The sequence below is a fragment of the Streptomyces sp. NPDC005648 genome (genome assembly GCF_040605395.1).
Taxonomy (GTDB): domain Bacteria; phylum Actinomycetota; class Actinomycetes; order Streptomycetales; family Streptomycetaceae; genus Streptomyces.
Genome location: NZ_JBEXCS010000065.1, coordinates 1 through 55,613 on the forward strand (window position 1 = coordinate 1; position 55,613 = coordinate 55,613).

45 protein-coding genes and 3 pseudogenes are annotated in these 55,613 nt (G+C 68.8%); 27 read left to right on the top strand and 21 right to left on the bottom strand.

The genetic code is table 11. The features are described 5' to 3' along the window. Positions 1 to 51: 51 nt before the first annotated feature. From ABZT17_RS30605 to eccE, 3 genes are all read right to left on the bottom strand, one after another. Positions 52 to 3,288, bottom strand: a complete 3,237-nt coding sequence (locus ABZT17_RS30605) for an SCO5717 family growth-regulating ATPase (RefSeq protein WP_356353478.1) — start codon at positions 3,286 to 3,288, stop codon at positions 52 to 54. Positions 3,289 to 3,586: 298 nt separating this feature from the next. Next, on the bottom strand, positions 3,587 to 4,432 hold the full coding sequence (locus ABZT17_RS30610; protein WP_356353480.1) for a hypothetical protein: 846 nt from the start codon (positions 4,430 to 4,432) through the stop codon (positions 3,587 to 3,589). After that, entirely contained in the window at positions 4,432 to 5,766 is a 1,335-nt protein-coding gene (gene eccE, locus ABZT17_RS30615; RefSeq protein WP_356353481.1) for a type VII secretion protein EccE, read from the bottom strand. Before eccE ends, ABZT17_RS30610 begins: the two co-directional genes overlap by 1 nt. Positions 5,767 to 6,150: 384 nt before the next feature. Between eccE and eccB the strand changes: the two genes are divergently transcribed. From eccB to ABZT17_RS30665, 10 genes are all read left to right on the top strand, one after another. Further along, positions 6,151 to 7,761 (top strand): type VII secretion protein EccB, encoded by a 1,611-nt coding sequence (gene eccB, locus ABZT17_RS30620; protein ID WP_356353482.1) that lies wholly within the window; start codon positions 6,151 to 6,153, stop codon positions 7,759 to 7,761. Between the two features lie 246 nt (positions 7,762 to 8,007). After that, positions 8,008 to 8,319, top strand: coding sequence for a WXG100 family type VII secretion target (locus ABZT17_RS30625; protein WP_356353483.1), 312 nt, complete (start codon positions 8,008 to 8,010; stop codon positions 8,317 to 8,319). A 120-nt stretch (positions 8,320 to 8,439) separates the two neighbouring features. Further along, positions 8,440 to 8,724, top strand: coding sequence for a WXG100 family type VII secretion target (locus tag ABZT17_RS30630; RefSeq protein WP_356353484.1), 285 nt, complete (start codon positions 8,440 to 8,442; stop codon positions 8,722 to 8,724). Between the two features lie 494 nt (positions 8,725 to 9,218). Further along, a complete protein-coding gene (mycP, locus tag ABZT17_RS30635) occupies positions 9,219 to 10,376 on the top strand; it encodes a type VII secretion-associated serine protease mycosin (protein ID WP_356353485.1) in 1,158 nt (385 codons plus the stop codon). A gap of 103 nt (positions 10,377 to 10,479) precedes the next feature. Next, positions 10,480 to 10,818 (top strand): hypothetical protein, encoded by a 339-nt coding sequence (locus ABZT17_RS30640; protein WP_356353487.1) that lies wholly within the window; start codon positions 10,480 to 10,482, stop codon positions 10,816 to 10,818. A 41-nt stretch (positions 10,819 to 10,859) separates the two neighbouring features. Next, complete coding sequence (locus ABZT17_RS30645) at positions 10,860 to 12,392, top strand: hypothetical protein (RefSeq protein ID WP_356353489.1); 1,533 nt, start codon at positions 10,860 to 10,862, stop codon at positions 12,390 to 12,392. A gap of 208 nt (positions 12,393 to 12,600) precedes the next feature. Beyond that, positions 12,601 to 13,827 carry a S8 family serine peptidase gene (locus tag ABZT17_RS30650; protein ID WP_356353557.1) on the top strand — a complete coding sequence of 409 codons (1,227 nt, stop codon included), beginning with the start codon at positions 12,601 to 12,603 and terminating at the stop codon, positions 13,825 to 13,827. Between the two features lie 408 nt (positions 13,828 to 14,235). Then, positions 14,236 to 14,565: a hypothetical protein gene (locus ABZT17_RS30655; protein ID WP_356353491.1), complete on the top strand. Its 330-nt coding sequence runs from the start codon at positions 14,236 to 14,238 to the stop codon at positions 14,563 to 14,565. A gap of 88 nt (positions 14,566 to 14,653) precedes the next feature. Next, on the top strand, positions 14,654 to 16,888 hold the full coding sequence (locus tag ABZT17_RS30660) for a DUF6571 family protein (RefSeq protein ID WP_356353492.1): 2,235 nt from the start codon (positions 14,654 to 14,656) through the stop codon (positions 16,886 to 16,888). Continuing rightward, positions 16,881 to 17,453 (top strand): hypothetical protein, encoded by a 573-nt coding sequence (locus ABZT17_RS30665; RefSeq protein ID WP_356353494.1) that lies wholly within the window; start codon positions 16,881 to 16,883, stop codon positions 17,451 to 17,453. The genes ABZT17_RS30660 and ABZT17_RS30665 overlap by 8 nt, the downstream gene beginning before the upstream one ends. Positions 17,454 to 17,543: 90 nt before the next feature. On the opposite strand, the gene ABZT17_RS30670 is transcribed toward ABZT17_RS30665, so the two are convergent. From ABZT17_RS30670 to ABZT17_RS30680, 3 genes are read right to left on the bottom strand one after another with little or no spacing between them, the layout of a single operon-like run. Further along, the gene (locus ABZT17_RS30670; protein ID WP_356353496.1) at positions 17,544 to 18,245 is read right to left on the bottom strand and encodes a hypothetical protein; all 702 of its coding nucleotides are present in this window, start codon (positions 18,243 to 18,245) and stop codon (positions 17,544 to 17,546) included. Then, positions 18,242 to 19,525, bottom strand: coding sequence for a putative T7SS-secreted protein (locus ABZT17_RS30675; protein WP_356353498.1), 1,284 nt, complete (start codon positions 19,523 to 19,525; stop codon positions 18,242 to 18,244). Before ABZT17_RS30675 ends, ABZT17_RS30670 begins: the two co-directional genes overlap by 4 nt. Beyond that, a complete protein-coding gene (locus ABZT17_RS30680) occupies positions 19,522 to 19,848 on the bottom strand; it encodes a hypothetical protein (RefSeq protein ID WP_356353500.1) in 327 nt (108 codons plus the stop codon). Before ABZT17_RS30680 ends, ABZT17_RS30675 begins: the two co-directional genes overlap by 4 nt. Positions 19,849 to 20,047: 199 nt before the next feature. Between ABZT17_RS30680 and ABZT17_RS30685 the strand changes: the two genes are divergently transcribed. Further along, a complete protein-coding gene (locus ABZT17_RS30685; protein ID WP_356353501.1) occupies positions 20,048 to 20,683 on the top strand; it encodes a hypothetical protein in 636 nt (211 codons plus the stop codon). Positions 20,684 to 20,884: 201 nt separating this feature from the next. On the opposite strand, the gene ABZT17_RS30690 is transcribed toward ABZT17_RS30685, so the two are convergent. The 3 genes from ABZT17_RS30690 to ABZT17_RS30700 form a co-directional block, all read right to left on the bottom strand. Beyond that, positions 20,885 to 21,115 carry a hypothetical protein gene (locus ABZT17_RS30690; RefSeq protein ID WP_356353503.1) on the bottom strand — a complete coding sequence of 77 codons (231 nt, stop codon included), beginning with the start codon at positions 21,113 to 21,115 and terminating at the stop codon, positions 20,885 to 20,887. Between the two features lie 104 nt (positions 21,116 to 21,219). Then, positions 21,220 to 21,801: a hypothetical protein gene (locus ABZT17_RS30695; protein ID WP_356353505.1), complete on the bottom strand. Its 582-nt coding sequence runs from the start codon at positions 21,799 to 21,801 to the stop codon at positions 21,220 to 21,222. A gap of 77 nt (positions 21,802 to 21,878) precedes the next feature. Continuing rightward, positions 21,879 to 22,415, bottom strand: coding sequence for a hypothetical protein (locus tag ABZT17_RS30700; protein ID WP_356353506.1), 537 nt, complete (start codon positions 22,413 to 22,415; stop codon positions 21,879 to 21,881). A 170-nt stretch (positions 22,416 to 22,585) separates the two neighbouring features. Between ABZT17_RS30700 and ABZT17_RS30705 the strand changes: the two genes are divergently transcribed. From ABZT17_RS30705 to ABZT17_RS30720, 4 genes are all read left to right on the top strand, one after another. Then, the gene (locus ABZT17_RS30705) at positions 22,586 to 22,921 is read left to right on the top strand and encodes a hypothetical protein (protein WP_356353508.1); all 336 of its coding nucleotides are present in this window, start codon (positions 22,586 to 22,588) and stop codon (positions 22,919 to 22,921) included. Positions 22,922 to 23,075: 154 nt separating this feature from the next. Beyond that, a complete protein-coding gene (locus ABZT17_RS30710) occupies positions 23,076 to 24,194 on the top strand; it encodes a PE-PGRS family protein (protein ID WP_356353510.1) in 1,119 nt (372 codons plus the stop codon). 121 nt (positions 24,195 to 24,315) lie between these two features. Beyond that, a complete protein-coding gene (locus ABZT17_RS30715) occupies positions 24,316 to 24,708 on the top strand; it encodes a hypothetical protein (protein ID WP_356353512.1) in 393 nt (130 codons plus the stop codon). A 450-nt stretch (positions 24,709 to 25,158) separates the two neighbouring features. Beyond that, positions 25,159 to 25,482, top strand: a complete 324-nt coding sequence (locus tag ABZT17_RS30720) for an alpha/beta hydrolase (RefSeq protein WP_356353514.1) — start codon at positions 25,159 to 25,161, stop codon at positions 25,480 to 25,482. Between the two features lie 130 nt (positions 25,483 to 25,612). On the opposite strand, the gene ABZT17_RS30725 is transcribed toward ABZT17_RS30720, so the two are convergent. The 4 genes from ABZT17_RS30725 to ABZT17_RS30740 form a co-directional block, all read right to left on the bottom strand. After that, positions 25,613 to 26,080: a hypothetical protein gene (locus ABZT17_RS30725; protein ID WP_356353516.1), complete on the bottom strand. Its 468-nt coding sequence runs from the start codon at positions 26,078 to 26,080 to the stop codon at positions 25,613 to 25,615. Between the two features lie 387 nt (positions 26,081 to 26,467). Continuing rightward, positions 26,468 to 28,663, bottom strand: a complete 2,196-nt coding sequence (locus ABZT17_RS30730; RefSeq protein ID WP_356353518.1) for an SUKH-4 family immunity protein — start codon at positions 28,661 to 28,663, stop codon at positions 26,468 to 26,470. Between the two features lie 28 nt (positions 28,664 to 28,691). Further along, positions 28,692 to 33,281 carry a toxin glutamine deamidase domain-containing protein gene (locus tag ABZT17_RS30735; protein WP_356353520.1) on the bottom strand — a complete coding sequence of 1,530 codons (4,590 nt, stop codon included), beginning with the start codon at positions 33,279 to 33,281 and terminating at the stop codon, positions 28,692 to 28,694. Between the two features lie 198 nt (positions 33,282 to 33,479). Then, positions 33,480 to 34,118 (bottom strand): hypothetical protein, encoded by a 639-nt coding sequence (locus ABZT17_RS30740; RefSeq protein ID WP_356353522.1) that lies wholly within the window; start codon positions 34,116 to 34,118, stop codon positions 33,480 to 33,482. Between the two features lie 82 nt (positions 34,119 to 34,200). Here ABZT17_RS30740 and ABZT17_RS30745 point away from each other — a divergent pair, with 82 nt between their 5' ends. Next, positions 34,201 to 34,698, top strand: a complete 498-nt coding sequence (locus tag ABZT17_RS30745) for a hypothetical protein (RefSeq protein ID WP_356353524.1) — start codon at positions 34,201 to 34,203, stop codon at positions 34,696 to 34,698. A gap of 34 nt (positions 34,699 to 34,732) precedes the next feature. On the opposite strand, the gene ABZT17_RS30750 is transcribed toward ABZT17_RS30745, so the two are convergent. From ABZT17_RS30750 to eccCa, 6 genes are all read right to left on the bottom strand, one after another. Beyond that, entirely contained in the window at positions 34,733 to 35,035 is a 303-nt protein-coding gene (locus ABZT17_RS30750; RefSeq protein WP_356353526.1) for a hypothetical protein, read from the bottom strand. 99 nt (positions 35,036 to 35,134) lie between these two features. Further along, the gene (locus ABZT17_RS30755; RefSeq protein ID WP_356353528.1) at positions 35,135 to 36,199 is read right to left on the bottom strand and encodes an SUKH-4 family immunity protein; all 1,065 of its coding nucleotides are present in this window, start codon (positions 36,197 to 36,199) and stop codon (positions 35,135 to 35,137) included. Positions 36,200 to 36,260: 61 nt separating this feature from the next. After that, on the bottom strand, positions 36,261 to 38,282 hold the full coding sequence (locus ABZT17_RS30760) for an ATP-binding protein (protein ID WP_356353530.1): 2,022 nt from the start codon (positions 38,280 to 38,282) through the stop codon (positions 36,261 to 36,263). A 67-nt stretch (positions 38,283 to 38,349) separates the two neighbouring features. Beyond that, a complete protein-coding gene (locus ABZT17_RS30765) occupies positions 38,350 to 38,643 on the bottom strand; it encodes a DUF397 domain-containing protein (RefSeq protein ID WP_356353532.1) in 294 nt (97 codons plus the stop codon). Between the two features lie 78 nt (positions 38,644 to 38,721). Next, the gene (locus ABZT17_RS30770; protein ID WP_356353534.1) at positions 38,722 to 39,108 is read right to left on the bottom strand and encodes a hypothetical protein; all 387 of its coding nucleotides are present in this window, start codon (positions 39,106 to 39,108) and stop codon (positions 38,722 to 38,724) included. Between the two features lie 162 nt (positions 39,109 to 39,270). Next, positions 39,271 to 43,212, bottom strand: coding sequence for a type VII secretion protein EccCa (eccCa, locus tag ABZT17_RS30775; RefSeq protein ID WP_356353536.1), 3,942 nt, complete (start codon positions 43,210 to 43,212; stop codon positions 39,271 to 39,273). 279 nt (positions 43,213 to 43,491) lie between these two features. Between eccCa and eccD the strand changes: the two genes are divergently transcribed. From eccD to ABZT17_RS30805, 6 genes are all read left to right on the top strand, one after another. Further along, positions 43,492 to 44,949: a type VII secretion integral membrane protein EccD gene (gene eccD, locus ABZT17_RS30780; protein WP_356353538.1), complete on the top strand. Its 1,458-nt coding sequence runs from the start codon at positions 43,492 to 43,494 to the stop codon at positions 44,947 to 44,949. Positions 44,950 to 45,177: 228 nt separating this feature from the next. Next, the gene (gene rpsO, locus ABZT17_RS30785; protein WP_037741887.1) at positions 45,178 to 45,465 is read left to right on the top strand and encodes a 30S ribosomal protein S15; all 288 of its coding nucleotides are present in this window, start codon (positions 45,178 to 45,180) and stop codon (positions 45,463 to 45,465) included. Positions 45,466 to 45,766: 301 nt separating this feature from the next. Further along, entirely contained in the window at positions 45,767 to 47,992 is a 2,226-nt protein-coding gene (locus ABZT17_RS30790; protein WP_356353541.1) for a polyribonucleotide nucleotidyltransferase, read from the top strand. Then, positions 47,989 to 49,368: a pitrilysin family protein gene (locus tag ABZT17_RS30795; protein ID WP_356353543.1), complete on the top strand. Its 1,380-nt coding sequence runs from the start codon at positions 47,989 to 47,991 to the stop codon at positions 49,366 to 49,368. Before ABZT17_RS30790 ends, ABZT17_RS30795 begins: the two co-directional genes overlap by 4 nt. Positions 49,369 to 49,393: 25 nt before the next feature. Then, positions 49,394 to 50,146: a 4-hydroxy-tetrahydrodipicolinate reductase gene (dapB, locus tag ABZT17_RS30800; protein ID WP_356353545.1), complete on the top strand. Its 753-nt coding sequence runs from the start codon at positions 49,394 to 49,396 to the stop codon at positions 50,144 to 50,146. A 12-nt stretch (positions 50,147 to 50,158) separates the two neighbouring features. Continuing rightward, positions 50,159 to 50,611 (top strand): hypothetical protein, encoded by a 453-nt coding sequence (locus ABZT17_RS30805; RefSeq protein ID WP_356353547.1) that lies wholly within the window; start codon positions 50,159 to 50,161, stop codon positions 50,609 to 50,611. A gap of 128 nt (positions 50,612 to 50,739) precedes the next feature. Here the strand turns inward: ABZT17_RS30805 and ABZT17_RS30810 are convergent, their stop codons facing one another. Further along, positions 50,740 to 51,294 (bottom strand): PH domain-containing protein, encoded by a 555-nt coding sequence (locus tag ABZT17_RS30810; protein WP_356353549.1) that lies wholly within the window; start codon positions 51,292 to 51,294, stop codon positions 50,740 to 50,742. Positions 51,295 to 51,385: 91 nt separating this feature from the next. Beyond that, positions 51,386 to 51,622, bottom strand: coding sequence for a hypothetical protein (locus tag ABZT17_RS30815; protein WP_356353551.1), 237 nt, complete (start codon positions 51,620 to 51,622; stop codon positions 51,386 to 51,388). A gap of 200 nt (positions 51,623 to 51,822) precedes the next feature. Between ABZT17_RS30815 and ABZT17_RS30820 the strand changes: the two are divergent. The 5 genes and pseudogenes from ABZT17_RS30820 to ABZT17_RS30840 form a co-directional block, all read left to right on the top strand. Beyond that, positions 51,823 to 52,113: pseudogene (locus ABZT17_RS30820) on the top strand (FAD-dependent thymidylate synthase); the annotation flags it as partial. A 159-nt stretch (positions 52,114 to 52,272) separates the two neighbouring features. After that, positions 52,273 to 53,019 (top strand): annotated as a pseudogene (locus tag ABZT17_RS30825) (HNH endonuclease); the annotation flags it as partial. Positions 53,020 to 53,022: 3 nt separating this feature from the next. After that, positions 53,023 to 53,472 (top strand): annotated as a pseudogene (gene thyX / locus ABZT17_RS30830) (FAD-dependent thymidylate synthase); the annotation flags it as partial. Between the two features lie 211 nt (positions 53,473 to 53,683). After that, positions 53,684 to 54,583 carry a 4-hydroxy-tetrahydrodipicolinate synthase gene (gene dapA, locus ABZT17_RS30835; protein WP_356353553.1) on the top strand — a complete coding sequence of 300 codons (900 nt, stop codon included), beginning with the start codon at positions 53,684 to 53,686 and terminating at the stop codon, positions 54,581 to 54,583. A 144-nt stretch (positions 54,584 to 54,727) separates the two neighbouring features. Further along, a partial coding sequence (locus tag ABZT17_RS30840; RefSeq protein ID WP_356353555.1) for a ribonuclease J occupies positions 54,728 to 55,613 on the top strand: 886 nt, incomplete at its 3' end.

Consider the following 55,613-nt stretch of genomic DNA (forward strand, 5'->3'; position numbering starts at 1 on the left):
GCCGGTGCCGCGCGGCACCGGCCCCCTCGCCGTTCTCCGACTCCTGCCGGCCTACTGCTGCGTCCAGCCCGGCGGCACCGCGCCGGGCGGCGGCTGCTGCGGGTCCTGCGGGGGCGCCGGCGGCTGCTGCCAGCCCTGACCGGGCGCGGGCTGCTGACCCCAGCCCTGGCCCGGCTGCGGGGAACCGCCCTGCTGGGGGTAAGGCTGCTGCTGGGGCTGCTGCTGCGGATAGCCCTGCGGCTGCTGCTGGTACTGCATGTGCGGGTTGCCGAAGCCCTGCTGAGTGCGGGCGATGTCCTCGGCGATGATGGCCGCGAGGTCGAAGTAGGCGTCTCGGGTCTTGGGGCGCATCATGTCGAGATCCACCTCGGCGCCGGCCGCGAGGTGCTCGTCGAAGGGCACCACCACGACCGCGCGGCAGCGCGTCTCGAAGTGCGCGACGATATCCTCCACCTTGATCATCTTGCCGGTCTCGCGGACCCCCGAGATCACCGTGACCGAGCGCTGGACGAGGTCGGCGAAGCCGTTCGCCGACAGCCAGTCGAGCGTGGTCGAGGCGCTGCTCGCGCCGTCCACCGAGGGCGTGGAGATGATGATCAACTGGTCGGCGAGGTCGAGGACTCCGCGCATCGCGCTGTAGAGCAGACCGGTGCCCGAGTCGGTGAGGATGATCGGGTACTGCCGGCCGAGGACCTCGAGCGCGCTGCGGTAGTCCTGGTCGTTGAAGGTGGTGGAGACCGCCGGGTCCACGTCGTTGGCGATGATCTCGAGACCCGAGGGCGCCTGCGAGGTGAAGCGGCGGATGTCCATGTAGCTGTTCAGCCGCGGGATCTCCTGGACCAGGTCACGGATGGTCGCGCCCGTCTCGCGCCGCACCCGCCGGCCCAGCGTGCCGGCGTCCGGGTTGGCGTCGATCGCCAGGATCTTGTCCTGCCGCTCGGTGGCGAGGGTGGCGCCCAGCGACATGGTCGTCGTGGTCTTGCCGACACCGCCCTTGAGGCTGATCACCGCGATCCGGTAGCAGGACATCACCGGGGTACGGATCAGCCCCAACTTCCGCTGCCGCTCGGCCTCTTCCTTCTTCGCGCCTAGCTTGAACCGCGACGGGCCCTGGTTGTTCTTGCGGGCCTTCGGCTGGTTGCGCAGCAGACGGTCGGAGGACAGCTCCACGGCCGCGTTGTAGCCGAGCGGGGTGCCGGGCGCGGCCTGCTGCTGCGGCGGAGCACCGGGGCCGGCCTGGGGACCGGGCGGGGCGGTCCAGCCCTGGTTGCCCTGGACGGGCGGGTTGCCGTAGGGCGTGGGCGCCTGTGGGGCCTGCGGGGCCTGAGGTTGAGCCGGAGGCGGCGGCGCGGGTGGGCCGGGCTGCTGGACCTGGTCCGGCTGCGGGTAGCCGTAACCGGCGGGGGGTTGCGGCTGACCTGCCTGGGGCGGGTAGCCGTAGCCGGGCTGCGGTGGGGCCGGGGGCTGGGGGTAGCCGTATCCGGCGGGCGGCTGGGGCGGGCCTGGCTGCACCGGCGGCTGTCCCGGCTGCGGCTGGCCCGCCTGGGGGGCCTGTTGCGGGTAGCCGTAACCGCCCTGCTGCGGGTGCGGGGGCGGGGGCTGGGGGGCCGCCTGGCGGGGGTCGACCGGGGCGGTGGGCTGTGCGCTCTGCGCCGGCTGACCGGGCTGAACGGCCGCCGGGCCGAAACCGCCCTGTGCGGGGGGCTGTTGGCCGGGTTGACCGGGCGGGGCCGGGGGCTGGGGGTAGCCGTATCCGGCGGGCGGCTGGGGCGGGCCGGGCTGCACCGGCGGCTGTCCCGGCTGCGTCTGTGTTGCCTGCGGGGTCTGCGGGGTCTGCGGGTAGCCGTAGGCACCGGGGTGCGGGGCCGGCTGGCCGGGCGTCACCGGGGGTTGGCCCGGCTGGGGCTGGGCCGCTGAGGCGGGGGACTGAGGGTCGCCGTATCCGCCCTGCGGGGCCGGCTGGCCGGGGTACGGCGGCTGGGGCTGGTCCGGCTGGGGCCGGCCTGCCTGCGAGGCTTGCTGCGGGTAGCCGTAGGCGCCCGCCTGTGGGTCGGGTTGGCCCGGCTGCTGCGCGGGGTCCAGGGGGACGAAGCCCTGCGGCAGCGGGGGGAGTCCGGGGGCGGTCTGGGGCGGCACGGGAGGCTGCCCAGGCTGCGGGGAGGCCTGCGGATGCCGGCCTTGGTCCGAGCTCTGCGCGTCCGGGGTCTGAACGTCGGGGGCCTGAGCGCCAGGGGTCTGGCCCTGGTCCGGCGTCTGGCCGGGCACGGTCTGGCCCTGGGGTGCGGCCGGGTGCGCGGGGGCTTCCGGGGTCGGGGAGCCGGCCGACTCGGCAGCAGCGGCCGCTGCTCCCGCCGCCGGAGCCGCGGTCGCCGGACCGGACTCGGTGTCCGGCTGTGGGATGGACCCGGTGTCGGGGCCGGTGTGGATGGGCTCCTCGCCGTCGGTGGCCGCGATCGACACGGCCGTGCCGTCGGCGGACGTCTCCTCCGGCTCGTCGTCGTCCCCGCCGAAGAGGCGCGCGGCCTCGGCGTCGGCGGCCGCGTAGTCGAACTCCGGCTCCTCCGACGCCTCGGGAGCGGCTGCGGGGGTGCCGGCGGCCGGGGTGGCGGTCGCGGAGGGAACGCCGGCGGCCGGTGTCGTCGTAGCGGACGAGCCGCCGAGGGTGTCCTCGTCGACCGGGCGCAGTACGGGGAAGCCGGGCGCGGCGGAGGCCTGGGCGGGTGCCGGCTGCTGCGGGGCGGCGGGCGGCTGGGCAGGGACCTGCTGCGGGGCGACGGCGGGCGGCTGGGTGGGAGTGTGCTGCTGCTGCTGCTGCTGCGGTGGGGCGGGCGGGGCCGGGGGCTGCACCTGGGGGGCGAAGCCGCCGGAGGTGTCCTGGCCGGGGTGGGGCGTGCCGAAGCCGCCGGAGGTGTCCTGGCCCGGCTGCTGCGGGTAGCCGTACGCGCCGGGCGGCGCGGGGGGCGTGGCCGGGCCGGGCTGCTGGGCCTGCGGATATCCATAGCCACCCGGCGCACCCGGAGTCGCGCCCTGGGCCGGTGCGGGCGGCTGGGGCGCGGTCGGGGGCTGCGGTGCCGTGCCCGGTGGTCCTGTCGGCGAGCCGACGGGCGGGCCGGTCGGGGGTGGGGGCGAGGGGGTGTCCTGGGCCGCGCCCCCGGCGGCACCCGTGCTCTGTGCGTACCAGGCGGGAGGCGTGTAGACGATTTCGAACTCGCCGGTGAGATCCACCTCGTGATCGTCCCCGTCCGAGGAAGGGCTCCCGCCGTTGTACTCGGACCGATCCCTGTTCACTGCTTGCCTCCTGGTCAGCCACTGCTGCTGAGCTGGTCGTCGTCGCTGTCGGGCGGACCGAGTGGCGAGTCCCACGCGACTGCGACCGTCACCGCACCACCAGAAGCCTAATCACTCGCATGGCGGGACGGGAAAGCCCCCATGGCCGTGGGAACAAAGCCCTTCGGGGTCTTCGGGGTTCTTCGGGGACAAGGCTCCCAGGGTCCGGAGGACAAAGCTCCGTGCGCGGGGGCTGAACCTCCCACGGGCGGGCGGCACTTGACGTCCCGTCGCGATCCCGCCCGCGGCCGACGGCACCTCAGTCCATCCGGCGGGCCACACCGAGCAGCCCCGTCTCCGCGTCGGTGGGTTCGGTCATGACGAACTTCTGGTGCTTGCGGGTGCACCACATGGCGACGCCGTCGTGCAGCGTCGGCAGATGCTGGAGCTGCTCCTCCGGAATGCCCAGAACATCCCGTACGACCTCGGTCTCGAACGGCGAGATGCGCTGGATGCCGACCAGATGAGCCTGCGACAGCCAGCGCGGCGCGTGCTCGCTGACGAACGGCAGCACCGTCACCACCGCCTGCCACGGCACGGACGTCACACGCCCGCGCGGCGGACGGATACCGCAGTCCCGGATCAGCACGACCGGGCTCGACACCGACGGCCCCTGCGCGGGCACCCGGCCCACCGGATAGACGGTGACGCACTGCTGGCCGCCGCCCGCCGCCTGCGCCAACTGCTGCCAGGCCTGCGGCCGTCCGGTCTCCACGCCCACGCGCGCACCCGTCGCCGCGGCGCGCAGCGCGAGCACCTGGGCGAGCCAGAGACCGCCCACGAGCACGACGTCGAAGGAGGTCGGCCGGGACAGTCCGAGCACGGCCGGCTGTCCCTCCGCGTCGGCGCCGATGAGCACACCGTCGTCACCGATGGGCATGCTGATCGCCGCGAGTTCCTCGGCGGTGACGACATGACGGTTGCGGCGCGGGCCGCGCAGCCCGAACCCCGGGCTGAAGATGCGCCGTTGCTGCTGCGCCGGCTCCGGCCGGCCGATGATCGGGATCATGCCGGTGTCGGTCGGGGAGGCCACGTGCGCGGGCGTCGTACGGCCGGGGGTGCGGCCCTGCTGTCCCGGGGGCATGGTCTGTGCGGGGTGGGACATCAGTAGGTACCTCCGAGCGGCAGGGTGGCGAGGGCTCCGGGGACCTGCTCCCGGTCGAGCCGCACGAGACCGACCTTCGCGGCACTCGCGGTCCGCTCCAACTCCCGCCCCACCTGGCCGAGTTCGTCGTCGCCGCGGGCGGTCACACGGACATGCCCGGTGAGTGAGACACCCCGGTTGCCGGCCTTGCTCAGGGTCATGCTGAACGTCGTCGCCAGCACCGGCAGCGAGGTGAACCGCGTGACCAGCTCGGGCAGGGCGACCCCGCCGTGGCCCAACTGCGGCCAGCGGGACACCCAGTACGTCGTGTGGTACCGGTCGTCGACCCGCCAGCTCCTCACCGACTCGACCGTACGGCGCTGGGTCCGCCCGTCCTGCGCGGTGCGCTGCTGGTTGGCGCGCGGGTTGAGACAGCTGGAGGTGGCCAGCGCCTGAGTCAGCTCGGTCTCGTCCAGGATGGTCGCCTTGAACCCGGCGCCGGCGAGCCGGCTCGACAGCTGGTCGGCGACGCGCAGCAGCGCCTTCTGGGTACCGGCAACGCCGTCCCCGCGCGCCTTGACCGCCTCCGGGCACAGCTCCGGGTCGAGCTTGAGCGCGACCCAGGTGAGCCGCAGCGCGGGCGAACCGACCTGCGCCTGCAGGGGGCCGTAGGACCGCGCGGCCAGCGACTGCGCGGGCAGGTGGGGTGCGGGCGCCGGCTGGGTGTGCTGCACGACCTGCACCGAGGCGAGCCGGATGCCGTCGACCTCCAGGGCGTCCTGGATCAGCTTGAGGGGCAGCTGCCGATGGGCGGCCGCGGGGCGCAGCGGCTCGTCCGCCGGCTGCACGAAGAGCACGGCGGTGAGGAAGGTCCCGTCGCCGATCATCCCGATCTGGCGGTTGTCACGGGAGACGAAGGCGTACGTCCGCAGGGCCGGGTCGCACTCCACGACCGGGGCCAGCATCGGCTCCGTCCCGGGCGGCACGGGCAGTTTGGCGTCACGCCGTCGCCGGCGCAGGGCACGGGTGGTCTCCCACCACTCCGGCAACGGCCGCCGACCGCGCCGCAGTACGGCCAGGAGCAGCAGCAACACCGCCACCGCACCGGCCGGAACGAGCAGCCAGGACACATCGGCGGCCCAGGCGGCCACCATGACCGCCGCGGCCATCTCGACCAGGATGAGCTGCTGCAGCCGTACCGGACCCAGACCGCCGGGCCTGGGCAGGGTGCGCGGAGAGGCGGCCACGGGAGCGGTCGACGCGGGCGGCGACGCCGTACCTCCGCCGCTGCCGTTCGGACCTCCCTGTTGCTGCGGTGCGCGGCGTCCGCGCCGAGTACTCGTAGCGCTGCTCATCCCCCGGGACATCCCTTTCGCGAATTCAGGCCCACGACATCGCTGTGGGCGGCTCACGGTACCCGTTGCGGAACGTCACGCGACACACGGGACACCGAAACCCCAGGTGACCACCCTGTCACGGACCGGCCCCGCGTGGTGGAGCGCTGCGGTGAAGCTCTGTGAAGATGCGGGGTCGGCCGCCGACCTGCGTCCCGGGGCCCCCGGGACGCAGGGCATAGTAGGGGCCTGCGTGGCCGAGGAAGCCGAAACGAAGCGGCCGAAGAAGCCGACGTAAGGCCGAAGAAGCCGACGTAAGGCCGAAGAAGCCGACGTAAGGCCGAAGAAGCCGACGTAAGGCCGAAGAGGCAGACATAAGACGGAGAAACGGGGATCACGGGGATCATGGCAAAGCGTCAGGACGAGCTCGCCGCCTACAACTTCGCTCGCAAGCGCACCGTCGCCGCCTTCCTGGCGCCGTCGCCCGGCGGTTCGGAGGAGGGCGCACCGCGCCCGATCAAGACGGTGACACCCAGCCTGGCGCTGGGCGTCGTTCTGGTGGTGGGCTTCATCGCGTGGGGCGTGATCAAGCCCTCGGCCCCGCAGGGCTGGGACACCCCGGGCGAATACATCATCGTCGACAGCGACTCCACGACGCGCTACGTCGTCCTCAACGACACGACGTCGAGCGGCAAGAAGGTCCCGACGCTGCACCCCGTCCTCAACTACGCCTCCGCCAAACTGCTGTTGGACAAGGGCAAGGGCAGCGTCCTGGAGGTCTCCGGCAAGGAGATCGACAAGAGCGGCATCGCCCACGGCGCGACCCTCGGCATCCCCTACGCCCCCGACCGGCTGCCCTCCGCGGGCGACGCGGAGAAGACGAAGACCTGGGCGGTGTGCGAGCGTCCGGCGCCGGGCTCGGGCAACAACCCGGACGGCAACATCGACCGCGCGGTGTTCGTCATGGACGCCACGGACGCGAAGTCGCTGAACGGCGCCGGTGCCGTCGACCCCCGCGAGGCGCTCTATGTCAAGGACACCAAGACGGGCGCGGAGTACCTGGTCGACGGCCAGGGGACCCGCTTCCCGCTGGGCGCGCCCGGGCTCGGCAACACGACCATGACACAGCTGCGTTCGGCGGTCATCGGCCAGCAGGCCGAGGCGCAGCCGGTGAGCCAGGAGTGGCTCGCCACCCTCAACCCCGGCCAGGCCATCACCTTCCCTGACGTCACCGGCGCGGGCTCCCCGACCTCGGTCAAGGGCCTGCCCGCGGAGGCGGGCACGGTGGGCCAGGTGCTGGAGTCGTCGGACGCGCAGGGCCGCCAGTTCTACGTCGTCCTCCAGGACAAGGTCGCCTCGATCTCACCCTTCGTGGCCGCCCTCCTGGAGCAGTCGCCCGACGCGCGGGGAAGCGGCGCCGTCAAGGTCGCCCCGAACGTCATCATCCAGGCCAACGGCGGTACGGCGGACAAGTTCTACGGCGACAAGGGCTGGCCGGAGGTCGTCCCCAAGCAGGCGAACCCGCCGGCGTCGGGGGTGGAAGCGGCCCGCACCACGTCCTGCAGCGTCTACAAGGGCACGATCGGCGCGGACAAGAAGCCGCAGCTGGCGACATGGGCGGGAACGGCGTACCCGAAGAAGGTCATCGCTGACTCGTTGAGCGCGTATGTGTCGTCCGGTTCCGGGCTGTTGTTCCAGGAGGTCACGGGTTCGGCGAGCGGCGGCGGAGCGTGGTACCTGCTGACGGACACGGGGTTGCGCTATTCCCTCCCGTCGAACAACGACAGTACGGCGAAGGGTAGTTCGGAGTCTTCGTCCTCTTCATCCTCTTCGTCGGGTTCGTCGGGGTCGTCGGACCCGTCCGGTTCGTCGGCGTCGGAGACGGACAAGGCGCGTACGCGACTGGGATACGAGGACGTGTCGACACCGGCGATCGTGCCGCAGACATGGGCGACATTCATCCCGAAGGGCCCCACTCTGGACACGCGCAGCGCCAGCCAGGAACAGAGTCAGTGACGTTCCGGGTGCGGAGTCGGTGACGTTCAACGGGCTTGTGGGTAAGGACACTTGAGGTGTACCGCGCTGCACGGGTCACAGTGGGACAGCTCAAGTGTGTGAGCCGTGTAACTGATTGGTCCTGTCTGTGGATGAGTGACAGGCTGACGATAGAGTGTTTGCAGCGCTCAACGGTGCGAAGCTTCTCCGGGCACCAGGCAAGGTTTCCCGGGATGTGATTCAACGACGACATGGGGGAAGGTCAACATGGCCGGCCAGTTCCGGGTAACCGAGGACGAACTCACCAAGCTCTCCGGCGACATCAACACCGCCAACGGCCAGCTCCAGAGCGAGATCCGCCGTCTGAACGGCGTCATCGAGCAGATCGCCGGCGGCTGGAAGGGCCAGGCGGCCACGTCGTACCACCAGCTGCAGGAGCGGTGGAACGCGGACGCGAAGAAGATGAGCGACATCCTCAACGACATCAAGGAAGCCGTGGACTCCACGCGGAGCAACTACACCGCGTCGGAAGAGGAGCAGAACTCCCAGATCAGCAAGATCATGTCGGACTTCGGCTGAGCCTCCGCGCTCCGCGAGCACGTCGTCAACTTGCCGACTTGCCGACTTGCCGACTTGCTGTCTCCCTGACCTCCCACGGTCTTTCCTGAATCTCCCCGAACTTCCTGAAAGGGAACGACGATGTCGATCCTCGTCAATTACGCAACCATCACCAACGCGTCCACGGACGTGAAGTCCACGGCCGGCCGCATCAAGCAGCAGCTCGACGACCTCGAGGCCGCGGTCAAGCGCGTCGCCGCCACCTGGGAAGGCGAGGCGCAGGAGGGTTACCAGCGCAAGCAGCGCGAGTGGGACCAGACCGCGCAGGACCTGCACAACACCCTGCTGAAGATCTCGACGGCGCTGCAGAGCGCGGCCGAGAGCTACCAGGCCACGGAGAAGAGCAACGCCGCGACCTGGGGCTGAGCCCGTCGGCGGGCCGAAGGACCTGAGGGACCCGAGGAACCTGAGGGACCTGAGATGAAGAGAATCGGCCCAGCCGACGCCACGGTGTCGGCTGGGCCGAGCTCTGCTTCGGGGTCGTACACAGCAAATTCGGCAAATCTTCACGTTCGCGGACTCGTCGCTGGTCGCCAGTCGCTGGTTGTCCGTTCGCTCGTCGTCCGTTCGCTGTCGTCTCGTCGGCAGAGGCATGTCTTCGTCATCAACTTCAAGGAAGCCCGGGGGGCCTGAACATGAGGGGCCTGGACGTGAAGGGCGCAGAAGCCCGTTCGCGTAGCCGCAAGAGCCGTGGAAGCGGTGAGACACGTACCGGTGGGACCCGCGCACTGCAGCGGGTTGTCGGCGTGCTCGCGGTAACCGGGTTGTGCGTGGTGTCGGCGCCGGTGGCGGTGGCAGTGCCGGATTCGGGTGCGGGCTCGGGTGCGGGCACGGGAACACACTCGGGAGACCGTCCCCCCGTGGACTTCGGCCTGGCGGACAGCTCGGAATGCGTCTTCGGCGGGAACGTCATCAAGTCGACGCCGTGGTCGCTGCAGCGCGTGCTCCTGGACCAGTTGTGGGCCCAGGCGACGGGGAAGGGCGTCACGGTCGCGGTCATCGACACGGGCGTGGACAGCTCCAACCCGCAGCTGAGCGGGGCGATGGCGGGGAGCGGCAAGTCATATGTCGACGGTGCCGCGAACAAGGACGTCGAGGGGCACGGCACCCGGGTGGCGGGCATCATCGCGGCGCGCCCCCTGACGGGCACGGGCTTCGAGGGCATCGCTCCGGACGCCAAGATCCTCTCTCTCCGCTACACGGGCGGGGAGAACAAGCAGGGCAACTCGAAGACGATGTCCGAGGCCATCTCGTACGCGGTGGCCCAGGGCGCGAAGATCATCAACATCTCGTCGGACACGTCGGACAAGGAAGACAACGACACGCTCCGCAACGCCGTTGCCGCGGCGGTGAACTCGGGCGCGCTGATCATCGCGGCCGCCGGCAACGACGGAGCGGACGGCAACACCGACAAGACGTACCCCGCCTCCTACCCGGGCGTCCTGGCGGTGGCCGCCTCCGACCGCAACGACGAACGCGCCTACTTCTCCCAGTCCGGCGACTTCGTGGACGTGGCGGCTCCGGGCGTCGACATGGTCTCGACGGTCCCGAAGAAGGGCCAGTGCACGGCGGACGGAACGAGCTTCGCGGCGCCGTACGTGGCGGGGGTGGCCGCCCTGCTGAAGGAGAAGCACCCCACGTGGAAGGCGGCCCAGATCGCCACCCGCATCGAGGAAACGGCCCAGCGCCCGAGCCGCGGCCCCAACCCGTTCATCGGCTGGGGAGTCATCGACCCGGTAGCCGCCCTGACGGATGACTCGACACCGGCCTCGACCCCGTCACCCGATCCGGTGACGAAGACGGGGTCTGGCAATGTCGTGCCCATGGCGGTGACTATGGGGGAGACGGAGGCGGAGAAGGACCGCCGGGTCGCCATCTATGTCCTGGGCACGGCGTTGGCGCTGGTCCTCGTGATCGCGGGGAGCGGGGTGGCCGTACGGGATTGGCGAAGCCGCCGGGTCGCCCTTGCTGCTGGGCGAACCGCGCAGTCCGGCCGGACGGGGCGGGCAGAGCGATGACGATGCCGAAACCGGTGCCGATGACGATGACGATGCCGATGGCTGCGGCGGTGGCGGCTGACAGCGCAGAAAAGTTTTGGAACAGGGGAGAGGACAACGGGGTATGAGCAACGGGATGCGGGTTGATCTGAGCGCGCTGGATGAGGTCATCCGGAAGCTCAATGGGCTTCTCTCGGACATGGATACGGCCAATACGAAGGCCAAGTACGAGACGGATATTCCGAGCAAGGCCTTCGGCAGCGCGGAGTTCCTGGAGTCCAACACGCTTCACGAGGCCCACCAGAAGCAGAAGGCCAGGATCGAGAAAATGATCACTGACCTGCACAAGCTGATCGATGACTTCGGTACGAGCACCTCGAAGGTCAGGGACAAGTACAGCAACCAGGAGCACGCGAACGCCCAGGGAGTGAGCGCGACTCCAAAGGGCGCGTCGGCCTACTGAGCGGTTCAGCGACCGGTTACTGACGGAGGGGATGTTCGAAGATGTATGGCGAGTACTACAGCCCTGAGCAGATCAAGGCTATGCAGGAAGCAGAGAAGGAGCGGATCAAGGACAAGCACGACCAGAAGCTTGAGTCACTCCCCGATGGCGGTATGGGAGGGCCTGACCGCTCCCAGATCGACACGCACTTCATGCAGATGGGTATTCCCAAGCTGCACTCCATGATCCTGGACGCGGACCCCAACCGCATCTACGAAGTCAGCCAGCACTGGAAGTCCGTACACAACATCTTGTCCGGCGGCGATGGCGACGGCAAGACGGGCGGTGTGGACACGGTTTCGTCGAAGGACAGCGTCGCGGGGATGATGCAGAGCGCCGTCGAGAATGTCCTTGAGCACTGGGAGGGCGACGCGGCGGAGGCCTTTCGTAAGAAGGCCAACGAGATCATTGGGAACATCCAGGTCGGAGCCGCATACGCCAATCAGTATGCGGAAACCATGCACGCCGTGCAGAACGACCTGCGGAACTCCATCACCAAAATGCGAGACGTCAAGGAGCCTTCCGGCTGGGATAGGGCCTGGGACAAGCTGACGGACGACAACCGCAGCGATGCGCAATTGTTGGCAGACATTAACAAGGGCGTGAGTACCGATGCCGCCCGCCAGGCGAACGCCGACTCCTTGTCAAAGGGAAAGGAAGAGCAGCTGAAGGGGGTGGCGATCATGGAGCAGTTGGCGGTGAACTACAAGGCTTACGCGAAGAATACGTATCTTGAAGAGAAACCGAAGGATCCCTTCTCGCCACCGAATCCCCAGACGCCCATGCCCACTCCGATCCCTGTGCCCTCTGCTGGCACCTCCCGCCCAAGCAGCGTAAACGGCACGGCCAAGCCGTGGAGCGCTGGGGCGACTGCAAGCATCAAGCCGACGCCGACCACGCCCACGACACCTTCTATGCCGCGTGAACCTGGCATCACAGGGGGCACACAGCTACCTACGGCCAGGACGAATGTGGACAGTATTGCTCCGGGCTTGAACGGAACTGGCCCCAGTACAGGAGTTGGCGGATCCAGCGTCGGCGGTGGCAGCTTCGGCACTGGTGGGGCGGCGAGTCCGAGTATCGGATCTCCTGGCGGAGCAGCTGGTCTCGCGGCTGGTTCTGCCGGAGGAATCGGAGCCGTGGGCGGTCGAGGCGGCCTTGCCGGCGGTGGAGCAGCGGCTGCTCGGGGCGCTGCAGGCCGAGCCGGTACGGGTGGCATGGGCGGACTCGGCGCAGCTGGCCGTGGCGGTGCCGGCGCTGGCGGTCGTGGAGCTCTCGCGAGGGCCCGCGGCGGCGTCGTAGGCGCCGCCAAGGGTGTCGGTGGCAAGGGTGCCGGTGGTGGTGCAGGCTTGCACGGCAGCCGGGGCGGATCGCAGCGCGGTGGTATGGCTGGTGCAGCTGGCGCGACTGGCAAGGGAAAGCGGTCTGGAGACGAGAACAACCGGGGCGACCGTCCCGACTACTTGGTCGAGGACGAAGAGACGTGGATTTCGGAAGAGGACCGTAACCGCAACGTACCGCGGACTATCGAGTAAGCAGACGAGCTGGACAGACGGAACGTATTCGTCTGTCTATGTCATAAGAGCTGGCGTAGCCAGTCGCAGCTGAGTGAGGAGCAGGGAGTTGGGTTTCAAGCGAGTCTGGCCCACGACAGGCGTCGTGGCATTGACGGGGGCCTTGCTCCTCACATCAGCACCTATCGCGTCGGCTGACCAAGTTCGTGACGCTCAGTGGCCGCTGACTGTGTACGGTGCAGGGAAGGTCTGGAATACCTCCCAAGGTGCTGGTGTCACGGTTGCTGTCGTTGACTCAGGCGTCGATGCCAACCACCCGGATCTCACGGGACAGGTTCTTGAAGGCAAGGACTTCAGCGGTGGTGGTGATCCTCATAAAGACACCGAAGGACATGGCACCGCCATGGCCAGCCTCATCGCTGCCCATGGACATGGGGTAAATGCTTCTTCAGGAGTGATGGGCCTCGCGCCGAAGGCCAAGATCCTTCCGGTCCGGGTGGAGTTGGGGGGAAACAAGCCCGTTACTGCAGAGGTAGCCTCTGGAATTCGCTATGCCGTCGATCAGGGTGCTTCTGTAATCAACCTCTCGCTTGGTGATGAAAATTCATATCCTGGTTCGAGAGTGGCCAAGGCAATTGAGTATGCCCAAGAACACGATGCCGTGGTGGTCGCGGCTACGGGCAATGATTCAGGCACCGTATCGTATCCAGCTGCCCTTCCAGGTGTAGTCGCTGTCTCTGGCGTCGATCAAAGTCTGAAATTCTGGTCTGACTCAAACACTGGCGATGTAACCGTCGCAGCGCCTGGAGTGGATCTCGCCCAGGCGGACCCGACTACAAAAAGCGGTTACTCGGTGGCAAGCGGAACCTCCGGCTCCGCCGCCTACGTCTCAGCCATCGTCGCCCTACTCCGCTCCAAGTACCCCGACCTAACCGCAGGCCAAATCATCAACCGCCTGATCAAGTCGGCCTCCTTCCTGAACAACACAGGCAAGACCGCCCCGGACAAGGAACTCGGCTACGGCATCGCCCGCCCGGGCTCGGCGTTGACGATGGACATCCCCAAGGGCCCCAAGGAGGGCCCCCTCGCCCAGGCGTCACCGTCCACCTCCGCCCAGTCCGGCTCGGCCTCCGGCAACGAGAGCTCAAGCCAGGCGGCGAAGAAGAAGAGCAAGTCGTCCTCCAGCGGCCTCCTGATCGCCGGCGTCGCAGGCGCAGTAATCATCATCGCCATCCTCTTCGCCGTGATCCGCAGCCGCCGAAACCGAGGCAACGGCGGCAACGGCCCCGGCGGCGGTACGCCCCCGCACGGCACGGGCTACCCGCCCCAGCCCCCGATGGGCTACCAGCAGCCGTACCCCAACACCCCTCCCAACCAGGGCTATCCCACCCCACCGGGCCAGGCTCCGCAGCAGCCCAACCCCTACGCGCAGCAGCCCCCTTATCAGGGACAGTAGAACCTGCGGCCAAGACGGCCCCGTCAGCATTGGCGGGGCCGTCTTGCTGCTCTCTGAAGAGACCTTTGCCAGCCTGACGCCGTAAGCCTGCCGACATCCCCTCCAGCAAACGTCAACCGACGGCCGTGACGCCAAGCACCCGTACGAGGCATTTGTGAACGGTGTGCCCAACAGCGGGCCTTGCCACCAACGCCCTCCGAGGCCCAACCCCCGCACCCCACCTCGGCCCTCAATCCGCCGTACGGACAGTGAAGCCAAGAGGTTGCCCCCAACGGCAGCCATATACCGGGTAGTTGGCGACTTTTCGATCTGCAAAGCCGCGCTATACTTTCCCTTTATCGACGTGCTCACATCAAGAGCGAGCACCTTCCGCTCCATGCGGAACGTGAACGACATGGGGGACACAGCGTGTCAGTCGGGACGGGGATCGAGGATCCGGGAGCACTGAATCGTGCGGGCTCCGGCGCGCGCGAGATCGCGGGGCAGACGCGAACCGCCGGTGCCCACCCCACGGACGAAACACGTACGGCATCCCGGGACTTCGGCGCAGGAAACTGGGACGGCGGGCTGGACACGGCACTTTCCAGTGTGGCGGAAACCTGGTCGTCCCAGGTCTCCGCTCTCGCGGCAAGGTGCGAAAGCCTCGCCACCCAGTGCGGCAACACAGGACTGCTGTACCAGCGTACCGAGGCCGTGAACACCCAGACCATGAACTCTCTGGCAAGCGACTTCGGCTGAACAAGGCTCACCGCCACCACCACTGCCGTAATCCACCCGCAGCCCCAGCCTGCGAAGACACCCGACTCCACGGAGACGCGCCGAGCTCATGCCGACGTACGAGCAGCTGTACCACCTCAATCTCAGCAACCTCAAAGCGGCCGCTGAGCGTTGGGAGGAGACCGCCACCAAGTTCAAGGGCCTGCACACCGCGTACGGCGATCAGGTGGTCCGGCCCTTCCGGCAGGCCGGCTGGACCCAGCCGGTGTTGACGGCGGCCAAAGCCGACAGCGATGTGCGTGCCGCAGAGCAGGAGTTCGCGGACGCCCCCAGGGAGGCGCAGGGCATCGCCGGCGTCCTCACGACACTGCACACCGAACTGAAGAAGGCGAAGGACGACCTCCATCACCTCGCCGACGTCGAGGCCAAGAAACAGGACCTCCAGGTCAGCCCCACCGGCGTCGTCACTCCGGTAAATGACCTCTCCCAGGACCCCTCGCGTCACCACGACCCCGACGCTCAGGACACCATCCGCCAGCAGCACGCAGCCTGCGACGCCTTCGCCCGCCGTATCGAAGGCGTCCTCCAGCGCGCAGCCGACGCGGACGACACCGCCTGCTGGGCCCTGCGTCGCGACCTCGGTGGGAACAAGACCGACTTCAACTCCAAGGTCGTCACATCCCTCGACGAGGCCGACGCCACCCACGCGGCCGAGCTGATGAGGAAGGGCGACAAGCTCACGGACGCCGAGCTCAAGGAGCTCAACCACTTGATGAGGACCAACCAGAACGACCCGGTCTTCGCCACCGACTTCTACCAGCAGCTCGGCCAGGAGGGCAGCCTCAAGCTCTACGGCCAGCTCGCCCTGCAGACCAGCGACGCCGAGGACGAACGAAAATCCCTGCTCCAGCAGATGCAACGCACCATGGGCAACACCCTCGCCACCGCCACCGACCCGGACAACAGACCTCACCTGTCCGAACAGTGGACCGCGGACCTACGCAAACTCGGCACCCAGCACATCCAGCTGTACGACGACAGCACGAACGAGGGCCCGTACGGCTACCAACTCCTCGGCGGCATCCTCCGCTACGGCAACTACGACTCCACCTTCCTCACCCCTATCGCGGAGCACGTCACCCAACTCCACGACAAGGACCCGTACTTCTTCGCGGGCACCAAGGGCGACTTCGGCGACCCCAACTACGGCTTCAACCCCTCAGGCAAGAACGGCGCCGGCTACGACCCCATGAACAGCGTCCTGGAAGCCCTGGGACACAGCCCACAGGCCGCCATCGACTACTTCACACCACCGATGGAGGCCTACGCCGAGGACGGCACCCACAAGGGCGAAATCCCCGAAATCGGCGGAACCACCAACTACCTGGACTACCTGACAGACAAGAACTACGCCAGCTTCCCGGACATCACCGGTCACGACGCAGATGCCGTGGAGAAGTCGGTGAGCTACTTGCCCGACTCGCTTGGCCATGCTCTTGAAGCAGCAACAACCGGCCGCCCAGCCGGCACCGACCCTTCTGCGGGCCCACTTGCCCACACGCAGGACCAGGCTGATCTGGCCGCCCAGGTGATCAACAAATTCAGCGGTCCAGATGCTGGAGAGCTCCTCGACGGCAAAGAGGGGACGTATCGAGCTGCGAGTGACAGCCTCGGCAATATCGGCGCTGACTACATGGGCGACATTCAGCGCTCGATCAGCGGCCAGGACAGCCTTCCTGTGCAAGGCGCGAGCGCGGGTTTGGACGCGGAGGCATCCAAGGAGTTCCTCTATCAGGTCAGCCAGGACCCCGATGCCTACGCCGCACTCACCGGCTCTCAGCAGGCTTATACATCTGCCCTCATCGACGCACAGATCAATGGCCCGGGAGACCGTGAAGTGTCCGTAGCCCAGCGTGTTTCTTCGGCCGCTCACCCCGGAGCCGAAGTAGCGGGCATCATGAGCGCGGCCCGTGCTCACGCCGTTCATGACACCCATGCGCACGACGACGCCGATTACAACGAAGGCGTCGACACCGCGAACAAATGGGTTGGTCGCGGACTTGGGCTTGCGACTGGGAAAATTCCGGTGGCCGGTGAGGCTGTCGGCTGGGCAATCGAAGATGTGCAGGAAAGCGTGGCGAACAGCCTGTATCGGGACACCACCAACGAGGCCCAAAGCGAGGCGGGGCGCGACTACACCAATGGCGAGTCGGCCTTGCGCGAGTCCGTACGCGCAGACATCGCCCGTTCTGGAGGGAGTGAGGCCTTGCAGGACGCCGTAAGCCGAGAGGTAGACCAGAGCCACACCACTGGTGCCGAGTGGGGAGACCAATACCATGGCTGACCACCGTCCCGGCCGACACATAAGCTGTGCGGCGCTCTCTCTCGCCGTGCTCCTGCTCACGGCCTGCTCTGGCGAGAAGAAACCCGAAGTGGCGTACACGTTGCCTGAGATCCTGTGCGGAGCACACGTCAAGAAGAGAGCTGTGGAGCCTTTCTTCCCGCCCGGTAAGAGGCTGTCGAAAACTGGTGAATCCCTAACCAACGGCAAATATGCATCCGGATGCGACTACGCAGTCGACAACGCCAAGACGCTGCTCGTAAGCAACTTCTTCCACGAGGACGCGGCAACTGCCCGCCAGATCGCGGAGAAGCGGGCCGTCCAATACGGTAACGGGGACAAGATGGTCACCGTCGATGCCTCCGGTGATGCTGCCGTGTACTCCCGTGGTGCTGTGGCAGTGGCACCGTGCCCTGGCTACGCCTCCGACACAGGTGGGCTACCCCGCACCAGCTTTTCCGTTGAGGTGCTGGTCTTTTACCCCAAGGACCTGTCCAAGGAACGAAACGCCCTCACGGAGCTGGTGAAGGAAATCGTCCCAACAGTGGCGAGGGCCAACGGCTGCTGAATCTTGCTGAAGCAGCGTTCGGCTACTTGGTTTCGACAATGAAAGTCCGGCGTCGCGTTTGCGGGTGGTGCTCATGAGGCGGTCCTGTCTCTAGCCGAAGTCGTTGCGCATCGCCAGCTCGGCCGAGCCGGCTCGCGACCGGCCCGAAGTCGGCATCAGGTCCGCCGGGGCGGTGAACGTCAGGGTACGTGCCATGCCGAGGAGTACCCCTCGGTAGTCGTTTGCAAGGTCGACCGCCGCCGTCACCAACTGGACGGTGATGATCGACGAAGTGCGAGGGTCCGGTACTGCCACAGTCCCCTGCCAGACAGTACCGAGCAACGGTTCTTCCGCTCCCTCGGGAGGAGACCCTGGCGCCACAGTCTTGCGCACCCGCTCGAACAAGAAACCGGTACCTACAGGGAGTTCGACGGGTCGAATACCTGGGTCTGTACCTACGGCGCCTCCGGCGGTCAGCATTTCGGCCAGTACGAGTTTGGGGCTTGCTCCCGCAGACGGAACGGCTGAGATGGTCACAACCGACAATGAAGGGTTTCCATGCTCGTCAGGGTGCATGCCGAGCGCGCACGTCGCCACGGGCTGACTCTGCAACATGAGCACGACTGAGGCGTAGAGTCGGAACACCTGGTCGGCCCGGCCTCGGATCTCCTCGGGCAGGGATCTGATCTGCAGCGCCAGGTCTTCCAGTCCTGCCGGCGAGGGATTGAGATCCAGTTCCAGATACCCATGGGGGAGTCCGTACCAGAACACAGGGTGCAACTCGGCACTGACGACTGCGGAATTGATGCTCACAGTCGGATCCCCCTCGCGAGTTCAGCGATGTCAGAGCCGAATACACTGAGTGTGTCCTTCGCGCCGGAAAGTGCCACGCCTGCCTTGGTGGCCTCGGTGGAGTCGTGTCCGACGCCGTCCTCAGGGAGGAGTCCAAGGGTTTCCGCCGAAGAGACGGTGTTGGCGGTCGCATTGACGCCATTGAGAGCCCAGTCGCGCATTTTGGTGGGGCTGGTGGCGAGGTCAACCGCTCTGTCCCAGTTGACGGCCTTCACTTCGCCGCCGAAAGAGCTGGCTTTGGCGCCCAGCGACATCGCCTCGCCGCTCTCCCTGGCAACGCCGGCCGCCAAGCCCACTTCACTTCCCGCCCTGGCCAGTATGCCGACGCCGGGCACCATTCCTAGTGTGTCACCGACAGCGGAGCCCCAGGCGGTGAGGCCTTCCCTCCACCCGTACTTGCCCATCAGGGAATCCCTGAAGTCCTCGCTCGACAGGTTCTTGCCCATCGACGCGGCACTGGCAACGATTGCGACAGCGGCAAAGGCAGGGGCCAGCGGGGTGGGAAAGAGAGCCAGAAGGCCGGCGATGGCCCCGATGGTCCCCGCATGGTCCAGCAGGAACTCACCGACGTTCTTGAGCGCGTCCCCAATGCCGTCGAGGGTCTTGCTGAACCATCCCGGTTCCTTGGGGGCGAGTTTGTCATCGGCCTCGTCGAGCTTGCCGGCGATGGTACGGGCACGGTCCGTGTGCTCGGTCTCCAGCGCCTGGGCCTTGGTGATGACGTCTGCGTACGCCTCGTTGGCCTTGTTCAGATGGGTGGAGGCTTCGTTCAAGGAGTGTTCGGCAGCGCGCAGGCGTGCCGTGGCCGCATCGGCTTCGTCCTGGCTGGCGAATTCCTTGCCCGCCAGTTGAAGATCGGGGTGCTGGGCGGCGTCGTCGTACCGCAACTTCGCCTTCTCCGCATCGGCCTTCTTCTCCCCGGCGTCCTCGTCGTATTTCTTCGCCAGGTCGCGGTGGGAAGAGAGGTCGCCGTTCCAGACTTCGAGCCATGCCGCGGCCTTGTCCATCGAATGGGCCGCATTCTTCATGTACTTCGGCAGCTCACCGTCCAGTGCGTCCCGGAAGGCATCCGCCGCGTCTCCCTCCCAGTGGGAGCTTTCGCCGAGCAACTTGTCGATCTGGCGGTACGAGCTGTTCAGCGCCGTGGCCGCAGCCTTCACCTTCCGCTGCAACTCGGCAACTTCCCCGGGCACGCCTGGCACTGGGTTCCAACCGAGGTTCGGATAGGGGTTCGCACTCATCGAACCTTCCCACCGCCTGAAGTGGATGATTCCGCCATCTGCTCCAAGGCCTTGTCGAGGTTGTCCTCGAATTCCTGGTAGCTCAGTTTGTTGGATTTCACGCCTTCGGAGATTTCACCGATCATTTCACTCAGCTGGTCGGAGCCGTATTTCCACTTGGCCTGAAAGGTGTCACACGCTTCATCCAGGCGAGGTGTCCCGATCTCGGCAGCACGGATATGTGAGAGTGCCGTGCGTGCTTCGTCCAGGTCTTTCACCGCCTGCTCCAGCGTCTTGACAAACCTATCCAGTTGGTCCAGGTCGACCTTGAAATGATCGCCCACAAACACCCCCATAGCCGTGAAACAAGGTAAAATCGGAGCAAAGTGGGCACGCATGAGTTGCCCAGTGCCACCTGGCGAGGCGGCAGTTTATATGCGAGTAGAGTCGTGTGTCGATTGCGCTCTGGTGCCGAGCTCTCGCAAGCCTGCGGGGCGGGGGTCAGGGCTGGAGAGTTTCCGGATCCGCATGTGGGGAGAATTTGTGAACGAGGGTAGCGCGAGTGTTCCCCCCGAAGTGCGGGGTGCGCAGCTCGGTCAGGCGCATGAAAAACTCACTGTCCCTTTTTCTAAATGTGCCTTCGATCACATTGAAACGCGGGCTGTGTGGGAGAAAGCGTGGCGCAAGGCGAAGCGGCGTATCAGGATCTGGCATTCCTTGTATGTCCTCTCCTGGGTGGCATACGTGGTGTACTTCCCCAACGCTGCGAGTAAAGTCGAGGAGCAGAGGGCTGCCGGGCTGATTGTCGTGGCGTCGTTCATCTATCTGGCAATTTTCTACCTGCATCGCGACAGGAAGGCGTGCCTGAAGCGCATCCGGCGTGTGCTTGAGGAATATCCGTGGCAGTTCGTGCCTGAGGCGCACCGGCTTCTGGGAGTCAGGGACGGGGTTGGGGTTCCCGTCCAGGTGCGGTATCGCGAAGGCGAAGAGCAGAGCGGTGTCATGTCCGCGCGTGATCCGCTGCGGCGATACCGATGGCCCGAAGGGCTGGAGCACGGCGCCTGGTATGCCGGTGAGCAGTGGCAGCCGGGGGGCATCGGCGCGCGGGGATTTGCGGTCTTGACCGTCCCGGGCGGCGGCGAACTGATGGAATTGTCGCGGAGGGCGGGAGCGAGGTAGGGGCTGTCCGACGCGACGTTGGGCCGGAGACGGTCCGTCAACGTGACGCAACCCTGAACTCTCCGTCAGGACAAGGGGCGAAGGCATCGAGAGACGGTTATCAGAGGATGAGGTCACCTTGCGCATGCTGCAGCCGAGGCGGACACCCTTTCCGGTGAACGCGGTGAGGTGCCCGAGTTGACCGTTCCCCTTGGCGGTAGGTCAGATGGGCGTTCTGCTTCCGACATCCAGCAGGCGGAAGGACAGCACCGCGCGGGTGATCCGGACGGCTTGCCTTCCGCTCCACGGGAAAATGCCGGTGGCGGCGAAGGCCCTGCCGAAGGCCAGTACGAGCAGGCCGAAGAAGAACAGCGCGAGCAACCGGACGACCTCGCCGAATCCGACCCGCACGTACGAGTAACCGGCCTCGGAGACCTTGCTGCCCGGCTTCACTCTTACCCAGGCGCTCGCCCGGTCGTCGACATCCTTGCCGAGAGCACGGCCGAGGGTGCTGGGGCGTGGGTGTCACCCGGCAAGCAGAGATGACAGCACCCGCCTCACGCGAAGAACGCCACCAGCAAGCTCACCACCAGCCCGATCGCCCCCAACCCCGCCGCCGCCAAGCACCCCTTGAACAACCCCCGGCTCTCCGACCGTCCGTACGGGAAGCCTGTCACCGCTGTGAAGATGCCCGCGGAGAGGGCGATCAGTGCGCCGAAGGTCCAGGCGGAGCCGACTGCGATGGCGTAGAGCCAGCCCTTGTCCAGTTGGTAGTCGGTGTCGCCGGACTTGCGGGCGTTGATGACGTGGCCCCTCTGGTAGAGGGCGTCGCTCTTGAGCTCCGCGTTGAGGTCCTTGGCCGAGCCGTTGTCGGCCGTGAAGGTGCCGTAGCACCACCGCGTCTTGGTCTTCTTCCGTGAACTGCTCGACGAGCTGCGGTACTTGTACTCGACGGTGCAGTTGTCGACCGTCAACTTGCCCGGTGTCGACGCCGCGTAGCGGACCGGGCCGAGCCAGGCGCCCAGGGCGAGCAGGACCACGCCCACGAGGATCAGGCCCGCGCCGATGAGGCGGCCGAGGCCGGTTCGGTCGCCCTGGGCGGCGGCGCTCGGCGTGGCGTTCCCGTGTACTTGGGTCATGGAGGGTTCCTCGGGAATGAGAGATCGGGGGACGGTGGGAGGCGGCGGAATATGGGAGGGGAGGAGCAGAGAGGGCTTTATGCCAGCAGTGCGCATACCAGTGCTGTCAGCGCGCCGATCGCGAATGCGCCGGCCAGCGTCGGGCCCAGTACCTTCTGTGCGGGCAGGCCTTGCCAGGAGGGCGCCAGGCCGGGGCCGTTGCGGGTGCCGAAGCCCGTCAGGAGGCAGAAGACGCCGAAAGCGACGAGGGAGAGGCAGAAGGCCAGGATCGCGATGTCTTTTTCGGGGGCCCGGTCCTCGGGGAGTTCAAAAGTGCCGTCTGCCTGTACGACACCGATTTTCGCCCCGTTTTCGAGACGCGACGACGTCTCCACCGTCACGTCTTGGTAGGTGGCCCCGCCCTGTTGTGCCGTCCAGGTTCCCGAACAGCCGAACTTGAGTTCCGTCGTTCGCCTGTGCGTGCCGTAGTGAGTTTTGGTGTGCGCTTCGCATGAAGAAACGGTGAGGGTTCCGTCCGTGCCGTCGCCGGCCAGTTCGCCGCGGAGCTCCGGAACGGTCACCGCGGCGACGACGGCAGCCAGAACGATCAGTCCCAGGCCGAGCAGCCTCCCCATCCACAAGGTCCCTGTGCTGCCGTAACTCGACCGTGTGGTAACCATGTTGACGTCCCCCCGGGAAACTTGACGATCTCTTGACTGTCGGGCTGGCTGAGCCGTGCGCGAGGAGTCTAAGGTATCGGCCTGTCGTCCAATATGAACTGCAGCAAACGGAGTCCGGGGGAGCAGTGGAGTTCGGCACCTTTGACGTCGACACGTCGGTACTGAAGAAACAGGGACAGAACTTCGCCGAGTTGGGAAGTGATTTCACCAAAGCCTCCAAGAAGCTTCAGGATGATCTGGACGGGCTGGGTGAACCCTGGTCCGAAGCGGATTTCGGCGAGGTCTTCGGGCAGGTCTACACGCCGATTCGCGACGGGATCTTCACCTCGATGGACAGTCTCGCGAAGCGACTCTCCCAGATCGGTCACAACCTGGAAGACATGGCCCGTGACTACGACGACTCGGACGCGTCGAACAGTGGCCTGCTGAACGGAATCATCAGCGAGGTCGGAAAAGTCTGAGACCGTCAAAGTCTAGTGACTCCACTGACTCCACTGACCCCAGTGACGCCAGTGATTTCAGTGGCCCAGTAACTTCCCGGGGTCAATATTTCCGAGTCAGTAACCTCCGGCAGTAACTTCCAGAGAACTCCACGCACGTAACGGGGCTATTCGCATGGCGCTCACACTGCCCGACGAACTCGTCTGGGTGCTCGACCTTCTCGGCTACTCCTGGCCCGAGGCCGACGAGGACGCGCTGCACCAGGTCGCCGAGACCTGGCGGACGTTCGGCAATCAGCTCGAGCAGATCGAGACGACCGGTGAGGGGTACGCCCGTACCGTCGTCGCGAGCAATGTCGGCACGGCCGTCGACGGCTTCAGCAAGGCCTGGGGCGCCTACACCGGCTCGAACGGCGAGGACAGATACCTCCCCGACGCCAGGACCGCCTGCGAGGTGATCGCCCTCGCCTTCGACGCCGCGGCGATCGCGGTCCTCATGGCGAAGCTGGCCGTGATCGCCCAACTCATCGCCCTGGCAGTGGAGATCATCGCGGCTCAGGCCTCCGCCCCCTTCACCTTCGGACTCTCCGAGGTCGGCGCGCTCGGCGCGACCCAGGCCACGCGGGTGATCGTCCGCGAGATCCTGAACAAGCTGAAGCAGGAGGTCATGCAGGCGGTCACCAAGGCCATGGAGCACGCCACCATGGACGCCCTGAAGAAGATCGCCAAGGAGCAGCTGGAGAAGGTCACCAAGGAGAAGGTCAAGCAGTTCGCCAAGGACAAGATCAAGGAAGAGGCCAAGCAGTTCGTCCAGGAGAAGGTCGTCGACGCGGCCAAGGACAAGGCCAAGGACGCCGCGATCGGCATGGCCCAGAACATCGGCCAGCAGGGCATCGAGACCTACTTCGACGAGCGTTCAGGCATCGACCTCGGTGAGACTGCGGGCGTCGCCAAGGGGGCGGCCGGCGAGTACGTCGACGACCTCAAGAACGAGGTCAAGGGCGGTGAGGGCTCGACCCTCGCCGGCTACGCCGACGTACAGGGGCATGTCGACGGAGCCGTCGACGCCGCGACCGAGAAGGTCACCGGGGCGGCGGGTGATCGCGTACAGCAGGGTGTGGACGCGGTGTCCGGGCACAGCGGTCGGAGCCAGGGCGAGGAGTCCGCCGACGGTACGACCACACAGGCGCCCCACGCCAACAGGCCCACCCCCGCCGCCACTTCCGGCTCGCGCTCCGGTTCCTCGCACAGCGGCGGGGGCGCACAGGACTGGGCCCGCAGTGAGTTCGGGTGACAGCCGTAGCCACTGACGCCCACCCCCGACACCGGTAGCCACTGGCACCCGCGCCCCCGACCTCCGCAACCACTGGCGCCCACACCCCCAACCCCCTTGTCCAGAAAGGACGTACACACCCATGACCGCCGACCGGGAGATCCAGGACGAGGAACTCATGGGGGTCGCCCAGGACCCCGAACAGGCGCTCCGGCTGCGCCGCTCCCTGCGTACCATCGCCGGCGCGACCTCGCTCGATCCGGCCCTGCGCGACATGGCGCGTTCGGTGCTGAGCGGGGACGTCGACGTCAAGGACGCCTTCCGGGACCCGCGTTACACCGAGGCCGTCTACCAGCGGCTCCATGAGATGCGCCGGGCGGCCGACGACCAGTCCTACGCCGAACGGCAGCAGTCCGGGGCGAGGTTCGGGGAGTGGGAGGCACGGCAGCAGGCCGACCTGGACCGCGAGCGCGCGGAGCGGGACGCGCCGGTGTACGGGGTGAACGAGCGGGACGGCCGGGCGGCACGTCGCTGACCCCGCCCCGCCCCGCCCCGCCCCGCCCCGTCCGACCCCGCAGATCCCCGAGGAACCGAAGGACGCCGCCGAGTGGTGGAAGGCGTTGAGCCCCGAGGAGCGGCAGACCTACACCACGCTGTACCCGAAGGAGATCGGCGCGACCGACGGCCTGCCGACGGAGGCACGCGACGACGCCAACCGCACCGCGCTCGGCCAGGAACTCAACCTGATCCAGGAGGGCAGCTGGGACCAGGGCTTCCGGGACGACAGCGACGACGACGTCAACAAGCGCCTGAACAACCTGCTGGTGCTCAACGAGCAGTTGGAGAAGGCGGACGGCGCGCCCAAGGGCAAGGAGCTGTGCCTCCTCGGCTACGACTCCAAGGGTGACGGACGGGCCATCGTCGCCATGGGCAACCCGGACACCGCCGACAACGTCGGCGTCCAGGTCCCGGCACCGCCACCACCATGGAGTCGACAGGCGGCCAACTCGGGCGTCTCAGCAGGCTGCAGGAGTCGGCGCAGGACGCCGATCCGACATCGAGCACCGCCATGGTCTACTGGCTCGGCTACGACGCCCCCGAAGTCCCCGTCACCGAGGCCGGCAACCTCTCCGTCGCCGGCACCGGCCGGGCGGAGGACGGCGCTCAGACGGTCTGCACGCCCGTATCCAGGCCGGCGGCGACAACCTCAGGTCCTCGGCCGACGGCCACGAGTGGAACGACCAGCGAGTCTCCCAGGACTTCGAGAAGACAGGCGTCGGTACGACCACACAGGCCACGCCGGGTGTGATGCCCGCGGCGCTGCGCCCGGGCACGGGCGTGGGCACCAACATGCCGACGTACGAGGAGACGGTCAGCACCCGCCCCACACCCGGCGCGAACGACTTCGGCTGACGAGCCGCCCCGGGCCCGGCCCGCTCTCAAAGTTGCGGACCGGTGTGTGCCTGCCCGCGCTTGGTGCCGACGAGGTGGGCGATCCCCCAGGCGGCGGCGACGGCGACCAGGAGACCGAGGAGGTTCGGCCAGGCGACTCCGCCGTCCGCTCCGTTCTGCCACCAGGCCTTCGCCGGGTAGAAGGGGTGGGATTCCAGCATGTCCCGGAGGACGAACTCCGACTGCTCCTTCAGGATGACGAACGGGACGGCGTTGGCGTAGCCGAAGAAGGTGCCGAGCGTTGCGATGACGGCTCCGCCGATCCGGGCACCGCCGCTCGTGGGAGCCATCTTGCCGACCAGGGCGCCGACCAGGGCTCCGTTGAGCAGCGCGTGCGCGAAGTAGAGGACATGGGCGGTGGTGTTCGACTGGTCCTTGTAAGTGGCCAGGACGACACCGGTGTAGAGCGACGAGACGACGAAGGAAACGACGAACCCGAGGAAGACCGCACCCACGGGATTCCCACTCGTCACCGGCCGCTGCCCGTACGGCGGCCCTGGCTGCGCCGGGTACGGCGCCTGCCCCGGGAAGGGCATCGGCCCGCCGTACACCGGAGGTTGACCGGGAACGGGCGCGGGGCCGCCGTACAACGGAGGCTGCTGAGGAACCGGCGCGGGGCCGCCGTACAACGGAGGCTGCTGAGGAACGGGCGGTGGCCCGAACCCCGGCACGGGCTGCGGCGGGCCGGGGGGCGGCGGTGGCTGGAAGGGTGGCTGGCTCATGATTCCCCGTGGATTCAATGGATTTGCGTGGCAGGAGCAGCAAATTATCAGGGAGATCAGGAGGGTGCCGGTGGAGCTGGAGCGGGCGGAGTGAAGGATGCGCCTGCGAGAGAAGCATCCCTATAGGTAAGGGAAGTTGTCGGAGTCGGTGACGTGTCCCCAGTTCCTCGTGGCCGCTGCCGCCGGGTCCAACCCGGAGAGCCAGACGGTCAGTTCGGCCAGTAGATCCTCGCCGTCGAGACCGCCGGAGGTCGTGTAGGCGAGCATGTACTCCCGCTGCAGACAGACCATGGCGACGAACGAGCTGAGGGAGGAGCCGGCGAGCGGATCGCCGGGCTGGCGGTCGTCGACCGCGCCGGGCCTGGACTGACGCAGAACGCGGCCGGTGGGGCCGTCGAGGAGGAGGACGCCGCCGATCCAGGTGCCGAGTCCGTAGAACGGGCCGTCTCCCACCGGCGTTTCGAATTCCCTGCTGCCTTCCCAGGTGTGCTCCACGAGCCCGGCGTCGAGGAGTTGGTGGGTGTCGAGGCCGTAGAAGTCCGATACGGCGGGGAAGCCGACCTCGGTGAGGAAGCGTCGGGTCGGTGCATGGGTGAGGCCCGCCGGCAGCTGGTCCTCGGTGAGGGTCGGGGCCGTGCGTTCATCGAAGATGCCGAGCACGCGGGCGCGGGTCGGACGGCAGGACGCTTCGTCGTAGGGGCGCGGTGTGATCTTTCCACGGGGGCCGATCGCGGGCATGGGACGTGCGGAATCGCCGTCGCCGTCGCTGTGGCTGTGGCTGTGGCTGTGGCTGTGGCTGTGGTCGGGGTCGGGCTCGATGGCGTAGAGACCGCGGTCTCCGGCCATCACCACCAGGGGGCCGATGCAGGCCGCGTCCCAGAGGCTGGGTGCCTGCACCGGGCGGAGCACCTGGGGAGCGTTGGCGGGGTGGAGCCTGAGGAGGTTCCACGAGGGTTCGTCGGCCAGCCAGACGGGCTCGGGTGCCGCCCCGGCCGGCTCCTCCGGCTCCTCAGGGGGGAGGGGGCGCCCGGTGGCCGCGTCCCAGACCAGGCTGTCGCCCCCCGCGAAGGCGCTGGTGACGGTGAAGGCGGAGGCACTGGTCTCCAGGCGCTTCACGGCGGGAATGCGGGGACCGGCACGGTCGAGGCGGCCCGGCGCGCGCCAGTTCGTCCAGACGGTCCGCCAGGGCAGTGGGCCGGCGGACTCCACCAACGCATCCGCCCGTGCCGTGTCGCCTTGGCTGAGGGCCAGGAGATGCAGGATCGACAGCCACTCGGCGTGCGAGGAGGGCGCGAGGCCGAGGGCGTCAAGGTAGTGCAGGTCCGCCGCGTACGTCCCCGCCGGGACACCGTCGGGGAAAGCGACGGGCAAGGCCTCCAGCAGAGCGCCCTGGCGGCACTTCGCGAGCCTGCCGGGCGCGGAGAGAAGCTCTTCGAAGCGGCCCGCGGTGGCCGCGTGAGCGGGCAGGGCCCGGCCTACGTAGTCGGTGAGACGACCGCTGTCCGCGCAGGCGAACAGCATGTCCACCAGGGCGTCCCGGAAAGCCGCGAGTTCCTCCGCGGAGCAACTGCCGCGCAGCCGGGGGGCGTCGGCTTCGTACGTCAGGTGCACGGGCAGCGGGTCTGCCTCCGTGACCGACACCAACGGCGACTCGTCGGCGATCGTGCGCAGTTCGGCTTCGTCGAACTCGGTGCCGAGCACGGAGCACAGCGCCTGCCACTCCTCGAATCGCACTCGGCGCGGCTCGGCCAGGGCGAGGGCGAGCACCGCGGTACGGGACCGCGGCGGTGACGAATCGGGTTCCGGCCGGACGAAGTCCTCCCGGGGAGCGAGCACAAGAGGATCCCGGTTGCTCGGGCCCAGGTCCTCGACGGCGCTGTCGATCTCGACGACGAACCTGACACCGGTGTCCTTGAAGCCGAGAGCGAGGTTGCCGGCCAGTTGCTCCGCGGTGTGGCGTGGCTCGGTGGTCGAACGGGTCCGACCGGCCCACTGGGTGTTGGTCACGACCACCACCGAATGGCTCGGGGCCTGTTCCTCCAGCTCGTCCACGAGGAACTGGGCACCTCGGTAATCACCGTAGGAGACGCCGAGGGACCGCATCACACCGTCCAGTACGGCCTCGGTGGAGCATCCCGCCGCATCGACCAGTACGGCCTCGGGTGTGGCGTCGGCGAAATCCCGCAGAAGCGTGGTCTTCCCGGAGCCGGCGGGACCGTCCACGAAGAGGAAGCCGTACTTGGGCGAGGGATCCTTCAACCACTCGTGCAGTCGGGCCCTGGCCTCCTGCGGGCTGTCGTGAGGTGTCTGTGCCATGGGAAAGAGCGCCTCTTCCTTGCCGGTGTCACTCCGGTCCATTGTCCCGCAGGCCGCCTTCCGCCATCGCGCGGACCCAGACCCTGCCGAGCGCGACGATATTCTTGGCGAAATCCTTGTCGAAGCGTTTCTTGTAACCGCCCGCCGGGCTCTCCGCGGGGTCGGCTATTTCGGCGTTCTTGCGGTATCCCGTGCCGTAGTGGATATCGACGCCGGGGACTTCCTCGGACAGGAGTCTCGCACAGTTCGCATACCCCTGGCCGTGGCCGCACGGCTCACGGTCCGAGTACATGCTCAGGGGTTCGTACTTGTTGCCGTCCGGGCGGTTGTCGTTCAGCTGTCTCAGATAGTCGAGGATGTTCTTTTCCGAATGCTTTCCCGACTCTCCGCCGCCGGGATTCGGGTAGGAGCTGTCGACCACATAACTGATCTGCCTGCTGTGCGGATCGTATACTTCGACCGTGGCGTAATTGCGTCCGGTGAAGTCGGGATGGTGTTCCCCGGCGTCTCGCAGCGCTCCGCTGAAGCCCGCCCTGCCGAAGGCGTCTCGAATGGCCTTTTCCAGGGCGTCATGGTCCGGCGACTCCTTGGGATCGGTTCGCCGGTGCGCGCTGTTCCAGCCCGCGCTCTCGTGGGCTTTCCTGCCGTGGTCGGGATAACCCGGTGTGGGTTCGGGACTCGCGCCCACTCCGTGCGAGGCGTGGAAGTTGAGGCTCAGTCGGGCGAGGGACGCGACCACCGCGCCGCGTTCCCCCGGGTGCATGTCGGCGAAGCCCGGAAGGACCCGGGCGAGGTCGTCGTGCCGCAGAACGGTCGGCGTGTGGTCGGGATCGTCGGGGCGCGGGGGGCTGCACTGGCGCAGGGCGTCGACGAGGGGCACCCGGGTGCCGTTGCCGTCCTCGTTCGGGATGGGATCCAGCCAGTTGTTGAGATGCTGGTGAACCGGGTCCAGGTCCAGTTGCCGGACGTCGTTCGTCTGCCGCAGGTTCTGCTGGTCCGGCATGGGGCTCATGCCGTAGTGCGTCGAGTGAATCGTCTCGGGCTCGGTGAGCCGCGGGTGGTCCACGCGAGCCGGGTCGTTCTTGGGATGAGGGTCTTCACCCTGCGCGGCGTCGTGCGCGTGGTGCGGTGTGCCCGCCGGTTCCGCGGGAGCGGACTCCGAGTGCTGGTCCGGTGGGGACGTCTGGCGCGACGCGGTCGCATCGTCGGGGGACCCGGGGGGAGTCGAGGGGGTGGCGTCGGGGCCGGTGGCTGAGGGGGGCGTGGTGTCGGTGTTCGGAGCTGTGTCCGTGTTCGGCGGCGCCGTGTCCGTGTTCGGACCTGTGTTCGTCCCCTGTGCCGAGGCTGCCGAGCCTTGGGCGGGCGGCTGGCTGGTGTCGATCGGATTGCGGTCGGCGTCCAGCGGTATGTGCCATACGTGCGCCGCCTGGTCGATGTGCAGCGGCTGACTGCTGACCTGGCCGCTCTGGGTGTCGACCCAGACGATGTTGCCGTTGTGGTTGACGACGTTGAAGGCGTGCCCGCCTCCGCCCGGCCAGTCGACCTGGACGATCGCCGCCGAGCCGGGACCGGCCTGCTGGAGCGTGTTCGCGATGTTGGCGGCGGTGTTGGGGTCGCCGCCGGGGCCCGCATAGGTGTGGGCGGCACCGGTCCAGCGGATCTGGTTGTCGTTGGCGTTGTCCTCGGGTGACCAGAGGTCGGGTTTGCCGTTCGCGTCCGTGTCGAGGGTGCGTGGCGCCGACACCTGCGGGTTGCCGTACCAGGTCTCCAGGAACGAGCGCGAGCAGTCAGCGCAGTTGTTGCTGCGCCCCGGGACGTTGACGCCGCCGTCGTTCTGGAGTTGCGACCAGTTCCCCTCGAACGGGTCGGGGTGACGCTGCGGAGTGCCGTCCTCGTTGCGCGGGACGGCGTTGTCCAACGCCTGCTGATCGGTGGGGTCGGGGTCGGTCAGCCCGCCGGGGTAGTGGTCCAGATCGGAACGGATGTCCTCCAGGCTGTCCTGCTGCGGATGGTGCGGCTGGCCCGAACTACCGGGCATGGCCTGCGGCGAACCCGGGGCGTGCGGGGAGGCCGAGCCGGCCGCGTGCGACGGCGTCGCGGACGAGGCCGGCGTCCGGATGACGGTGTGGACCGGGACCGGCGTCACGTGCTGCTGCTGGTGCTGTTGCTGCTGCGGATTGTTGGACGACGGTGTGCCCTGCGGCGCGTTGGCCGTGCCCCCGGCCGGCTGCTGCGGGGTGTTCGGGGCGGCCGGTGAACTCCCCGCGGGCTGCTGGGGGGACCTGGCGGGGGGAGTCGTTCCGGCGCCGGGGGTGTTCTGGGGAGAGGGGCCGGGCTGGTTGGCGGTCGAGGAGTTGGGCGTCGAGGAGGTAGGGGTCGAGGAGGTAGGGGTCGAGGCGTTAGGGGTCGAGGTGTTGGGCGTCGAGGAGTTGGGGGTACGACCGCTCGACCCCGAGGAGTTCGAGGTGCCGTTGCTCGCCGCGGAGGTGCGGTCGGTGCCGGAGCTGGCGGCGGTGCCGGAGTTCGTGCCAGTCGAGGTGGAGGGCGTTGTCGTGGAGGAGGTGCTCGTGCCTGCCCTTGTCCCCGTGCCCGTGCCCGTGCCCGTGCTCGTGTTCTGGCCTGGAGTCCGGGTACGAGTGCTGCCGGTCGGGTCGGTGGTGCTGCGGGGCGGGGTGCCGTCGCCTGGCCTGGTGCCCGGGGTCTCACGGGGCCTCGTCCCGTCACCCGGCGTCGCGCTTCCGGGCGTCCGCTGACCAGGAATTCGCCCGTCCGGTGTGCCCGGAGTACGGCCGTCGGCGGTCCCGGACACCCGCCCGTCCCCGGCGCTCGCCGTACCGGACACACGAGCCGAAGCCGAGGTTGACGCAGTCGGTGTAGATGTCGGTGTCGACGCCGGAGTGCTCCGAGGCGCCGTCGACGGCGTAGGACTCGGTGTGGACGCCGGGCGCGACTCCGAAGGTGTGGCCGTGCCCGTGGTGGCGGTCGAAGTCGCCCTTGCCGTGCCGGAGTTGGCCGTAGGGCTGCTCGGGCTCGTGGCGGACGAGCCGCCGCTCCCGGACGACGTACCGACGCCCAGATGCGAACCGCCCGCCCCGCCACCCACAGCGGACGCCACGGGTGCCGTGGGCATGGCTCCCGATCCGCCGTCCGGTCGGCCGCCGCCCCCGCCCCCCGACGACGGATCGCTCGCCGAAGCCGTGGGTGTGTGCGTGGGCGCCGCGTTGGTGTGCGTGGGCGCGCTCGCCGCCAGGCTGTCGATCGACGTACCGATCGACCCGTGGCCGCCCGTCGAGGAGGACGAAGTACCCCCGGACGACACGGGCGTTGACACGGTGTGCACCGTCGGCGACGACAGACCGGACACCGAGGAGCCGCCTCCGGAGTGGGAGGGGCCGGTGGAACTCGGGCCGTCGGACGAACCCGCGGAGCCCGAGTCGTCGGCGGACGCCCCACTCGGCGAGGGGTCGTCGAAGTCGGACAGGGTCGGGCCCGAGTGGGAGAGGGTCGGCCCCACGGCTGCCGAGTCGGCCACCGAGTGGGATCCGGCCCCGGAGTCCGATCCCGAGCCCGGACCGTCCCCGACATCCGGGCCGCCGATGTTGTTGCCGCCGGTGTCGGCGGAGATCCCGCCGCCTATGTTCGAGCCCACGTCGTTGCTCGAATGCGTCGACGTGGAGGAGCCGGAGCCGTCGGAGTCGGACCTTGTCCCCGAGTCGGAGCCGGAGTCGGAGCCGGAGCCGGACGTGGAGGAGTCCGAGTTCCCGTCGCCGCCGCCCGAGCTCTCCGAACTACCCGATCCGTCCGCGGAGTTGGAGCCTCCGTCCCCGTCGCCCCCGGCGTCCCCATCGCCCCCTTCGCTCCCCGACGACCCGTGCCCGTCGATCCGGCTGTCGATCGCGTGGTGGGCCTTGTGCCCCGCCTTCTCGCCCAGACTGTCCCGCACGCCCTCGGCGAGCGTCTGCGGGGTCTGCTTGATGGCGTCCCAGCCGGCGTTGGCGCCCTGCTTGGCCGTCGTGGCGAGGTCGTAGCCCTCCTGGGCGCCGAAGCCGACGTTCACCGTCTGACGGATCAGGTCGGTGATGATCGCCTCGATCATCGATATCGCGGGTTCCTTCATCGCCTCGACGATCGCTTCGAGCAGCGCGTCCTTGAGCTCTTTGAGGAGCCGGCGCACGATCAGCCGGGCGGCCTGCGTGGCGCCGAGCGCGCCGACCTCGGAGAGGCCGAAGGTGAACGGCGCGGCCGCCTGGGCCGCAGCGATCTCGATGGCCAGGGCGATGAGCTGGGCGATGACCGCCCACTTCGCGAACTCGACGAGATAGGCGCACGCCTCCAGCACGGTCGCGATGATGTACGCGGCCTGGGCCGCGTTGGCGAGGTAACCGTCACCGCCGCTGTCGAACTTCGCGTACGTCTTCGTGAACGCGTCGATGGAGTCACCGGCGTTGTGGGCCACCACCTGACGGGCGCTGGTGTTCGCCTTGGTGTGCAGTTCGGTGACGTCGTCGCCGAACTTCCGCCACAGCTTGGCGCAGTCCTTGAGCTTGTCCTCGTCTGCCGTCGGCCAGTTGTAGCCGAGCATCTCGAGAACCCATTCGAGCTCGTTCGGCAGCATCATGGACACAGCAGAAAGCACCCCCGTCGGACGACACGGCCGTACAACTCCCTCATCGGTCAAGGGAAATCACACAGGAGTACAGCCGTTCGCAAAGCTTACGGAACCACCCGTGGGCAACTTCAGAGGGTTGCTGTCACAAATCCGTTGCAGGTCCTGTGTGGATACGGTGCAGGACCTGACGGTCGGGTCTTCGCCGCCTCAGACGAAGTAGCTGATCAGGAAGGTCACCACCGCGCCCGCGAGACCCACCCCGATCATCCCGCTGACCGTCGCCCGGGTGACGCCCCGCCCCGCCGCCTCCCAGGCCTCGTCGTACGGCACCCGGCTCTGTCCGAACGGCGCGTACCCGGTGGCGAGGCAGAAGAGCCCGAGCCCCGTCAGCACCCATCCCCCGAAGAACGCGGCGAAGTACCGCCAGGCTCGGTCGAGCCCCGCCTGGATGTACGCGCCGTCGGCGGAGGAGGCCGACGTGGGCGCGTCCGTCTGCTGGACCGCCAACTCGGCCCCGGCGTCGTACCGATGCCTGACCCGTACGGCGGCGCCCGGGTCCCTGTTCCTGCCGTCGTCGGACACGAACGCGCCCTCGCAGCGCACCGGGCGGCGGTTCTTACGGCTGCTGCGGGCCGCGTTGTTCGGGTGGCCCACCTCGCACTGCCGCACGGTCAGCGTGCCGTGGGCGCCGGCCCAACCCGCCAGATACGTCCCCTCGTACGCGCCCCAGCCGCTCAGCGCGAGCCCCGCGAGGAGGAAGAGCACTCCGCCCCAGCGCCCGAGGCGGCCGAGGGCCTTGTCGAGGGAACTCGCGGCGGAGCGGTCGCCGCCTTCGCCCTTTCCCATGGGGCCAGCATGACATCGGTGCGTGACGGGAGATACTTCAGGTGTCCGAGAGACGACACCCGGCCATGAGGAGCGGAGCGACATGACCAGGCGACCCGAGAACTCGCCGAACCCGTACGGTACTTCGCCGAACGCATCTGGTACTTCGCCGACTCCGTCCGGTACTTCGCCGAATCCGTCCGGTGCCGCGTCGGAGCGCGGTGTGCTGGACGAGGCCCTCGAACCGGAGCAGATACGTTCGCTGAACTCCGCCCTGCGCGGTCTCTCCCACAACGACCGGGTCGGCACGGGCCTCCAGGACGCGGCGAAGAAGTTGCTCTCCGGCCGTCTTCCGCTGCGCGACGCGCTGAACGACCCCGCGGTCGCCCGTGCTCTCGGCGGCGGTATGGCGTCCCTGCGCGGCCAGTGGGAGTCCCTCTCCGAGGAGGAACGCGACCAGGTCAGGCACGGCGAGCCACTCACGGACGAGAGCCGGCCCGCCGACCCGTCCGAGCCCAGGCGGGCCGCCCCGGACGAACAACCCTCCCGGTTCGGCAAGAAGAACCCGGGCCGCCACAGCGGCGGTTTCTCGCTGTACTGATCGGCGCCTTGGACAGGTCCGCGACCTGTACCGATCAGCCTCGCTGCCGGCGGTACAGCGCGATGGCCGCCTCGGTCGGATAGTTCGGCACGGTCGACGTCTCGCCCGTCTCCTTGGAGACCACGATCTTGCTGCCGCCGGGCGGAGCGGGCTGGGGACGTCCTGCGGCGTCCGTGACCGGCGGGAAGACCGCGTACACCAGGTATCCGATGTCGAACTCCTCGACGCGGAGCTCGGCGGGCGAGCCGTCCGCCAGCTTCGGCTCGGCGTAGCGGTCGCGGACGATGGCGAGGGCCTGCTCGGGCGTGGTCGGCGGACCGGGGTGGGCCGAAGTCACGGGGTCCTCTCCTCGTTTCTGTCGGTTGTTTCCAGGAGTTTCTGGGCGTTTCCGGGGGTTCCGTCAGTCCTGTTCGGTGCGGTGTGTGCCGAGCCGCGCTCAGAACAGGCCGTGCCACATCTGCTCGACGATCAGCGCCCACCAGGTCTCGGCGTCGGCCAGCGCGGACGCGTCGATCGCCACCAACTCCTCCTGGAGGGCCGCCACTTCGGCGCCCGCGGCCACCGGGTCCAGCCCCCGCATCCGCTGCCGTACCGTCGCGAGCAGCGCCAGCGAACGGGCGAAGGCGGCGGCCGAGACACTGACGTACCGGCACTGTGCCGTCACCGGGTCCACGGCCCAGAGCGCGCCGAGGCCGTCCGGCTGTGTGGTGCCGGGCAGGCACTGGACCGCGATGACCGCGAACCCGTCGTAGCCGATCCGGGCCAGGTGCGCGAGGGCGCCGATCCTCTCCTCGCCGGCCGGACTCCGCCGCTCACGCAGGTTCGTGGCGGCGTCGGTGAACAGGCCGCCGCGCGGAGGGGCGTCGGGACGGTCCGCGGTGAAGAAGAGGGGGAGGTCGGCGGGCAGCCCCGCCCAGGTCAGCGTGGCCTTGGTGGTCTCGGGCAGCGGACTGCCCGCGATGTCGTCGGCGTCGTAGCGCTGGACCCCGTCCTCGCCGAAGACCTCGACGACGTGCCGGCCCAGGACCACGTCCCGCAGCGGCTCGGCGGGTGTCACCTGGGAGGGGACCGGAACGCGGTGCGGGCGGGGCGGCGGCTGCCGGCCGGCCACCTGGTGCAGCATCTCCACCTGCCGTACCAGCGCCGCGACGCCCTCCGCGCGCTCCTCGGGGCGCGGGCCGTAGCTCTGCGAGCAGGTGAGCTGGGCGTTCGGGAAGGAGTTGAGGACCTCGGAGGTGTAACCACCGGGGAGCAGGCTCGGGCGCAGATCGGTGTGGACGGCGAGGACAGCGTCCATGGGCACGTTCAGCCGCCGCAGCTCGGCCCACCCCTGGTACTCGGCCGGAGGCAGGCCCGGGCCGGAGGTGCGGAAGAGCGTGGTCTCCTGGCCGTTCGCCGGGTCGACGTAGGTGAAGACGGCGGTGTTGCCGGGGCCGGTGACCGGACGGGCACCTTCGGGCGCGGCCGTGCCCCGTGCCGCCGCCTGCTCCTGGCTGCTCAAGAGGGGCTCCTTCGGGATGGCGAGATCACTGCTCTGGGAGAACGGGTGGGGACGGTGTTCGCTACGAGGCTATCGCCGCGCCGGCCGGCCGGATGAGGAGGGCCTTCGCCCCGCGCTCGGTCGCGACGACCAGGATCCCGTCGGGGGACAGGTCGGCGGCGGTGAAGGGGACGTCCGAGATCAGCGCCGCCACGACTTCCCCGCTCGCCCGGTCCCAGATCCGCAGGTAGTCGGCGCCCCGGCTCAGACCCAGCGGGGCGCGGTCCCGCTCGTCCTCGGACGGCTGCAGGATCTGCCTCGGGTCTACGCCACCGAGCCCGTCGTCCGCCTGTACGAGCCCATGGACGAGCATCGCGGCACCGCCCGCACCTCCGGCACCGTCCACACCCGCACTCTCGGCACCGCCGGCACCCTCCGCACCGGCCCCGTCCTCCGCCTCGTCGACCGGCCGGGCGCCCGGCGTCCCCGCGGGGACCACGAGAACGGCGACCGGTATCGCCGGCTCCGCGCCCCGGGACACACTGCCCACGGTCACGGCGCGCACCCCCGGCACCGGCAGACTCCACAGGGTCCGCCACGGCAGGTCGAGGCCGAGCCGTCCATGGATGGCCTCGGCGTACTCGGGCAGCCCGTCCTCCATGAACGCCGACTCCAGCAGCGCGGCCCGCAGTACCGGGGGCACCTGGGCCCGGGTCAGCAGGGGCGCCGTGCGCAGATACGTACGGGCCGGCGCACCGAGCTCCCCGGCCGGGACCGCCTCGACGGCGGTACGCAGCGACACCGGGTCAGCGTGCACGAACAGCCCCGGATCCGTGAGGAGTTGGGGCAGCAGGCCCGCCTCCAGGGTGTGGCCCGCGATACGGTCGCGCACATACGGGTCGGCCTTGCTCCAGTCCTGCTCCGGCACGGCCTCCAGCAGCGCCATCGCGATCCGGGTCTGGGCCGCGCGGACGTCCGGCAGCCCGGCGCGGATCTCGTCACCGAGGGCCGGATGGAAGAGCCGCACCAGCGTGCGACCACCGTCCCCCTCCTCGGCCTCCTCGGCCCCCGTCGGTCCTTCCTGCTCCTCCGGCTGTACGAAGGGCCCGACGAGCGGCATCCCTTCCGCGAAGGCCCGGCTCAGATCCTGTCCGGCGACGGCGCTCGCGAGCCGCGGCCACAGCTGGACGGGTATGCCCTCGGCCTCGGCCAGGGCGAGGGGCGCCAGCAGCAGCCGTAGCGTCCGCGGGTCGGCACCGAGCCGCCGGGCATGCAGATCGAGCGCCTCGCCGAGGGAGGTGGGCAAGACGCTCTCGTCCGCCGGGTCGAAGCCCTCGGGGGCCATCAGGAGGCAGTTCACGGCGAGTTGGACGACCAGCGCACTGGTCCCGGCCCGCCGTCCGACGGCCGCGCCCAGGGCGACGCGGGCCGCGGGATCGACGGTGAACGGCAGTTCGGGCGCCCCGAACTCCGGGTCCAGCGCCGCCTGTGCCTGCCGTACCAGCCCCTCGGGATCGGCCCACTCCGGCGCGTCGAGATCGATCACCCGCACAGTGCCGGCCGGCAGGGCCCCGGCGAGCTCGGCAGCGAGCGCGCGAGGCAGTTCGGCGAGCAGCCGCACGGTCTCGATGCCGGCCAGCGGTGTGAGCACCTCCCGCACCAGCCGGGCGGGTTCCTCAGCCGCCCGCACCGGCCCGGCCCGATCCACGTCGGGCACGACCACGGTCACCGGTTCGTCGAGCGCGGCCAGCTCGGCGAACACGCCCTCCACGCCGGTGGCGCCCGACCCGTAGTGGTCGGCGAGCAGCCAGAGCGTCTGCGCCGCGGTCAGCCCGGCGGGCGACGGCACCGCGGGCGCGGCCATCTCCGGCGGCACCGTCGAAGGATCCATCTCCTCCAACGGCAGCCGCTTGCGGAAGTCCGGCTCGCACAACATCAGGAAACCGGTCACCAACCGCGACCGCCCACTGCCGGAATCCCCGGTGACCACGAGGACACGAGGTGCCTCGGGCCCACCCGCACGCCAGCCGGCGAGCGCCCGCAGAGCGGCGCTCCGTCCGCCGATATGTGGATGCGGCGCGTACTCCTCGCCCGAGCCGGTCATGGGGTCCCCGTCCTCCGCCGAAGCGGACGCCTTCCTGACATGCCGATGATCTTAGGTTCCGACCGTGTCAGTCGGCCGAGACTCCCTCGTCCTGAGGTGTGGGCTCCAGATCGAACTCCCCGTCCCGCGCCCCCAGTACGAAGGCCCGCCACTCCGCCTCGGTGTACCGCAGCACCGTGTCGTGATCGAGTGACGATCGCATCGCCACCGCGCCGTCGGGGAGATACGCGATCTCCACCCGCTCCTCGTGCTCCTCGGTCCCGGGCGCGCTCTGCCACTCCACGCCGGAGATGTCGAGCGCGTACAGCTCGTCCCGCTCCCGCTCCTTGCGCGCCTTGATCTGCTCTTCCGTCTCCGCCATGCTGCGGGGCCTCTTCCTTACATGTGAACGAAGTACGCGCCTCACCCTACTGGCGGGCACCGAGCGTCCGCCCGCGGATCAGGTGTTCTGGCTCTTGGCGACCATGGTCTGCGAGACACCGGGCGGGAGCTTCACCTGGCCGTCGAACTCGGCTGTCGTCTTCTGCCAGACGTCGAGCTGCTCGGCCTCGTTCTGCTCATGGGCCACACCCATCTTGGTGAAGGCGACGCCCATGCCCGCCAGCCGCTCCGCGAGGCTGCCCATCGACTGGTACATGCCGTCGCGCAGACCCTCGTAGGCGACGCCGAACTTCTCGCCGATGTCGTCGTCGCCCCACGGCGGGGTGTCGCCCTGTTCGAGTGCGGTCAGGCCGTTCTGCAGCGCGGTCACGGCCTTCGAGAAGTCCTGGCCGACCGTGAACATGTTGAAGCCCTCGGTCTTGAGGACCTTCGGATCGGAGTCCATGTAGTCGGACGACACAACTGCCCCCGTGGCTCGTCGTTTCCCTGGTGCGCTCTGGCGGTCTCTGGTTCTCTCCTGCAACGCCACCATAGCGGCCCCCACTGACAACGCAGGAGGGGACGGCGCCCTCCCGGGCACCGTCCCCTCAGCATCCCCACCGGACGCTCAGAACCGCGCCGGCAGCCACCCCGTCTGGATGAGCTGCCCGCCCCGGCGCCGCGTGTGGAAGTACCCGCGGCCCGGCGGCAGTTGCGACGGCGTGATGCTGCCGAGCAGCTGGCCCTCCGACCGGTCGCCGGAGAGCACGATGCCCTGCGCGCCGAGCTCCCGCATGCGCTGCATGACCGGCTCGTACAGCGAACGGCTCGCTCCGCCCGAAGAGCGGGCGATGATGATCCGCAGGCCGATGTCACGGGCGAACGGCAGATACTCCAGGAGCGGGGAGAGCGGGTTCATGCCGGTCGCCACCAGGTCGTAGTCGTCGATGATGACGAACGCGTCCGGGCTGCTGTACCAGCTGCGGTTGCGCAGCTGCTCGGGTGTGACGTCGGGGCCTGGCATACGGCGGTGCATGGACCCCGCCAGGCCCTCCAGCGTTTCGGTCAGCGCGGGCGCCGAGGCGCAGTACCGCGACAGGTGCGTGTCGGGCACGCCCTCCAGGTGGGCGCGCCGGTAGTCACCCATGACGATCTTCGCCCGGTCCGGCGTGTACCGCTCCGTGATCTGCTTGACGAGCATCCGCAGGATCGCCGACTTACCGGACTCGCTCTCACCGAACACGATGAACAGCGGGTCGGTCTCGAAGTCGACGAAGACCGGCGAGAGCGAGGACTCGTCGATACCGATGGCGACACCGCGGTCCGGGTGCTCGAAGCCCTTGGGCAGCCGGTCGGCCGCCAGCATGGTCGGCAGCAGCCGTACCGCAGGGGCGTGCTGGCCCTGCCAGTTGTCGTTGACGCCGCGGAGGAGGATCTGCGTCGCCTCGGACAGGTCCTCGGTCGACGAGGAGCCGTCGACCCGGGGCAGCGCGGTCATGAAGTGCAGCTTCTCCTGGGTCAGACCGCGGCCGGGAATGCCCGCCGGCACGTTCTGCGCCACCTTGCGGTCGATCTCCGACTCGGTCGGGTCGCCGAGGCGCAGCTCGATGCGGTTCTGCAGCATGTCCTTGAGCGCGGGCCGCACCTCGGTGTAGCGGGCGGCGGTGAGGACGACGTGCACACCGAAGCCGAGACCGCGCGTCGCGATCTCCGTGACGGTGGACTCCAGCAGCTCGTAGTCCGTCTTGAAGGTCGCCCAGCCGTCGATGACCAGGAAGACGTCGCCCCAGGGCTGGTCGGGCAGCAGTCCCTGGGCCCGGCGCTGACGGTAGGTCTGGATCGAGTCGACGTTGTGGGCGCGGAAGTACTCCTCGCGCGCGTTGAGGATGCCCTCGACCTCGCTGACCGTACGGCGCACCTTCTCGGCGTCGAGACGGTTGGCGACCCCGCCGACATGCGCCAGCTCCTCCATCGCGATCAGGCTGCCGCCACCGAAGTCCAGGCAGTAGAACTGCACTTCGGACGGGGTGTGGGTGAGCGCGAACGACGAGATCAGCGAACGCAGCAGGGTCGACTTGCCGGACTGCGGACCACCGACGAACAGACCGTGACCGGCGCCGCCGGAGAAGTCCCGGTACAGCACGTCACGCCGCTGCTCGAACGGCTTGTCGACCAGGCCGACCGGCACGTTGAGCCGGCCGAGGGCCGTGTAGTCGGGCGCGGTCAGGCCGCGGTCCTGGGTGACGGCGAGCTGGGGCAGCAGCTGCTCCAGCGAGGGCGCCTCGTCGAGCGGCGGCAGCCACACCTGGTGGGCGGGCGGCCCCTGGTTGACCATCCTGGCGACCAGGACGTCCAGCACGGTGTCCGCGAGCGCGTCGTCGACCCGGTTGTCGGGCTCCGGCTCCTCGACCACCGGCTGCGGGGGCAGCGCCACCCGCTCCGCGGTGAACAGCGCGGGCCGCAGCTGCGTCGAACGGTGCACCCGGGAGGGGCCCTCGCCGTGGTACGGGCCCGACACATAGGCCGCCTTGAAGCGGACCATGGTGTCGGTGTCGTAGCGGAGGTACCCGGAACCGGGGATCGACGGCAGGTGGTAGGCGTCCGGGACACCGATCGCCGTACGGGACTCGGCGGCGGAGAAGGTCCGCAGACCGATCCGGTACGACAGATAGGTGTCCAGGCCGCGCAGCTTGCCCTCTTCGAGGCGCTGCGAGGCCAGCAGCAGATGGATGCCCAGCGATCGGCCGATCCGGCCGATCTGGATGAACATGTCGATGAAGTCGGGCTTGGCGGTGAGGAGTTCGGAGAACTCGTCGAGCACGATCACCAGCGACGCCATCGGTTCGAGGGCGGCGCCCGCGGCCCGGGCCTTCTCGTAGTCGTGCAGGTTGGCGTAGTTGCCCGCCGAGCGCAGCAGCTCCTGGCGGCGCTGCGTCTCACCCATGATCGAGTCGCGCATACGGTCGACGAGGGTGAGGTCGTCGGCCAGGTTGGTGATGACCGCCGCGGTGTGCGGCATGTCCGCCATACCGGCGAAGGTCGCGCCGCCCTTGAAGTCCGCGAGGATGAAGTTCAGCGTCTCCGAGGAGTGCGTCACCGCCAGGCCCAGCACCAGGGTGCGCAGCACCTCGGACTTGCCGGAGCCGGTCGCGCCGACGCACAGGCCGTGCGGGCCCATGCCCTCCTGGGAGGCCTCCTTGAGGTCGAGCATGACCGGCTCGCCGTTCTCGCCGACACCGATCGGAACCCGGAGGCGCTCGTGCAGGGTGCGCGGCCGCCAGGTGCGGGAGACGTCGACGGTGCCCGCGTCACCGATGCCCATGAGGTCGGTGAAGTCCAGGTTGGACAGAAGGGGTTCGCCCTCCTCCGCGGTGCCGACCCGGAACGGCGCCAGCTGGCGGGCCAGGGACTCGGCCTGTTCCGGGTTGAGCAGATCGGGCTTGCCGCTGTACGCCGACTCGTGGCCGACGAACAGCCGCATCCGCTCCGGCTTCACATAGATGGTCAGCCCGGCGCGCAGGTCCTCCTCCAGCTCTCCGGGGGCGATCTCCAGGAAGGTGACGCCCTGGAGGCCCTCGCTGCTGGCGAGTTCGGAGTCCGGCGGCACCGTGCCGCCGTCGAGGATCACGATGAGGTGCGGCTGGTCGTAGACCGGGTTCGCGTCCCGGTTCCAGCGCGGTCGGTCGTCCAACTGGTCGGCCAGCGCCTCCTCCAGCTCCCCGAGGTCGTCGAAGAGCAGCCGGGCCGAGCCCGCGCCGTCCTTCGCCTTCGGGTGCTGGCTGTGCGGCAGCCACTTGATCCAGTCCCAGTCGGCCGCCGCCGAGGGATGCGCCACCACGGCGATCATCAGGTCCTCGGGGGAGTGCAGCGTCGCCAACTGGCACAGCGTGGCACGGGCGTTGCCGTAGACCGTGTCGGTGTCGCCGCAGACCGTCACGTGGTAGAAGGCGCGCAGCGAGACGGAGACGGGCAGGTCGTTGAGGCTGCCGTGCGCGTCCAGGAAGGCCTTCATGGCCGCTGCCGTGAGCGGCTCCAGCTCCTCCTTGGGGGCCGTGTCCGGCGCCACCAGCGGGGTGTTGAGCTGCTGGACACCGCGGCCGATCCGTACGGAGGCGAAGTCCCCGTCGGTCGGGCGCCGTTCCCACAGCCGCTTGCCGTCGGCGGCCACCGCCCACAGCTGTTCGGGGTCGGGGTGCTGGAAGAGCTGGCTGCGCCGCTGGAGTTCGGCGGTCCTGTGCACGTCCTTGCGGACCTGCTCCAGATAGCGGAAGTAGTCCCGGCGGTCCTGCGCCATGCCCGCGCCGGGCCCCTGACGGGACTTGGCGTACTGGGCGATGGCCATGGCGAGGGTGGAGGCCAGCATGATGCCGCCGACCACCTTCATGTAGGCCTGACCGGTGGTGAAGAAGAAGGCGACGGAACCCAGCATGCCCATCATGGGCAGCAGGTTCATGAGCATGCTCTCGTCACCCTCGCGGGGGATCTCGGGCGGCGTCTCCAGCCTGACTTCGCCGTCCGGTACCACCGGGGGCACTATCCGCGGTGGTCGTTTGATGATGACGACGCTCACCGAATGCACTCATCCTTCGCGATCGATACGTCCTGGCACCGACGCCCCCGTGTACCGCGACGTTCTTGTTCGCGTAGGCGTCGTTCGCGTAGGCGACGATCCTACTGATGAGCGCGGTACGCCAGGGACCAAGGCGCATGGAGATGCGGCGCAGGTCCTGGGAGGAATGCGGGAGGCAGGGGTTTCGCGGGGTACGGCAGCGGATATGGTGGCGCTTCGCATCGTACGAACGCGTGAATGCAGCACGCCAAGCAGCCTTGCCAACAGGGGGAACACCAGGTGAGCACGGGGACTTCGACAGGTTTCTGCCGAATCACCATCGCGGCGCCGGACAGCCGAGTCGATGTCGCGCTGCCCGAGGATCTGCCGATCCAGGACCTCTTTCCCGAGATCGTCAGGCTCTCCGGCCTGGTCCAGTCCGACAACAGCCTGGCCGGCTACCACCTGGTGACCCGTGAGGGCCAAGTCCTCGACGCCAGCCGATCGTTGCTCGAGCACCGGGTCCGCGACGGCGAGGTGCTGCTGCTGCGCACCTTCGCCGACTCGCTGCCCCCGGCCGTCCACGACGACGTCGTCGACGCGATCGCCGCCGCGGTCAAGCAGGACACCCGCAGCTGGAACGACAACCTGATGCGCGTCGCCGGCCTCGTCGCGGGCTCGCTGCTCCTGGTCATGCTCGGCTTCGTCTTCTGGTTCGCCGATCCCGTACGGCACGACATGTACGGCCTCCCGGGCATCCTGGCCGGCGTCACCGCCCTCGCCCTGACCGCCCTCGCCGGCGTACGCGCGCGTGTCTACGACGACCGGGGCTCGGCCGTGGCGCTGGGCATCTCGGCGCTGCCCCACGCGCTCATCGCGGGCTCCGGTGTCATCCAGCAGGGCGCGCACGAGGGGCCGGGCCGGATCCAGTTCCTGGTCGGCTGTGTGGTCGTCCTCCTCTTCTCCGTCGTACTGATCATGCTGCTGCCGCAGGGCGACGCCCCCTTCGTGGCCGCCGCGCTGGCCTCCGCGATCGGCACCCTCGCCGTGTTCGCCGGTGTGCTCACCGAGGCCGCGCCCCGGGAGATCGCCGCCGGCACCTCGGTCGTCGCCCTCGCGGTCGTCGGCTTCCTGCCCGGCTGGTCGGCCCGGTTCGCCAAGCTGCCCATCGGCTTCCGCAACCCGGAGGACCTGGCCCGCGCCCGCCGCGAGGGCCAGGAGGGCGACCTCGAGGCCGTCGACGTCCAGCGGATCGTCGCTCAGACCAGCCGCGGCCACGAACTGCTCCTCGGCCTGGTCGGCGGCTGCGCCGCGGTCGTCGTCGGCGCGGGCGGCGCGGTCCTCGGCTTCAGCGACAACAGCTGGGCCCAGCTGCTGGCTCTGTGCACCGGCCTCGCCGCCATGCTGCGGGCCCGGCTCTTCCGCTACACCGCCCAGGTCGCCTGTCTCTTCGTGGCCGGCGTCGTCACGCTCGCCCTGCTGGTCCTCGGCCTCGCGATCTCGCCGCCGATGGACGTCGTCATGGAGCTGCTCAAGGGCAACAACGGCCCGGTCGACGTACGCACCCTCTGGCTCGGCGCCTCGGTCGGCGTCGGTGTGCTGCTCCTGATCGCGATCGCCCTGATCGTGCCCCAGAAGGGCCTGTCCCCGTTCTGGGGCCGCATGCTGGACCTCGCGGACTCGCTGGTCCTGCTCTCCCTGGTCCCGGTCTGCCTGGCCGTCCTCGACGTCTACGGCAGGATGCGCGGCGGAATCTAGCGCCGGCGGCGGAATCCAGCGCCGGCCCGCCCGCCCGCCGTGGCGAAATCATGGCCGTGAAGTGAGACCGGGATCGCCTGGTACGCTGTGTGACGGCCGTTTGTGTACGCGCCCCCGGGTCCATCTGGGGGAAGCGCCCAGCGGATCCCCGCCTCCCGAGTCACGGAAGCTCCCCTGAGTAGCAGACCAGGGGCACTCGGCGGCAACCGCAGATCACGAGGAGTACGAGTGTCGCTCGACGCCGCTACGAAGAAGCAGATCATCAGCGAGTTCGGCCAGAAGGAGGGCGACACCGGCTCCCCCGAGGTCCAGGTCGCCATGCTCTCGCGCCGCATCTCGGACCTGACCGAGCACCTCAAGACCCACAAGCACGACCACCACTCCCGTCGTGGTCTGCTGATCCTGGTCGGTCAGCGCCGCCGCCTGCTGCAGTACCTCGCCAAGAAGGACATCCAGCGCTTCCGTGCGCTGGTCGACCGCCTCGGCATCCGCCGCGGTGCCGCGGGCGCCAAGTAAGACATGACGAAGGGAGCGGTTCCCGAAACGATCGGGGATCGCTCCCTTTGCCGTACGTACGGAAACGTGCGGAGTGTCACACCCGCTTTGTAGTGTGGTAGCACAACGCAGTACCACGAGGAGAAGTGCACCTCGCCGCCGCCGGTCCTCGGTAGTGGCCCCCGGGCGATGTGAACCCGGGTGCTTCGATCGAAGACCGGCCCGCACCAGACGGAGCGCTTCTCCGCGTACGGTCCCACCGCCACACGGGCGGATCGGGACAAAAGACGAAAAGCAGACGAAAGTAACGGAGAAAACGCTAGTGGAGAACGAGACCCACTACGCCGAGGCCGTCATCGACAACGGCTCCTTCGGCACCCGCACCATCCGGTTCGAGACGGGCCGCCTCGCCAAGCAGGCCGCCGGCTCCGCCGTGGCGTACCTGGACGACGACACCATGGTGCTGTCGGCCACCACCGCCTCCAAGAACCCCAAGGACCAGCTCGACTTCTTCCCCCTGACGGTGGACGTCGAGGAGCGGATGTACGCCGCCGGCAAGATCCCCGGCAGCTTCTTCCGCCGTGAGGGCCGCCCCTCCGAGGACGCGATCCTCACCTGCCGCCTCATCGACCGCCCGCTGCGCCCCTCCTTCAAGAAGGGCCTGCGCAACGAGATCCAGGTCGTCGCCACGATCATGGCCCTCAACCCCGACCACCTGTACGACGTCGTGGCGATCAACGCCGCCTCCGCGTCCACGCAGCTGGCCGGACTGCCCTTCTCGGGCCCGATCGGCGGCGTCCGCGTCGCGCTGATCAACAACCAGTGGGTGGCCTTCCCGACGCACTCCGAGCTCGAGGACGCCGTCTTCGACATGGTCGTCGCGGGCCGCACCCTGGAGGACGGCGACGTCGCGATCATGATGGTCGAGGCCGAGGCCACCGACAAGACCATCCAGCTGGTCAAGGGCGGCGCCGAGGCGCCGACCGAGGAGGTCGTCGCCGCCGGTCTGGAAGCCGCGAAGCCCTTCATCAAGGTGCTCTGCAAGGCCCAGGCCGACCTCGCGTCGAAGGCCGCCAAGCCCACCGGCGAGTTCCCGATCTTCCTCGACTACCAGGACGACGTCCTCGAGGCGCTGACCGCCGCCGTCAAGCCGGAACTCGCCTCCGCGCTGACGATCGCGGGCAAGCAGGAGCGCGAGGCCGAGCTCGACCGCGTCAAGGGTCTGGCCGCCGAGAAGCTGCTCCCGGAGTTCGAGGGCCGCGAGAAGGAGATCTCCGCCGCGTACCGCTCGCTGACCAAGTCCCTGGTCCGTGAGCGCGTCATCAAGGAGAAGAAGCGCATCGACGGCCGCGGTGTCACCGACATCCGCACCCTGGCCGCCGAGGTCGAGGCCATCCCGCGCGTGCACGGCTCGGCGGTGTTCGAGCGTGGCGAGACCCAGATCCTGGGCGTCACCACCCTGAACATGCTCCGCATGGAGCAGCAGCTGGACACCCTCTCCCCGGTGACCCGCAAGCGCTACATGCACAACTACAACTTCCCGCCGTACTCCACCGGCGAGACCGGCCGCGTCGGCTCCCCGAAGCGCCGCGAGATCGGTCACGGCGCCCTCGCCGAGCGCGCCCTCGTGCCGGTCCTGCCGACGCGCGAGGAGTTCCCCTACGCGATCCGCCAGGTCTCCGAGGCGCTGAGCTCCAACGGCTCGACGTCGATGGGCTCGGTCTGCGCCTCCACCATGTCGCTGCTGAACGCCGGTGTGCCGCTGAAGGCCCCCGTCGCCGGTATCGCCATGGGCCTGATCTCCCAGGACATCGACGGCGAGACGCACTACGTCACCCTCACCGACATCCTCGGTGCGGAGGACGCCTTCGGCGACATGGACTTCAAGGTCGCCGGCACCAAGGAGTTCGTGACCGCCCTCCAGCTCGACACCAAGCTGGACGGCATCCCGGCCTCCGTCCTGGCCGCCGCCCTCAAGCAGGCCCGTGACGCCCGCCTCCACATCCTCGACGTGATGATGGAAGCGATCGACACGCCGGACGAGATGTCCCCGAACGCCCCGCGGATCATCACCGTCAAGATCCCCGTGGACAAGATCGGTGAGGTCATCGGCCCCAAGGGCAAGATGATCAACCAGATCCAGGAGGACACCGGCGCCGAGATCACGATCGAGGACGACGGCACCATCTACATCGGTGCCTCCGACGGCCCGGCCGCCGAGGCCGCCCGCACCACGATCAACTCGATCGCCAACCCGACCATGCCGGAGGTCGGCGAGCGCTACCTGGGCACGGTCGTGAAGACGACCACCTTCGGTGCGTTCGTCTCGCTGCTCCCCGGCAAGGACGGTCTGCTGCACATCTCGCAGATCCGCAAGCTGGCCGGCGGCAAGCGCGTGGAGAACGTCGAGGACGTGCTCGGCGTGGGCGCCAAGGTCCAGGTCGAGATCGCCGAGATCGACTCCCGCGGCAAGCTCTCCCTCGTACCCGTGGTCGAGGGCGAAGAGGGCTCCGACGACGACGCGAAGAAGGACGACACCGACAAGTGACGTCGAGCAGCTCGACGGCGACGGCCCGCACCTCCACGGAGGCGCGGGCCGTCGCCCGTACCCAAACCCTGATCAAGGGCGAGAACGGCATCGGCACGGTCCGCAAGACCACCCTCCCGGGCGGCCTGCGCATCGTCACCGAGACCCTCCCCTCGGTCCGCTCCGCGACCTTCGGCATCTGGGCGCACGTCGGCTCCCGCGACGAGACCCCGGCCCTGAACGGCGCCACCCACTACCTGGAGCACCTGCTCTTCAAGGGCACCGGACGCAGGTCGGCCCTGGACATCTCCTCCGCCCTCGACGCCGTCGGCGGCGAGATGAACGCGTTCACGGCGAAGGAGTACACGTGCTACTACGCGCGCGTGCTCGACAGCGACCTGCCGCTCGCCATGGACGTCGTCTGCGACATGCTCACCGGCTCGCTGATCCTCGAAGAGGACGTCAACGTCGAGCGCGGCGCCATCCTCGAAGAGATCGCCATGACCGAGGACGACCCGGGCGACTGTGTGCACGACCTGTTCGCGCACACCATGTTCGGCGACAACCCCCTCGGCCGCCCGGTCCTCGGCACGGTCGACACGGTCAACGCCCTCACCGCCGACCGCATCCGCCGCTTCTACAAGAAGCACTACGACCCCACCCACCTGGTCGTGGCGGCCGCCGGCAACATCGACCACAACAAGGTCGTACGACAGGTCAGGACCGCCTTCGAGAAGGCCGGCGCCTTCAAGAACGCCGAGGCCGCCCCCATCGCCCCGCGCGACGGCCGCCGTACGATCCGTACCGCGGGCCGCGTCGAACTCCTCGGCCGCAAGACCGAGCAGGCGCACGTCGTCCTGGGCATGCCGGGCCTGGCCCGCACGGACGACCGCCGCTGGGCGCTCGGCGTGCTCAACACGGCCCTCGGCGGCGGGATGTCCTCCCGCCTGTTCCAGGAGGTCCGCGAGAAGCGCGGTCTGGCCTACAGCGTGTACTCGTACACCTCCGGCTTCGCCGACTGCGGCCTCTTCGGCATCTACGCCGGCTGCCGCCCCTCCCAGGTCCATGACGTCCTGAAGATCTGCCGGGACGAACTCGACCACGTCGCCGAGCACGGCCTGTCCGACGACGAGATCGTCCGGGCCGTCGGACAGCTCCGCGGCTCGACGGTCCTGGGCCTGGAGGACACGGGCGCGCTGATGAACCGTATCGGCAAGAGCGAGCTGTGCTGGGGCGAGCAGATGTCCGTCGACGACATGCTGGCCCGGATAGCTTCGGTCACCCCGGACGACGTCCGCGCGATCGCCCGCGACATCCTGGGACAGCGGCCCTCGCTGTCGGTCATCGGCCCGCTGAAGGACAAGCAGGCGTCCCGGCTGCAGGAAACGGTCGCGTAAGCCCTCCCCTTAAGGAAGCAAGAAGATGAGCAAGCTGCGCGTGGCGGTCCTCGGTGCCAAGGGCCGGATCGGTTCCGAGGCCGTACGGGCCGTGGAGGCCGCCGAAGACCTGGAGCTGGTGGCAGCCCTCGGCCGGGGCGACAGGGTGGAGACACTCACCGAGACCGGCGCCCAGGTGGCGGTCGAACTGACCACCCCCGCCTCCGTCATGGACAACCTGGAGTACTGCGTCGGCCACGGCATCCACGCCGTCGTCGGCACGACGGGCTGGACCGACGAACGCCTCGCGCAGCTGAACGGCTGGCTGTCGAAGTCCCCGGAGACGGGCGTCCTCATCGCACCCAACTTCTCCATCGGGGCCGTACTGAACATGAAGTTCGCGCAGATCGCCGCGCCGTACTTCGAGTCGGTGGAGGTCATCGAACTGCACCACCCGAAGAAGGTCGACGCCCCCTCGGGCACCGCCACCCGCACGGCCCAGCTGATCGCCGCGGCTCGCGCAGAGGCCGGCACGGCCCCCGCGCCGGACGCCACCGAGACCGCCCTGGACGGCGCCCGGGGCGCGGACGTCGACGGCGTCCCCGTCCACTCCGTCCGACTGCGCGGTCTCCTCGCCCACCAGGAGGTCCTGCTCGGCGGCGAGGGCGAGACCCTGACCATCCGCCACGACTCCCTCCACCACAGCAGCTTCATGCCGGGCATCCTGCTCGGCGCGCGCCGCGTGGTGACCACTCCGGGCCTGACCTTCGGCCTGGAACACTTCCTGGACCTGAACTGAGCCCCTGACGTCATGCGCGCGAAGATCTCCTACGTCATCACGGCCGCCGTCCTGGTCTTCTACTTCGTCCTGGTCGGCAGCCGCGGCGTGATGCTCATCCAGACCGGCACGCTCATCACCGTGACTTTCGGCGTGGCGGTGCTGATCCTGCCGGTCATCGGCCTGTGGTTCCTGTGGAAGAACACCCAGTTCGTCCGCCGGGCCAACGCCCTCGCCGCCGAACTGGACGCCGAAGGAGGCCTGCCCGTCGACGAGTTGAAGCGCACGCCGGGCGGCCGGATCGACCGCGACTCGGCCGACGAGGTCTTCGCCAGGCGCAAGGCGGAGACGGAGGCGGCCCCCGACGACTGGCGCAGCTGGTTCCGCCTCGCCGTCGCCTACCACGACGCCCGCGACACGCCCCGGGCCCGCAAGGCGATGCAGCGGGCGATCGCCCTGCACGACGGCAGGACCATCGAGGCCTGAACGCTCAGCCGGGAGGGCGCGAGCATGTGTCGGCCGGGAGGGCGGGCGAGCACCTGTCGGCCGTCGTCTCCGACGCCGTCGTGGCTGTCCGCGCGCCCCGGTGAAGCCGCCGACCTGTTGAGCCGGTGTCAGACCCGGCCGTTCTCCGCCGCCCAGGCCTCGATCGTGTCCGCGGCCCGGTCGAACGACCCCGGGCGGGCCAGGAAGTCGGCGTTGTGCGTCGTCAGCAGCAGCGGCGCGTCCTGCGCGGCCCGATCCTTGCGTACGAGGATCAGCGCCTGCCCCTGTACCGTGCGGGGCAGTCCGAGCCAGCGCACCGGCTGCTGCACCGTGCGCACGGCGACGACCTGGCCCCAGGGCACCGTACGCGTGCCGAAGTAGCGGACGTGGCGCAGCCCGCGCGCGCTCACCCAGACACCCACCCGCAGCAGACGCAGGGCCGCCAGGATGACGGCCACCGCGACACCGAGGATCACACCGGCCTCGGAGACCGAACCGGTGAGCGCGATGATGACGGCCGCGAAGAGCACGAACGAGGCGAACAGCAGCGCCAGCGCGGACACACCCACCCGCCACGGCCCCAGACGGTAGGGACGTCGCCAGTGATCGCGGTCGTCGAAGGGGAGCGCGACGTCGTCGGCGGTCTCGAAAGCTCGGTCGGCCGTCAGGAAGGGCAGGGGCACGACTGGTCCTCACTCAATCCATGCGTGGGCTGTGCCCGGTGAGGCTATCCGCCTGTGTCCCTGCTCACCACCATTGGGGGTCCGGATGGAGTCAGTGCCCCTGGGACGCCTGTGACTGCTGAGTCGCCGAACCGGTGTTCGTGGACAGCGCCGGCATGCCGAGGACCAGGGAGCCGACGAGCGCGGCGACGATGGTGAGTCCGAGCAGCCAGCGCCCGGCTATCTGACCGGCGGACGCCCGCTCCCGTGGAGGGGGCGCGACATTGCTGCTGAACCTGTCGGCTTCGGCGAGGAAGGCGAACGGGACGGGTTCGCGCCGACGGAACATGAGGGTGCTTCTCCTTCTGGTGTCGAACGAGTGACTGTCATCTACACAGACGGTCGAGTGCCCCAAAAGGTGCCCGGTTTCGCCGAATTCACAGAAATTCGCCGCCGTATGTAGGCACCCGGCACCGAACGCCCCGTTGTCAGTGCCGCCCCGTAGAGTGGGCGCCGCCCGCCAGAAGTGATGGAAGGACCCTCCGAGCCGTGACCGACACCCCCGCCGACGACCTCAAGCCCGGCTTCCGCAGCGATGTCACCGTCGAGCTGGTCAAGCACACCGCGTCCGACGCCGACGTGCTGTTCGCCGCCCGTGTCTCGACAGTCGGCGAACAGTCCCTGGACGAGCTGGGCAAGGACCCCGAGCGCTCCAAGGGCCTGATCAACTACCTCATGCGGGACCGGCACGGCAGCCCGTTCGAACACAACTCGATGACCTTCTTCATCAGCGCCCCGATCTTCGTCTTCCGCGAGTTCATGCGGCACCGGGTGGGCTGGTGCATCGCGGGCGAGACGGAGATCACGCTGGAGAGCGAGGCCGGTCAGCCGCGCCGACGCACCATCGCCGAGCTGTACCGGCTGTGGCACTCGGGCGTCGAGGACCGCCTGCCCGACTCGGCCGGAGGCGTGACCTGGCACAGCCGCGCGGGCAAGTGGATGGCACAGGTCCGACGCGACGACACCGACCACCATCTCGGCCTGTACGAGAGCCGAGAGGCGGCCGAGTCCGCCGTCGCCGAATTCCGGGAGCCGCACCCCAGCACCCGTATCCCCAGGCTCGAATCGGTGCGCCGCAGCCATGTGCGCTGCTACGACGAGGACACTCTGCTGGCTCAGCGCGCGAGGATCGTCGACGTCATCGAGTCCGGTGTGAAGCCCCTCGTCAAGATCACCACCGCCTCGGGCAAGACCCTCCGCTGCACGGTCGACCACGCCCTGTTCACGCCGGAGGGCTGGTGCAAGGCGGGCGAGCTCACCGCAGGAGACGACGTGCTCGTGGACGGCCCGGCGCCGCGCCCGGCACCGGAGCCGATTCCGCCGAGCCTGCGGCGCGGCATCGGCGTGTGGACCTCGATGCAGCGTCAGCGGCTGATCAAGGACGTCGACACCTGCCACCTGTGCGGCGAGGACTTCCCCCGCGAGCAACTCGCCCTGGACCATGTCGTCCCGGTCACCGGCGATTTGCTGCGGGCCCTCGACGAGAAGAACCTGGCGCCCGCCTGCGAGCCGTGCCACGCCACCAAGAGCGCGGGGGAGCAGGCGCGAGCCCAGCGCGAGGGCATGATCGCCCGAGCGGTGCCGGACCGGGTCGTCACCATCGAGCCCGACGGCGAGGAGATGACATACGACCTCTCCGTGGAGGGCCCCTGGCACAACTTCCTCGCCAACGGTTTCGTCGTGCACAACTCGTACAACGAGGAGTCGGGCCGCTACCGGGAACTCCAGCCGGTCTTCTACGTCCCCGGCGAGGACCGCAAGCTCGTCCAGCAGGGCCGTCCGGGCAAGTACGAGTTCGTGCAGGGCACCGAAGCCCAGCAGGAGCTCGTGGAGCGGGCCATGCAGGAGTCGTACATCCAGGCGTACGAGCGCTACCAGGAGATGCTCGCCGCCGGCGTCGCCCGCGAGGTCGCCCGCGCGGTCCTCCCGGTCGGGCTCTTCTCCTCGATGTACGCCACCTGCAACGCGCGCTCGCTGATGCACTTCCTCGGTCTGCGCACCCAGCACGAGCTGGCGAAGGTGCCGTCCTTCCCGCAGCGGGAGATCGAGATGGTGGGCGAGAAGATGGAGGCGGAGTGGGCCAAGCTCATGCCGCTGACCTACGCGGCCTTCAATGCGAACGGCCGTGTGGCGCCGTAACGGACCCCCGTTCCCCGGCGGAGCACACATGTGCGGGTCAGCCAGGTGAAGTGTCCCAATTGCGGGTATTGGTGAAGTTCATCTAGCCTGATCAAACGGACCCGGTACTGCTTGAACCCCCGAGCAGGCAGTACCGGGCTCCGCATTTGTCCGGACTTATCCCGCACCCCAAGGGCAGACCGCGCATTGCGCACCGAGTAGCGTGTTACCCATGGCTCCGACCTCGACTCCGCAGACCCCCTTCGGGCGGGTCCTCACCGCCATGGTCACGCCCTTCACGGCGGACGGCGCACTCGACCTCGACGGCGCGCAGCGGCTCGCCACCCATCTGGTGGACGCAGGCAACGACGGCCTGATCATCAACGGCACCACCGGCGAGTCCCCCACCACCAGTGACGCGGAGAAATCGGATCTCGTACGGGCGGTCCTGGAAGCCGTCGGCGACCGGGCGCACGTGGTCGCCGGAGTCGGCACCAACGACACCCACCACAGCATCGAGCTGGCCCGCGAGGCCGAGCGGGTGGGCGCACACGGCCTCCTGGTCGTCACCCCGTACTACAACAAGCCTCCTCAGGAGGGCCTGTACCGGCACTTCACGGCCGTCGCCGACGCCGCCGAACTGCCGGTCATGCTCTACGACATCCCCGGCCGCAGCGGCGTCCCGATCAACACCGAGACGCTGGTCCGGCTCGCCGAGCACCCCCGGATCGTCGCCAACAAGGACGCCAAGGGCGATCTGGGCCGCGCCAGCTGGGCCATCGCCCGATCGGGCCTGGCCTGGTACTCCGGCGACGACATGCTGAACCTGCCGCTGCTGTCCGTCGGCGCGGTCGGCTTCGTCTCCGTGGTCGGCCATGTGGTCACGCCCGACCTGCGCGCCCTGGTGGACGCCTTCGTCTCGGGCGACGTACAGAAGGCCGCCGAGATCCACCAGAAGCTGCTTCCGGTGTACACGGGTATGTTCCGCACCCAGGGCGTCATGACGACGAAGGCCGCACTCGCCCTCCAGGGCCTGCCCGCGGGGCCCCTGCGCGCACCCATGGTCGAGTGCACTCCGGAAGAGATCGAGCAGCTCAAGATCGATCTTGCCTCCGGCGGGGTACAGCTCTGACACCAGACTTGGCACCAAAGGCTTCACAACTGAATAGAGCAGGCCACCGGTGCCTGCACCCCACAACGACAACTGCTACACGCACGAACGTCACGCGCGCCACGTGCCCGACCGGTACGTGGCGTGCGTGGTGAGGAGAGTCTTTTGAGTCATCCGCATCCTGAACTCGGCCCGCCCCCGGTCCTTCCCGAAGGCGGCCTCCGGGTCACCCCGCTCGGCGGTCTCGGTGAGATCGGCCGAAACATGACGGTCTTCGAGTACGGCGGCCGTCTGCTGATCGTCGACTGCGGAGTGCTCTTCCCCGAGGAGGAGCAGCCCGGAATCGACCTGATCCTGCCGGACTTCTCGTCCGTCCGGGACCGCCTCGACGACATCGAGGGCATCGTCCTGACCCACGGCCACGAGGACCACATCGGCGGCGTCCCCTTCCTCCTCCGGGAGAAGCCGGACATCCCGCTGATCGGCTCCAAGCTGACCCTCGCGCTGATCGAGGCCAAGCTCCAGGAGCACCGGATCCGCCCGTACACCCTTGAGGTGGCGGAGGGGAACCGCGAGCGTGTCGGCCCCTTCGACTGCGAGTTCGTCGCCGTCAACCACTCCATCCCGGACGCCCTGGCGGTCGCCATCCGCACCCCCGCGGGCATGGTGGTCCACACCGGCGACTTCAAGATGGACCAGCTCCCGCTGGACGGCCGCCTCACGGATCTGCACGCGTTCGCACGGCTCAGCGAGGAAGGCATCGACCTGCTCCTCGCCGACTCCACGAACGCCGAGGTCCCGGGCTTCGTCCCGCCCGAGCGCGACATCTCGAACGTTCTGCGGCAGGTCTTCGCCAGCGCCCGCAAGCGGATCATCGTGGCCAGCTTCGCGAGCCATGTCCACCGCATCCAGCAGATCCTGGACGCGGCCCACGAGTACGGCCGCAGGGTCGCCTTCGTCGGCCGCTCGATGGTCCGGAACATGGGTATCGCCCGTGACCTCGGCTATCTGAAGGTCCCACCGGGCCTGGTCGTCGACGTCAAGACGCTCG

Excerpts from the sequence above, each read along its gene's own strand:
- dapA (WP_356353553.1), top strand. The coding sequence starts at position 53,684 with ATGGCTCCGACCTCGACTCCGCAGACCCCCTTCGGGCGGGTCCTCACC.
- ABZT17_RS30735 (WP_356353520.1), bottom strand. The coding sequence starts at position 33,281 with ATGATGCTGCCGAACGAGCTCGAATGGGTTCTCGAGATGCTCGGCTAC.
- ABZT17_RS30740 (WP_356353522.1), bottom strand. The coding sequence starts at position 34,118 with ATGGGAAAGGGCGAAGGCGGCGACCGCTCCGCCGCGAGTTCCCTCGAC.
- ABZT17_RS30660 (WP_356353492.1), top strand. The coding sequence starts at position 14,654 with ATGCCGACGTACGAGCAGCTGTACCACCTCAATCTCAGCAACCTCAAA.
- ABZT17_RS30745 (WP_356353524.1), top strand. The coding sequence starts at position 34,201 with ATGACCAGGCGACCCGAGAACTCGCCGAACCCGTACGGTACTTCGCCG.
- eccB (WP_356353482.1), top strand. The coding sequence starts at position 6,151 with ATGGCAAAGCGTCAGGACGAGCTCGCCGCCTACAACTTCGCTCGCAAG.
- eccE (WP_356353481.1), bottom strand. The coding sequence starts at position 5,766 with ATGAGCAGCGCTACGAGTACTCGGCGCGGACGCCGCGCACCGCAGCAA.
- ABZT17_RS30675 (WP_356353498.1), bottom strand. The coding sequence starts at position 19,525 with ATGAGTGCGAACCCCTATCCGAACCTCGGTTGGAACCCAGTGCCAGGC.
- ABZT17_RS30640 (WP_356353487.1), top strand. The coding sequence starts at position 10,480 with ATGAGCAACGGGATGCGGGTTGATCTGAGCGCGCTGGATGAGGTCATC.
- ABZT17_RS30700 (WP_356353506.1), bottom strand. The coding sequence starts at position 22,415 with ATGGGGAGGCTGCTCGGCCTGGGACTGATCGTTCTGGCTGCCGTCGTC.
- ABZT17_RS30760 (WP_356353530.1), bottom strand. The coding sequence starts at position 38,282 with ATGACCGGCTCGGGCGAGGAGTACGCGCCGCATCCACATATCGGCGGA.
- ABZT17_RS30625 (WP_356353483.1), top strand. The coding sequence starts at position 8,008 with ATGGCCGGCCAGTTCCGGGTAACCGAGGACGAACTCACCAAGCTCTCC.
- dapB (WP_356353545.1), top strand. The coding sequence starts at position 49,394 with ATGAGCAAGCTGCGCGTGGCGGTCCTCGGTGCCAAGGGCCGGATCGGT.
- ABZT17_RS30610 (WP_356353480.1), bottom strand. The coding sequence starts at position 4,432 with ATGTCCCACCCCGCACAGACCATGCCCCCGGGACAGCAGGGCCGCACC.
- ABZT17_RS30645 (WP_356353489.1), top strand. The coding sequence starts at position 10,860 with ATGTATGGCGAGTACTACAGCCCTGAGCAGATCAAGGCTATGCAGGAA.
- ABZT17_RS30770 (WP_356353534.1), bottom strand. The coding sequence starts at position 39,108 with ATGGACTCCGATCCGAAGGTCCTCAAGACCGAGGGCTTCAACATGTTC.
- ABZT17_RS30765 (WP_356353532.1), bottom strand. The coding sequence starts at position 38,643 with ATGGCGGAGACGGAAGAGCAGATCAAGGCGCGCAAGGAGCGGGAGCGG.
- ABZT17_RS30715 (WP_356353512.1), top strand. The coding sequence starts at position 24,316 with ATGACCGCCGACCGGGAGATCCAGGACGAGGAACTCATGGGGGTCGCC.
- ABZT17_RS30720 (WP_356353514.1), top strand. The coding sequence starts at position 25,159 with ATGGAGTCGACAGGCGGCCAACTCGGGCGTCTCAGCAGGCTGCAGGAG.
- ABZT17_RS30630 (WP_356353484.1), top strand. The coding sequence starts at position 8,440 with ATGTCGATCCTCGTCAATTACGCAACCATCACCAACGCGTCCACGGAC.
- ABZT17_RS30695 (WP_356353505.1), bottom strand. The coding sequence starts at position 21,801 with ATGACCCAAGTACACGGGAACGCCACGCCGAGCGCCGCCGCCCAGGGC.
- ABZT17_RS30710 (WP_356353510.1), top strand. The coding sequence starts at position 23,076 with ATGGCGCTCACACTGCCCGACGAACTCGTCTGGGTGCTCGACCTTCTC.
- ABZT17_RS30665 (WP_356353494.1), top strand. The coding sequence starts at position 16,881 with ATGGCTGACCACCGTCCCGGCCGACACATAAGCTGTGCGGCGCTCTCT.
- ABZT17_RS30815 (WP_356353551.1), bottom strand. The coding sequence starts at position 51,622 with ATGTTCCGTCGGCGCGAACCCGTCCCGTTCGCCTTCCTCGCCGAAGCC.
- ABZT17_RS30805 (WP_356353547.1), top strand. The coding sequence starts at position 50,159 with ATGCGCGCGAAGATCTCCTACGTCATCACGGCCGCCGTCCTGGTCTTC.
- ABZT17_RS30730 (WP_356353518.1), bottom strand. The coding sequence starts at position 28,663 with ATGGCACAGACACCTCACGACAGCCCGCAGGAGGCCAGGGCCCGACTG.